General features: G+C 48.3%; 58 protein-coding genes and 1 other RNA gene (2 of these 59 running past the window's edge). 40 read left to right on the top strand and 19 right to left on the bottom strand.

The window, feature by feature from the left end; translation table 11 throughout:
- From AWU56_RS01050 to tldD, 10 genes are all read left to right on the top strand, one after another.
- Positions 1 to 3,110: the 3' portion of a LamG-like jellyroll fold domain-containing protein gene (locus tag AWU56_RS01050; RefSeq protein ID WP_286681516.1), read on the top strand. Its footprint begins 2,464 nt before the window's first position; 3,110 of the gene's 5,574 nt are visible here — the last part of the coding sequence; its start codon lies beyond the left edge, outside the window; the stop codon is at positions 3,108 to 3,110.
- Positions 3,111 to 3,303: 193 nt separating this feature from the next.
- Positions 3,304 to 5,178 (top strand): formylglycine-generating enzyme family protein, encoded by a 1,875-nt coding sequence (locus tag AWU56_RS01045; protein WP_286681515.1) that lies wholly within the window; start codon positions 3,304 to 3,306, stop codon positions 5,176 to 5,178.
- 51 nt (positions 5,179 to 5,229) lie between these two features.
- Positions 5,230 to 6,273 (top strand): rod shape-determining protein, encoded by a 1,044-nt coding sequence (locus AWU56_RS01040; protein WP_006956882.1) that lies wholly within the window; start codon positions 5,230 to 5,232, stop codon positions 6,271 to 6,273.
- Positions 6,274 to 6,305: 32 nt separating this feature from the next.
- A complete protein-coding gene (mreC, locus tag AWU56_RS01035; RefSeq protein ID WP_286681514.1) occupies positions 6,306 to 7,160 on the top strand; it encodes a rod shape-determining protein MreC in 855 nt (284 codons plus the stop codon).
- Positions 7,161 to 7,162: 2 nt separating this feature from the next.
- Positions 7,163 to 7,642, top strand: a complete 480-nt coding sequence (gene mreD / locus AWU56_RS01030; RefSeq protein WP_006956880.1) for a rod shape-determining protein MreD — start codon at positions 7,163 to 7,165, stop codon at positions 7,640 to 7,642.
- Complete coding sequence (locus AWU56_RS01025; protein ID WP_286681513.1) at positions 7,642 to 8,226, top strand: nucleoside triphosphate pyrophosphatase; 585 nt, start codon at positions 7,642 to 7,644, stop codon at positions 8,224 to 8,226. The genes mreD and AWU56_RS01025 overlap by 1 nt, the downstream gene beginning before the upstream one ends.
- Positions 8,227 to 8,230: 4 nt before the next feature.
- On the top strand, positions 8,231 to 9,700 hold the full coding sequence (rng, locus tag AWU56_RS01020; RefSeq protein ID WP_006956878.1) for a ribonuclease G: 1,470 nt from the start codon (positions 8,231 to 8,233) through the stop codon (positions 9,698 to 9,700).
- Positions 9,700 to 13,572, top strand: a complete 3,873-nt coding sequence (locus tag AWU56_RS01015) for a YhdP family protein (protein ID WP_286681512.1) — start codon at positions 9,700 to 9,702, stop codon at positions 13,570 to 13,572. Before rng ends, AWU56_RS01015 begins: the two co-directional genes overlap by 1 nt.
- On the top strand, positions 13,535 to 14,374 hold the full coding sequence (locus tag AWU56_RS01010; protein WP_272978202.1) for a carbon-nitrogen hydrolase family protein: 840 nt from the start codon (positions 13,535 to 13,537) through the stop codon (positions 14,372 to 14,374). Before AWU56_RS01015 ends, AWU56_RS01010 begins: the two co-directional genes overlap by 38 nt.
- The gene (gene tldD / locus AWU56_RS01005) at positions 14,371 to 15,807 is read left to right on the top strand and encodes a metalloprotease TldD (RefSeq protein WP_006956875.1); all 1,437 of its coding nucleotides are present in this window, start codon (positions 14,371 to 14,373) and stop codon (positions 15,805 to 15,807) included. Before AWU56_RS01010 ends, tldD begins: the two co-directional genes overlap by 4 nt.
- 3 nt (positions 15,808 to 15,810) lie before the next feature.
- Here the strand turns inward: tldD and yjgA are convergent, their stop codons facing one another.
- Entirely contained in the window at positions 15,811 to 16,344 is a 534-nt protein-coding gene (gene yjgA / locus AWU56_RS01000; protein WP_272978203.1) for a ribosome biogenesis factor YjgA, read from the bottom strand.
- Positions 16,345 to 16,428: 84 nt separating this feature from the next.
- Here yjgA and pmbA point away from each other — a divergent pair, with 84 nt between their 5' ends.
- Complete coding sequence (gene pmbA / locus AWU56_RS00995) at positions 16,429 to 17,775, top strand: metalloprotease PmbA (RefSeq protein WP_286681511.1); 1,347 nt, start codon at positions 16,429 to 16,431, stop codon at positions 17,773 to 17,775.
- A gap of 21 nt (positions 17,776 to 17,796) precedes the next feature.
- Here the strand turns inward: pmbA and mgtE are convergent, their stop codons facing one another.
- Genes mgtE through AWU56_RS00940 form a run of 11 tightly spaced genes read right to left on the bottom strand, consistent with a single transcriptional unit; the run spans position 17,797 to position 25,892 of the window.
- Entirely contained in the window at positions 17,797 to 19,158 is a 1,362-nt protein-coding gene (gene mgtE / locus AWU56_RS00990; RefSeq protein ID WP_006956872.1) for a magnesium transporter, read from the bottom strand.
- Positions 19,159 to 19,160: 2 nt separating this feature from the next.
- The gene (locus AWU56_RS00985) at positions 19,161 to 19,439 is read right to left on the bottom strand and encodes an HPr family phosphocarrier protein (RefSeq protein ID WP_006956871.1); all 279 of its coding nucleotides are present in this window, start codon (positions 19,437 to 19,439) and stop codon (positions 19,161 to 19,163) included.
- Entirely contained in the window at positions 19,436 to 20,281 is an 846-nt protein-coding gene (gene rapZ / locus AWU56_RS00980) for an RNase adapter RapZ (protein WP_272978204.1), read from the bottom strand. The genes AWU56_RS00985 and rapZ overlap by 4 nt, the downstream gene beginning before the upstream one ends.
- On the bottom strand, positions 20,266 to 20,742 hold the full coding sequence (gene ptsN, locus AWU56_RS00975) for a PTS IIA-like nitrogen regulatory protein PtsN (protein WP_286681510.1): 477 nt from the start codon (positions 20,740 to 20,742) through the stop codon (positions 20,266 to 20,268). Before ptsN ends, rapZ begins: the two co-directional genes overlap by 16 nt.
- Before the next feature lie 3 nt (positions 20,743 to 20,745).
- On the bottom strand, positions 20,746 to 21,033 hold the full coding sequence (gene hpf / locus AWU56_RS00970) for a ribosome hibernation promoting factor (RefSeq protein ID WP_006956868.1): 288 nt from the start codon (positions 21,031 to 21,033) through the stop codon (positions 20,746 to 20,748).
- A 28-nt stretch (positions 21,034 to 21,061) separates the two neighbouring features.
- On the bottom strand, positions 21,062 to 22,513 hold the full coding sequence (locus tag AWU56_RS00965) for an RNA polymerase factor sigma-54 (RefSeq protein ID WP_286681509.1): 1,452 nt from the start codon (positions 22,511 to 22,513) through the stop codon (positions 21,062 to 21,064).
- 29 nt (positions 22,514 to 22,542) lie between these two features.
- Positions 22,543 to 23,268, bottom strand: a complete 726-nt coding sequence (lptB, locus tag AWU56_RS00960; protein WP_006956866.1) for an LPS export ABC transporter ATP-binding protein — start codon at positions 23,266 to 23,268, stop codon at positions 22,543 to 22,545.
- Between the two features lie 3 nt (positions 23,269 to 23,271).
- Positions 23,272 to 23,814, bottom strand: a complete 543-nt coding sequence (lptA, locus tag AWU56_RS00955) for a lipopolysaccharide transport periplasmic protein LptA (RefSeq protein WP_006956865.1) — start codon at positions 23,812 to 23,814, stop codon at positions 23,272 to 23,274.
- Positions 23,786 to 24,346, bottom strand: a complete 561-nt coding sequence (lptC, locus tag AWU56_RS00950) for an LPS export ABC transporter periplasmic protein LptC (RefSeq protein WP_006956864.1) — start codon at positions 24,344 to 24,346, stop codon at positions 23,786 to 23,788. The genes lptA and lptC overlap by 29 nt, the downstream gene beginning before the upstream one ends.
- On the bottom strand, positions 24,343 to 24,915 hold the full coding sequence (gene kdsC / locus AWU56_RS00945) for a 3-deoxy-manno-octulosonate-8-phosphatase KdsC (RefSeq protein WP_286681508.1): 573 nt from the start codon (positions 24,913 to 24,915) through the stop codon (positions 24,343 to 24,345). The genes lptC and kdsC overlap by 4 nt, the downstream gene beginning before the upstream one ends.
- Entirely contained in the window at positions 24,915 to 25,892 is a 978-nt protein-coding gene (locus tag AWU56_RS00940) for a KpsF/GutQ family sugar-phosphate isomerase (RefSeq protein WP_006956862.1), read from the bottom strand. The genes kdsC and AWU56_RS00940 overlap by 1 nt, the downstream gene beginning before the upstream one ends.
- Before the next feature lie 164 nt (positions 25,893 to 26,056).
- Here AWU56_RS00940 and AWU56_RS00935 point away from each other — a divergent pair, with 164 nt between their 5' ends.
- The 8 genes from AWU56_RS00935 to murA all read left to right on the top strand — a co-directional run bounded on the left by AWU56_RS00935 (position 26,057) and on the right by murA (position 31,306).
- Positions 26,057 to 26,617, top strand: a complete 561-nt coding sequence (locus tag AWU56_RS00935; protein WP_006956861.1) for a TetR/AcrR family transcriptional regulator — start codon at positions 26,057 to 26,059, stop codon at positions 26,615 to 26,617.
- Positions 26,618 to 26,707: 90 nt separating this feature from the next.
- Complete coding sequence (gene mlaF, locus AWU56_RS00930; RefSeq protein ID WP_272977419.1) at positions 26,708 to 27,511, top strand: phospholipid ABC transporter ATP-binding protein MlaF; 804 nt, start codon at positions 26,708 to 26,710, stop codon at positions 27,509 to 27,511.
- Positions 27,504 to 28,280, top strand: coding sequence for a lipid asymmetry maintenance ABC transporter permease subunit MlaE (mlaE, locus tag AWU56_RS00925; RefSeq protein WP_006956859.1), 777 nt, complete (start codon positions 27,504 to 27,506; stop codon positions 28,278 to 28,280). The genes mlaF and mlaE overlap by 8 nt, the downstream gene beginning before the upstream one ends.
- 5 nt (positions 28,281 to 28,285) lie before the next feature.
- Entirely contained in the window at positions 28,286 to 28,753 is a 468-nt protein-coding gene (mlaD, locus tag AWU56_RS00920) for an outer membrane lipid asymmetry maintenance protein MlaD (protein WP_006956858.1), read from the top strand.
- Between the two features lie 18 nt (positions 28,754 to 28,771).
- Complete coding sequence (locus AWU56_RS00915) at positions 28,772 to 29,428, top strand: ABC transporter substrate-binding protein (RefSeq protein ID WP_006956857.1); 657 nt, start codon at positions 28,772 to 28,774, stop codon at positions 29,426 to 29,428.
- Positions 29,429 to 29,437: 9 nt separating this feature from the next.
- Positions 29,438 to 29,740, top strand: coding sequence for an STAS domain-containing protein (locus AWU56_RS00910; protein WP_286681507.1), 303 nt, complete (start codon positions 29,438 to 29,440; stop codon positions 29,738 to 29,740).
- A 37-nt stretch (positions 29,741 to 29,777) separates the two neighbouring features.
- Positions 29,778 to 30,032 (top strand): BolA family protein, encoded by a 255-nt coding sequence (locus AWU56_RS00905; RefSeq protein WP_006956855.1) that lies wholly within the window; start codon positions 29,778 to 29,780, stop codon positions 30,030 to 30,032.
- A 17-nt stretch (positions 30,033 to 30,049) separates the two neighbouring features.
- Positions 30,050 to 31,306, top strand: a complete 1,257-nt coding sequence (murA, locus tag AWU56_RS00900) for a UDP-N-acetylglucosamine 1-carboxyvinyltransferase (RefSeq protein ID WP_006956854.1) — start codon at positions 30,050 to 30,052, stop codon at positions 31,304 to 31,306.
- On the opposite strand, the gene AWU56_RS00895 is transcribed toward murA, so the two are convergent.
- The 3 genes from AWU56_RS00895 to AWU56_RS00885 form a co-directional block, all read right to left on the bottom strand.
- Positions 31,300 to 32,370 (bottom strand): trypsin-like peptidase domain-containing protein, encoded by a 1,071-nt coding sequence (locus AWU56_RS00895; RefSeq protein WP_272977420.1) that lies wholly within the window; start codon positions 32,368 to 32,370, stop codon positions 31,300 to 31,302. The two genes, murA and AWU56_RS00895, sit on opposite strands and share 7 nt — an antisense overlap.
- 87 nt (positions 32,371 to 32,457) lie before the next feature.
- Entirely contained in the window at positions 32,458 to 33,819 is a 1,362-nt protein-coding gene (locus tag AWU56_RS00890; RefSeq protein WP_272977421.1) for a DegQ family serine endoprotease, read from the bottom strand.
- A 97-nt stretch (positions 33,820 to 33,916) separates the two neighbouring features.
- A complete protein-coding gene (locus AWU56_RS00885; protein ID WP_272977422.1) occupies positions 33,917 to 34,357 on the bottom strand; it encodes a Z-ring associated ZapG family protein in 441 nt (146 codons plus the stop codon).
- A 95-nt stretch (positions 34,358 to 34,452) separates the two neighbouring features.
- Between AWU56_RS00885 and zapE the strand changes: the two genes are divergently transcribed.
- The 8 genes from zapE (at position 34,453) to AWU56_RS00845 (ending at position 40,648) form a co-directional block, all read left to right on the top strand.
- Positions 34,453 to 35,562 (top strand): cell division protein ZapE, encoded by a 1,110-nt coding sequence (gene zapE, locus AWU56_RS00880; protein WP_286681506.1) that lies wholly within the window; start codon positions 34,453 to 34,455, stop codon positions 35,560 to 35,562.
- Positions 35,563 to 35,783: 221 nt separating this feature from the next.
- Entirely contained in the window at positions 35,784 to 36,212 is a 429-nt protein-coding gene (rplM, locus tag AWU56_RS00875) for a 50S ribosomal protein L13 (RefSeq protein ID WP_071463061.1), read from the top strand.
- 15 nt (positions 36,213 to 36,227) lie between these two features.
- The gene (gene rpsI, locus AWU56_RS00870) at positions 36,228 to 36,620 is read left to right on the top strand and encodes a 30S ribosomal protein S9 (RefSeq protein WP_071463062.1); all 393 of its coding nucleotides are present in this window, start codon (positions 36,228 to 36,230) and stop codon (positions 36,618 to 36,620) included.
- Positions 36,621 to 36,872: 252 nt separating this feature from the next.
- The gene (petA, locus tag AWU56_RS00865) at positions 36,873 to 37,463 is read left to right on the top strand and encodes a ubiquinol-cytochrome c reductase iron-sulfur subunit (RefSeq protein ID WP_006956791.1); all 591 of its coding nucleotides are present in this window, start codon (positions 36,873 to 36,875) and stop codon (positions 37,461 to 37,463) included.
- Positions 37,463 to 38,728, top strand: coding sequence for a cytochrome b (locus AWU56_RS00860; protein ID WP_286681505.1), 1,266 nt, complete (start codon positions 37,463 to 37,465; stop codon positions 38,726 to 38,728). The genes petA and AWU56_RS00860 overlap by 1 nt, the downstream gene beginning before the upstream one ends.
- Complete coding sequence (locus AWU56_RS00855; RefSeq protein WP_006956789.1) at positions 38,728 to 39,462, top strand: cytochrome c1; 735 nt, start codon at positions 38,728 to 38,730, stop codon at positions 39,460 to 39,462. The genes AWU56_RS00860 and AWU56_RS00855 overlap by 1 nt, the downstream gene beginning before the upstream one ends.
- Positions 39,463 to 39,532: 70 nt before the next feature.
- Positions 39,533 to 40,156, top strand: a complete 624-nt coding sequence (gene sspA / locus AWU56_RS00850) for a stringent starvation protein SspA (RefSeq protein ID WP_006956788.1) — start codon at positions 39,533 to 39,535, stop codon at positions 40,154 to 40,156.
- 42 nt (positions 40,157 to 40,198) lie between these two features.
- Positions 40,199 to 40,648, top strand: coding sequence for a ClpXP protease specificity-enhancing factor (locus AWU56_RS00845; protein WP_286681548.1), 450 nt, complete (start codon positions 40,199 to 40,201; stop codon positions 40,646 to 40,648).
- Positions 40,649 to 40,669: 21 nt separating this feature from the next.
- Here the strand turns inward: AWU56_RS00845 and dolP are convergent, their stop codons facing one another.
- The 4 genes from dolP to AWU56_RS00825 are packed head-to-tail and all read right to left on the bottom strand — an operon-like array spanning position 40,670 to position 44,000.
- A complete protein-coding gene (dolP, locus tag AWU56_RS00840) occupies positions 40,670 to 41,254 on the bottom strand; it encodes a division/outer membrane stress-associated lipid-binding lipoprotein (protein WP_006956786.1) in 585 nt (194 codons plus the stop codon).
- A gap of 1 nt (position 41,255) precedes the next feature.
- Positions 41,256 to 41,804: an SIS domain-containing protein gene (locus AWU56_RS00835; RefSeq protein WP_006956785.1), complete on the bottom strand. Its 549-nt coding sequence runs from the start codon at positions 41,802 to 41,804 to the stop codon at positions 41,256 to 41,258.
- 1 nt (position 41,805) lies between these two features.
- On the bottom strand, positions 41,806 to 42,156 hold the full coding sequence (locus AWU56_RS00830) for a YraN family protein (protein ID WP_006956784.1): 351 nt from the start codon (positions 42,154 to 42,156) through the stop codon (positions 41,806 to 41,808).
- Positions 42,156 to 44,000, bottom strand: coding sequence for a penicillin-binding protein activator (locus AWU56_RS00825; protein WP_286681504.1), 1,845 nt, complete (start codon positions 43,998 to 44,000; stop codon positions 42,156 to 42,158). Before AWU56_RS00825 ends, AWU56_RS00830 begins: the two co-directional genes overlap by 1 nt.
- Before the next feature lie 85 nt (positions 44,001 to 44,085).
- Between AWU56_RS00825 and rsmI the strand changes: the two genes are divergently transcribed.
- From rsmI to murC, 13 genes are all read left to right on the top strand, one after another.
- Positions 44,086 to 44,961, top strand: a complete 876-nt coding sequence (gene rsmI / locus AWU56_RS00820) for a 16S rRNA (cytidine(1402)-2'-O)-methyltransferase (protein ID WP_286681503.1) — start codon at positions 44,086 to 44,088, stop codon at positions 44,959 to 44,961.
- Between the two features lie 45 nt (positions 44,962 to 45,006).
- Positions 45,007 to 45,362, top strand: an RNA gene (gene rnpB / locus AWU56_RS00815) — RNase P RNA component class A.
- Positions 45,363 to 45,621: 259 nt separating this feature from the next.
- Positions 45,622 to 46,080 carry a division/cell wall cluster transcriptional repressor MraZ gene (mraZ, locus tag AWU56_RS00810; protein ID WP_071463071.1) on the top strand — a complete coding sequence of 153 codons (459 nt, stop codon included), beginning with the start codon at positions 45,622 to 45,624 and terminating at the stop codon, positions 46,078 to 46,080.
- On the top strand, positions 46,080 to 47,027 hold the full coding sequence (gene rsmH, locus AWU56_RS00805; RefSeq protein WP_006956778.1) for a 16S rRNA (cytosine(1402)-N(4))-methyltransferase RsmH: 948 nt from the start codon (positions 46,080 to 46,082) through the stop codon (positions 47,025 to 47,027). Before mraZ ends, rsmH begins: the two co-directional genes overlap by 1 nt.
- Positions 47,020 to 47,337: a cell division protein FtsL gene (gene ftsL, locus AWU56_RS00800; RefSeq protein WP_286681502.1), complete on the top strand. Its 318-nt coding sequence runs from the start codon at positions 47,020 to 47,022 to the stop codon at positions 47,335 to 47,337. Before rsmH ends, ftsL begins: the two co-directional genes overlap by 8 nt.
- Positions 47,328 to 49,094: a peptidoglycan D,D-transpeptidase FtsI family protein gene (locus AWU56_RS00795; RefSeq protein WP_272977426.1), complete on the top strand. Its 1,767-nt coding sequence runs from the start codon at positions 47,328 to 47,330 to the stop codon at positions 49,092 to 49,094. Before ftsL ends, AWU56_RS00795 begins: the two co-directional genes overlap by 10 nt.
- Entirely contained in the window at positions 49,081 to 50,538 is a 1,458-nt protein-coding gene (gene murE, locus AWU56_RS00790; protein ID WP_286681501.1) for a UDP-N-acetylmuramoyl-L-alanyl-D-glutamate--2,6-diaminopimelate ligase, read from the top strand. Before AWU56_RS00795 ends, murE begins: the two co-directional genes overlap by 14 nt.
- On the top strand, positions 50,531 to 51,943 hold the full coding sequence (locus AWU56_RS00785) for a UDP-N-acetylmuramoyl-tripeptide--D-alanyl-D-alanine ligase (protein ID WP_286681500.1): 1,413 nt from the start codon (positions 50,531 to 50,533) through the stop codon (positions 51,941 to 51,943). The genes murE and AWU56_RS00785 overlap by 8 nt, the downstream gene beginning before the upstream one ends.
- A complete protein-coding gene (mraY, locus tag AWU56_RS00780; RefSeq protein ID WP_286681499.1) occupies positions 51,937 to 53,019 on the top strand; it encodes a phospho-N-acetylmuramoyl-pentapeptide-transferase in 1,083 nt (360 codons plus the stop codon). The genes AWU56_RS00785 and mraY overlap by 7 nt, the downstream gene beginning before the upstream one ends.
- A 10-nt stretch (positions 53,020 to 53,029) precedes the next feature.
- Positions 53,030 to 54,397: a UDP-N-acetylmuramoyl-L-alanine--D-glutamate ligase gene (murD, locus tag AWU56_RS00775; protein ID WP_272977430.1), complete on the top strand. Its 1,368-nt coding sequence runs from the start codon at positions 53,030 to 53,032 to the stop codon at positions 54,395 to 54,397.
- Positions 54,381 to 55,607: a putative lipid II flippase FtsW gene (gene ftsW, locus AWU56_RS00770; protein ID WP_006956771.1), complete on the top strand. Its 1,227-nt coding sequence runs from the start codon at positions 54,381 to 54,383 to the stop codon at positions 55,605 to 55,607. The genes murD and ftsW overlap by 17 nt, the downstream gene beginning before the upstream one ends.
- Complete coding sequence (gene murG, locus AWU56_RS00765) at positions 55,604 to 56,743, top strand: undecaprenyldiphospho-muramoylpentapeptide beta-N-acetylglucosaminyltransferase (protein WP_272977431.1); 1,140 nt, start codon at positions 55,604 to 55,606, stop codon at positions 56,741 to 56,743. Before ftsW ends, murG begins: the two co-directional genes overlap by 4 nt.
- Positions 56,740 to 57,671, top strand: the 5' portion of a protein-coding gene (murC, locus tag AWU56_RS00760) for a UDP-N-acetylmuramate--L-alanine ligase (RefSeq protein ID WP_272977432.1). The gene runs 538 nt beyond the window's last position; 932 of the gene's 1,470 nt are visible here — the first part of the coding sequence; it begins with the start codon at positions 56,740 to 56,742; its stop codon lies beyond the right edge, outside the window. The genes murG and murC overlap by 4 nt, the downstream gene beginning before the upstream one ends.

Raw genomic sequence — 57,671 nt, 5'->3', positions numbered from 1 at the left:
CAAACAATAGCTCGCTTCGGTTAGGAGCGGACAAAGAAGGGGATGGTAACCGCTTTTTTGATGGCGCTATTGATGAGTTCCAAATGTTTGATAGCTATTTATCTGGCAACGATATAAAACGCTTGATGGACCAACGGAGTGTTTGCCAAGCAAGTGGCAATCAATGCTATTCATTGAATATGGCTGGGCAAGTGTTTGGCAATGACTGGCTGAGTTATTCCAAGGACGAAAATTACTCACCTAAGTTAGTTGAAGCTCACAATGAGCAATATTTAGAACTGACTGATAATCAGAATAATCGAGCGACTGCGGTAACGTTACAGAAGGCATTTCCGGGTAAAGGGCATCGCATTGAAATTGAGTTTAAACTATACGCTTGGGGCTCGCAGTCGCCAGGCTTCACCGGTGCAGATGGTATTGCTTTAGTACTGTCTGATGCGAGTCGTATTAGTAATGGCAATCCTCGTGCGGGCAGTTATGGTGGCTCTCTAGGTTACGCTCAACGTAATGGTGGTGTGCCAGGTTTTCAAGCCGGTTGGCTTGGTATCGGTTTTGATGAGTACGGAAACTTCTCGCGCAACAGCGAGGGACGAGCCGGCGGGTTTGATCGACTGGTTCCTAACCGGGTTGGCGTTCGTGGGGCTGATTCAACGAATTACAAGTTCTTACGCGCTTCAAATGAACTTGATCCTGCAATTGATTCGCCAGCGAACCAAAACCCAAATTCTGTGTTTAACCCTAAACCGGGACATACCTATAAAGTCTTGATCGATGGAACGGGTGATAATCCAAGTATCGAGGTACTACGTAAGCTGGACGAAAACGGCGCGAACAATAATTTTGTCAGTATTTTGAAGCTCGATAATATTCAAGATCAGCCGCAGATGCCCGAACAGGTGTATTTAAGTTTTACCGGTAGTACTGGAGGCGAGACGAATTATCATTGGATTAAGGACTTGTCAGTTTGCTCAATTCCTGGCTCTCCAAACGAGCAGGACGTGCATCATTATCAACTGGCATTCAACCAAAATGCAGTTTTATGCAACGGTGCCGAAGTAGCGGTTAAAGCGTGCGCTAATGCCGATTGCTCGGAAACGTTTAATCGTCCTGCATCGATTGAGCTTGGTACTGATAACGGAAACTTCTCACCGTCTTCGCTGAGTTGGCAGGCGACGAGTTCGCAGTTGCTAACGCAGTTGAACCCTACTCAGGCGGGCGTTTCTAACCTATCTGTAACCAATCAAAGCTCGCCACAACCGGCTAACCCGACAGTGTGTTTAGTGGATGGCGTGGTAGACGATTGTCAAATCGCAATAAGCAATGCTGGGTTTGTATTCTATGATGCTGGTTTACAGAGCACGCAACTACCACGTCAAACGGCGGGAATTCAATCTGGAGGTATTACAATTCGCGCCGTAGAAACAAACACCAGTACACTGCAATGTCAAGCGCTGACAAATAACTTAACGCAAGTTGAAATGCAGTTGGAGTGTGTGGATCCAAACCAATGTCGTTCAGAAAGCGAGTATTTGGTAAGCGGCCAAGTGGGCTCCGAGCTTACGGCTGCAAATGCAACCGACTTAATTGCGGGTAACTATCAAAATGTAGCGGTTGAATTTAATGACAGTATAGCGAATTTAGCGATGAAGTATGATGATGTAGGCGCGGTGAAGCTCTCGGCGAAAGCAACTTTGAGCAACGGTGTGACGCTACGCGGCGATTCAAACACTTTTGTTTGGCAACCGCACCATATCAATATGCAATCGAGCCAGCTAGATACTGATTTATCGAGTTCAACTGAGATTTTAGCTAAGGCAGGCGATCCGTTTAAGGTCGTGTTAACGGCACGTAACGCGCAAGATCAGATTACCCCGAATTTTGGCCTTGAACAGGTGGCTGAACGACTGATTATACAAGAGACAGCGACCGCTGCGCCGCCAGTAGCTAATAACGACGGCTCGTTGGAAAATGGAGTACAATTTTCGCGTTCGGCATTAGGTACCTTTACTAATGGTCAGGTTACTTACTCTGAAGTCGGTAATGCTAATATTACAGCACAAGTAGCCCAACAGAATGGCGGCGGGTATCTATCTCAGTGGCAAGATACTAGCGACTTGCTTGAAACCCCGTTTGTTGTCGGTCGATTTATTCCGCACCACTTTACGCTTGAGGCGGGCACTGGCTTTGCAAATACCTGTGGAGCGCAACCCTCGTATTACATTGGTGAGCCACAAAGCTTGCTACCTATCCAACTCGTGGCACGTAACGCTAGCGGTAATATCACTCGTAATTATGCGAGTGATTTGGCAAAAGCGTTCTTGGAGTTTGCAGCGTTTAATGTTAATGGCCAATCGTTTAATTTGCGAGTTACGCCAAACGCTCAAGGGTCGAGTTTAGTGGGTCCAATTGACTGGGACGATTCGGCTGGCAACTGGGGCTACGGGTCGTTAAACAATGCTCAAGCAACGTTTTTACGTAGTGACGCTGAAGAGGGGCCTTACGAGAACTATACCCTTGGGATTCGCATAAACGATGGGGAAGGTGGTCATTATTATAGCCGACTTCAGAACACCGGTTTATCGGCACCCGCAGACGATGATTACGTAGATGCGGATTATGCTGCTTTTGATTCGGCGCGGCTGGTGTTTGCTCGTATGGTACTCAACAATGTCGCATCAGCAATCAGCGACCCACTACTCATTCAGGGACACGTTGAGTTCTGGAATGGCAACGAGTACCAACTCGACGAAAATAATAACTGCTATACCGTTGCAAACAATGCGTTTTCGGAAGAACGATATGTGGTAGAAGACGGGGCAGAAACACCGAATGTTGACCTTAAACTTGGTCAGATAGCGGATACTAATGATGACTCAGTAACGCTGAGCGGTGGTCGAATTCAGTCAGTGGAGCGGGGAGATGACGAAAGTTTGCGCTGGTTGCCGGCAGACGAAAACCTCCAATTTGAATTTGACTTAGAGGTTCCCCCCCATTTGCAGTACGACTGGACGGGTGACGGTGTTTATGATGAGAACCCAACTGCACTTGGCATTTTTGGTATTTACAGTGGCAGTGATCGGCAAATCTATTGGCAAGAGGTCGGTTTGTAAGTAGCTACTTACTCATTTGTAGGCAATTTACCGAGATTCTTCCTTGCGCTTTTGTTGACAAGCAAATAGCATAAGGCAAAGTTGTTACACATGCGCGACGTTAACGACGTTTACCAATAAATATTCGAATAAAGAGCGCTGGTAAGGCTTAACGTCTCTACCGCTTTATTACTTTCAAGCTTGGAATGGGAACATGATGCGACTGGCTCAACTGGCCTTAGTGATGGCCTCGACTTTGACAATCGCTTCGCCGGCTTATGCTCTGCAAGAGCAACAGCAGTCAATGACGGTGGAGCAGATCTCCGACAAGATCACGAGTTTGCAAAATGAATACGATAACTATACGCAAACGGTGCAACGTCTTAAAGACGAAGCCGAGCAGCTGGAACAAAAGCTAGCCTCGCTGCGCGAACGCAATCAAACGCTCGAGAAACAAAGACAAACCGCTTTGCAAGAAATGAACAACCGCTATCAACAGCTGGTGGATGATCCGACAATTGATATTGCCGGTGCTCAGCAAGCGTATAAAGAAGCCGTTATGGCTCATCAGCAAAACAAGAAAGATATAGCAACACAGATTCAATTAGTTGATGACAAACAGCAAGAAGTTGAGGAAGCGCGAGTCAGCCGTCACGCACTGCTCAATGAGATCGAGTCGCTGAAAGATCAGCGCGAGGTGGCTCGTGTAGAGCGTTTGGAACGTGAATTCAACCAAACGGGTGAGCTCGAAGTGAGTCAGTCGATTGTGTGTGACCGTGAGGAAACACTCAGCCAATGCGAGACGCGTGGTAAATTATTAGCCAAACAAAAGGCCTCGAAGCAATACCTCAACGAAATCGTAAGTGGCTTGAGCGAGGCCGAGCAGGCTCGTCAAAACCTTGAGCAAGTGAGCCCCAATGTTCAGATCCTAGGCTCCAAGACAGTCAGTAATGGCTTTAGTGGACAAGGAAACTATGGTGTAAAAATTGCTGTTGAATTACGTGGACAGCTTCCTCGTGCACAAGCTTGCCGATTGCTTGAAATCGACGCGCGATACTGTGTCGTTGAAAATGCCGAACAGGCCAGCACAACCCAGACGAATGCAGGGTCATCGAGCGATGCTGTCATGCATCCTCTTACTTTGCGCTCGAACGTGTACGACGATGAAGTGTTAATTGATGGCGTCAGCTATGGCTCAACACCCATTGAGATCATGTTGCCTCGTGGGGAACACCGCGTTGAAGTTCGTAAGTATGGTTATAGTTCATACAGTGACGTCATTCGGCTGAGCGATGCGCAATCTATTCGCGCTGAACTAGAAAAATCGGACTACTCGTTTACGCGTGGTGAAAAGGTTCAAGATATTTTATTTCGTGATGTCAGAGGACCTGAACTTGTAGTCGTACCGGCCGGTAACTATCAAATGGGCGACTTAAGCGGTGATGGTTTACCTAACGAACGTCCTGTGCAAACCGTAACGATTGACACACCTTTTGGTATCAGTGATACAGAGGTGGCGGTGGGAAAGTTTCGTGATTTCGTTAATGATACCGCCTATGTCACAGAAGCAGAGAAGAACGGTAATTGTGCTGAACTGAACAACGGCATGCCGAAAATGGACGGTACGTTAAATTGGCGCAGCCCAGGATTTCAGCAAACAGAGAATTCACCGGTTGTCTGTATTAGTTATGAAGATGTAAAGGCATACACTGACTGGTTGTCAGACAAAAGCGGTTTCGATTACGATATCCCTTCTGAGAAGCAATGGGAATATGCGGCTCGCGCTGGCACAGAAACTGACTTTTGGTGGGGAGAAGACGTTGGCGTGAAAAACGCTAACTGTCGCCACTGTGGGTCTGAATGGTCAAATGAGCGTTCAGCACCTGTTGCTCAATTCGCGCGTAATCCGTGGGGGTTGTTCGACACCGTAGGTAATGTCTGGGAATGGACTCGCTCTGAAGAAGGACAAGTTGTCCGTGGCGGTGCATGGAACTTTGCACCTAGCCTAGCGCGTGTTTCGACGCGAATGGAACTTCCAGCAGATTTTAGTTCTAACTATATTGGGTTTCGGGTAGTACGAGCGCAATAATGTGCGCTTGATTGCAGTTTTTAGCACTTTTTTTTAGGGATTTACCGCTACATGTTTAAGAAAATTCGCGGCTTGTTTTCAAACGACTTATCCATTGACTTGGGTACTGCCAATACGTTGATTTATGTAAAGGACGAGGGCATCGTGCTCAACGAGCCATCTGTCGTGGCTATTCGACAGGAGCGCTCAGGTGGACCTAAAGCAATTGCAGCCGTGGGTGCAGCAGCGAAGCAGATGTTAGGCCGTACTCCTGGCAACATCAAAGCGATTCGCCCGATGAAGGATGGTGTTATCGCCGACTTTTATGTGTGCGAAAAAATGCTTCAGTTCTTTATTAAGCAAGTGCATGACAGCCATTACTTTAAGCCAAGCCCACGCGTATTGGTCTGTGTTCCTTGCGGCTCGACGCAAGTAGAGCGCCGCGCAATTCGTGAATCAGCGTTAGGTGCTGGCGCACGTGAAGTTCACCTTATTGATGAGCCTATGGCTGCCGCGATTGGTGCCGGCTTACCAGTATCTGAGGCGACGGGTTCGATGGTTGTTGATATTGGTGGTGGTACAACAGAAGTCGCGATTATTTCATTAAATGGTGTAGTTTACTCATCATCTGTTCGTATTGGTGGTGACAAATTTGATGAAGCCATTATTAATTATGTACGTCGTAACTTTGGTGCGTTGATTGGTGACGCGACAGCGGAACGAATCAAACACGAAATCGGCTCCGCATTCCCAGGTGAAGAGCTGAAGGAAATCGAAGTGCGCGGGCGTAACCTAGCGGAAGGCGTACCGCGCTCGTTCACACTCAACAGCAATGAGATTCTCGAAGCTTTACAAGAGCCGTTAATGGGTATCGTTAGTGCCGTGATGGTTGCACTTGAGCAGTCGCCACCCGAGTTAGCGTCTGATATTTCGGAGCGTGGAATGGTTCTAACAGGCGGGGGGGCTTTACTAAAAGATCTCGACCGTTTGTTAATGGAAGAAACCGGCATCCCTGTTGTGATTGCAGATGACCCACTCACTTGTGTAGCACGTGGAGGCGGTAAGGCACTTGAAATGATCGCCATGCACGGCGGTGATTTGTTTAGTTACGAGTAAGTCAATTTAGGTGGGGTGTAGTTAGCGCACAGATGAAAACCTTATTCACTCGTGGACCCTCATTACTATCCAGGCTAGTGCTCGCACTAGCCTGTTCGTTTCTATTGATTTTTGTCGACCATCGACTGCAAGCGATGCAGCCTGTGCGGATGTTTCTGAACTCCTTGGTCACACCCGTCCAGTATTTAGCTATTTTACCAGAGCAAATCCTAAGTAACTTTTCTGAGAGTGTTAAAAATCAAGAACAGCTTGCTGAAGAGAATCAAGCGCTGAAAAAGCAAATGCTTGAATTACGTGCTCAGCTTCAACAGTTGCAATTCATTAGTAACGAAAATAAGCGTCTACGTGCACTTCTGGGTTCAGAACAACGTCAACCGAGTCGGCGTATGGTAGCTGAAGTGGTAGCGGTGGCTTCAGAGCCGTTTAGCCAACAATTGGTGATCAACAAAGGAACGCTCAATGGCGTCTACGAGGGACAACCGGTTATTGATAGCAAGGGTGTGGTCGGCCAAATCCAAGATGTTGGCAGTAACACAGCCCGTGTGCTACTGATCTCTGATCAGAGCCATGGCATTGCGTTACGCGCCGAGCGAAATGATATTCGGGTACTCGCGCAAGGAACCGGTGAGATTGGCAAGCTGCAGCTTATGTTTGTGCCACACAGCTCCGAACTTGCCGAGGGAGACTTACTGATGACCTCCGGGTTAGGGGGCGTGTATCCAGAAGGCTACCCGGTGGCGCGTATCACGCATATCAATCGCAACGAATCACTGCCATTTGCCGAAGTGACAGCCGATTCAATCAGTGCACTCGACCGCGTGCGAACGGTATTGTTGCTATGGCCACAAGGTGCCGAGCAAGCGCCGATTTTTGAGGATCAGAAATAACCATGTTTAAGCACGGATTAATACCGCTCGTACTCACGTACTTAGTTGCACTGGTATTGATGGTGATGCCGATGCCTGCGAGTATTGATGTGTATCGACCCGATTGGGTGACGTTGGTATTGCTCTATTGGATTATCGCGCTTCCGCATCGAGTGAGCCTGGGTACTGCACTCGTCCTTGGCGTGTTAACCGATATTTTGCTGGGCTCCGTGCTGGGCGTGCATGCGCTCGGAATGGTTGTTGTGAGCTACTTCGCTGCCCGCCACTTTCAGCGTATTCGCAACTTCTCGCTACCCCAGCAAGTGATATTAATCGCATTTTTAATATTGATTAAGCGACTCATCGTGTTTCAAGCAAATGTGTTTATTCATGATGCACAATTCACATCAAGCTACTTTTGGCCAGCGCTGACGTCGGCATTGTTTTGGTTTTGGCTGTTTCCTCTGTTACGCAAAATCCGTCGTCGCTTTGGAGTTGTTTAATGCAGTTAGTCCTCGCCTCTGGTTCACCTCGTCGACGTGAGCTATTGCAACAAATTCGTGCCGACTTTGTCTGTTTAGCAAGCGATATTCCGGAACAACAAGGTACACATGAAACGGCATCGGCATACGTTAAAAGATTAGCTTACGAAAAAGCGATTGCATCTGCTAAACAATATGGCGCACCCTGTATCGTGATAGGTTCCGATACGCTTATCGATCGCGATGGTGAGGTTATGGAAAAGCCGCGAGACCAAGCGCACGGTATTGCAATGCTACGCTCCCTAGCCGAACGTACCCATAAGGTACGCACAGCCGTTTGCATCATGTATTATGATGGCAATGCGCCCAGCTTGGTTCAAAGAGAAGAAGTGACCACGGAGGTGAGCATGGGCGCTATCAGCGAGTCAGCAGCGTTAACTTACTGGCAAACTGGAGAACCTCTAGATAAAGCGGCAGGTTACGCGATTCAAGGCGGAGCAGCCCGTTGGGTTAAACGGATAAGCGGGAGTTATACTGCGGTCGTCGGTTTGCCTCTTTACGAAACCGAACAGCTTTTACAGGCCGTCGAAGCCAAACTAGGATGAGACCATGAGCGTAGAAGTACTAATGAATGTGACGCCCACCGAGAGTCGAGTGGTGTTGGTTGAGAACGGCATTTTGCAAGAAGTGCATATCGAACGCCAAGTCAAACGTGGTCTCGTGGGCAATATCTATATGGGCAAGGTATCGCGGGTGTTGCCGGGCATGCAGGCAGCGTTTGTAGATATCGGCTTAGATAAAGCAGCTTTTCTGCACGCATCGGATATTGTGACAACACTGGACGGTGGTGAAACGATTGAGCGTGAAGAGAAGTCACAGTTGAATATCACTCAGCTTGTGCACCAAGGCCAGCCGATTATGGTTCAGGTTGTTAAAGACCCGCTGGGTACAAAGGGAGCACGGCTTACCACCGATATTACGTTACCGTCCCGTTATTTGGTTTTCATGCCACAGAGTAATCACGTCGGCGTATCACAACGCATTGATGATGCCGATGAACGTGAACGCCTACGTTCGATTGCGGAGTCACTCAGTCACGATGAAGGCAAGTTCATCGTCCGAACTGCGGGCGAGGGTGTTGACGAGGGTTCGCTAACAAGTGATGCAGAGTTTTTAACACGCTTGTGGTCGCAGATTAAGAAGCGCAAAAAGTCGCAACGCCGGGTCGGAATTTTATATGAAGATTTAAACCTCTGTTGTCGCGTGCTGCGGGACTTTGTCGGTGAGGCGATAGAGCGCATTCGTGTCGATTCTCGCACCACACTCGATCAATTGAAGTTATTTACTAAGGATTTTATTCCAGAACTAACGCACGTGTTGGAGTATTATCGCGGAGATCGTCCGATTTTTGACCTGTTTGATATTGAAAATGAAATTCAGCGTGCTTTAGATAGACGCGTCGAATTGAAGTCGGGTGGGTCATTAATTATTGATCAGACCGAAGCGATGACGACTATCGATATCAACACCGGTGCATTTGTGGGACATCGAAACCTCGAAGAGACGATATTCAATACTAATATTGAAGCCACCCAAGCCATAGCACGGCAATTACGCTTGCGAAACTTAGGCGGTATTATCATTATTGATTTTATCGATATGCAAGATGAAGAGCATAAGCGGCGAGTTCTTCATAGCCTTGAACAAGCATTAAATAAGGATCGTGCTAAGACCTCGATAAATGGCTTTACCACACTCGGCTTAGTCGAGATGACGCGTAAACGTACACGCGAGAGTCTCGAACACGTATTGTGTGGTGAGTGTCCGGTATGTCGCGGACGGGGCTCAATGAAAACCGTTGAAACAGTATGTTATGAAATTATGCGAGAAATTGTCCGCGTGCACAAAGCCTATGAAGCCGATAAATTCGTCGTTTACGCATCCGCACCGGTGAGTGAAGCTTTGTTGAATGAAGAATCTCATGCATTGGCTGAACTTGAGTTGTTTGTTTCGCGTCAAATAACAATACAAACAGAGCCGCTCTACAACCAAGAGCAATTTGATGTGGTGATGATGTAGTGACTTTAAAACGCGCAATAAGCTGGAGTTTTCACAAGCTGGTTTGGTTATCGGCCATTTTATTAGTGGTGGCTGCCGTACTGCTGAGCTTATTACGCTATGGATTGCCTTATTTTCCTGACCTCACTAAACCGTTAGAAAGGCAAGTGAGCGCAAGTCTTGGGCAACAGGTTCATATTAATCAATTAGCATTATCTTGGCGTCAACAAGGCTCCGCCATCGAGTTATCAAACTTCAAACTCGGTGACGCCGACCATGACGCGCTCAGTGTTGATGTGGGTCGACTTTGGGTGGTTATTGATTTCTGGGAATCAGTGGCCGAGCGCCAATGGGTACTGCAACAGTTTATTCTTGAGCAGGCAGATATTCAATTAGATCTGCGGCGTTTGACACAGGGTGAGAGTGAAAGCGTAAAGCTTGACCAAGTCGAGCAATTATTTCTGAATCAATTAGAAAGCTTTTCCTTTCAGCAAAGTAGCTTGCATGTAACCCCGCTCAGCGGCAACTCACGAACCATCGATATCGAAAGGTTATCTTGGAGTAACCGAGGTAGCATCCACCAAGGTGTTGGTCAATTCAGAGTCAAAAATTTCACGCCGAATCGCTTAAACTTCGTGTTGCAACTCGAAGGGCGTCGTTGGCGTGATATGGTCGGTCAGTTTTATGTAGACTCACGCGGGATAGATGTGAGTCCTTGGCTCGAAAAACAAATTCCTGGTATCGACATCACCGACTCAAATGTCAATTTTACGGTGTGGTTGGATATTTTCCAAGGTCAAGTATCGAAGGCTTTGATGCGGATCTTGGATAATCGTTTGACGATGCAACGAGACAATAGAGTCGTTGATTTACATATACCGTCGGGTGAAGTACAGATGGAAAGACATGGTCAGGGGTGGCTTATTAACAGTACCCCAATGACCGTCGAAGTCGACAACAATTCGCTGGAATGGCCAGCAATGCGCGTGCAAAGTATTGCGGATACACTGAGTGCAAGTATAGAACATTTGCCGCTGTCGAAACTGACGCCGCTTTTGCAATTAGTGGATGATGGTGGGCTGACATATCAGACAGTGCAGTCGTCTGGCCTTGAGGCTGAGGCCGATCTCTATTTGCGGAGCGATGCTAAGCATCCATGGCACTGGCGAGCAGAGCTCGATAATGTGAGTGCCTCTGGTTCAGACACAATTCCGGCCTTTTCACCTTTATCTATGATAGCTGAGGGCGATCTCCAACAGGCGCATTGGACGATTCAAGCACCGCAGTTAACAATTACCAGTGATCATCTATCCGAACAACGTGCTTGGCAACTGAATAACGTAGCAATAGGTGGCTCCGCTGACTATGGCTCTGACGGCTGGCAAGTGGCATGGCAAGATAGCCAACTTGCAATTGCCGATATGCAACTTGAAGCGCGAGGTGTTTGGCGCTCAAACGAGGCCCTAGGTCCAGGGTTTGAACTGGCGTTGCTTAGCAAACAACCCTTTGCTGTGGACTCGTTGAAAACGGCATTACCGGATGTGATGGGGGAAGGGCTCAAGCGTTACTTATCCGGCGCATTAGCGGAAGGCGCGGTAAAGCAAATGACGCTGGCATGGCGAGCCGAGCACTTTATGCTTCCTCGCAATATAAATCAGGGGGTTTTTAATGCAAGTGTGCAGTTCGATACGCTGACTTATCGTTTTCAGCCCGATTGGCCAGCTCTGCAGGAACTACCACTGACGCTCGATTTTTATCAACATAGTTTGAACATGCGAGCTTCACAGGGACGTATCAATGGTGTGACGATCGAACAAGTCAATGCCACTATTGCTGACTTGCTCGATCCAAGCCGTGGTTTACAGGTTAACGCAAAAGTCGCTGGACCGGCATCGTCCGTACGCTCGGTATTTCAGCAGTCACCGTTGACCTCGGTCGCTGAAGTGTTTAACCAAGTAATGCCTGAAAGCCGCATCAGTGGTCAGTTTAACCTCGATGTTCCATTTGACGGTTCGCGAGAGGTTGGGGTTGATGTGCAAGCTGACTTAGCGGGTAACCGAGTCTATATCGCGGCGATCGATCAATGGTTTGATGTTCAGTCAGGTACCTTGTTGATAGACGACCAGCAAGTCGCGACCGAGAATCTTGTGCTGAAATGGTTTGGACGTCCCTTCGCTAGTAAGGTTGTTGGTAAACCTCAATCAGAGGGTTATCACCTGACGGTCGAAAATGAATTAGATTGGCAACTTGAACCGCTCTTCAAAGCGCTACCGAAACAGGGATGGGCGCGTTATTTTTATGGTGCAATCAATGGTATCGTCAATGTCGATCTGAATATTCAGGATGAGGTTCAGGTATCGGCGAATTCACAACTCGATCTTACTGGGCTCGAATCACGGCTCCCGGAACCTTTGAATAAGGAGTTCGGTGAAAACTGGCAATTAGATGTAAGGCTCGATGGTAACGGCAACGATCTAGCACTCGAGGTAAAATCTGGTGACCGTTTGCGCTGGCGAAGTGCCTGGCAACCGGGGGTCCCCCAGTGGCAGTATGCAAGCCTGACCATTGGCGATAGGACGTCGTTGCCGGACCTCAATAGTGAAGCGACCTTTGATATTCGTGCCTACTTACCGAATCTAGCCATCGGTCAATGGTACGACTTGCTGTATTTCATAAGTGATTCGTTCGCCGATGATGGCCCATCAAATGCCAATAGTGAACAGTCGCTAAGTGCTTGGTATCTGCCTGATTCTATCCGCATCAAAACCGATGCTCTTTCATGGGGACAGCAGTCGTTTAATAATGCTGATATTGATATTTATCCTGAAAAGCGTGTTTGGCAGGCGCGCATTTTGGCAGATAACTTATCAGTGAAAGCAACGCTCCCCGAAGCGTTTTTAGAAGATCCCATTGAAGTTAATGCAGATTTCGCGCAGCTCAATACCAGCACGCCGGCGAATACAACTTCTGAGCCTGCTGACTCCTCCGACTACGAGTGGGTCAGCCGCGTTCCGCCGCTCAACATTACTTGTAAGGTGTGTCGTTTGGATGATCACCATTTAGGGCGTGTACATGCTGAGTTAGTTCCTATCCAAGGGGGCATTGCACTCAATCAACTGAAAATGACGACGGAAACGGAGCAGCTTGAGGCGTCGGGTTTTTGGATGGTCAGTGAAGGACAGCCGTTAACACAACTAAGTGGTGAGTTGACAACCAGTGATATTGGGGAATTGTTACGAGAGTATGGCCTTGAAACCGCGATTCGTGATAGCTCAGCTAAGGTCAGTTTTGGTGTACGTTGGAACGATCATCCTCATCAGGTGGATTTCGATACCTTATCGGGAGCACTTCAGTGGGACTTTGGACAAGGTTACTTGGCTGAGGTCAGTGATGGCGGAGCACGACTTTTTTCTCTACTAAGCTTAGATGGTATCTTGCGTAAACTCACTTTGGATTTTCGTGACGTGTTTTCGCAAGGAATGTTCTATACCGACCTCAATGGAAGCGTGCAGATCGCGCAGGGTGTTTTGACTACCAATGATACGCAATTATTTGGGTCCGCCGGCGATATGGCGATTCGTGGCTCGACTGATTTAGAGACGCAGTCGTTAAATTATGAGTTAACTTACGCCCCTAAAGTGACCTCTAGTTTACCTGTTATTTTGGCTTGGATGGTTAATCCACCGAGCGGATTAGCGGCACTGCTCATTGACAAGGTGCTGCAAGACGCCAAAGTTATCTCATTGTTGCGCTACCACGTCACTGGTACTATTGATAACCCTGTCGTTCAAGAAGTTGAACGAGACAGCCGCCCTGTGGACATTCCAGAATTGGAAAAAGATAAGGAGGCAAACAATGACGTCACCTCTACTCAGCGCAATCCAACTCAGTAGTTTTAAGACGCCCACTGAAAACCTTGCTCTGCTTGAACGTTTATTAGAACAATTGCCAGAGCAACGCCCGCAACTGGTAGTGGTTCCTGAAGCGTTTAGCTGCTTTGGTGCTGGCGACCGAGCTCAGTTAGATATGGCCGAACCTGTTGGTAATGGACCCGTACAACAACGCTTATCTGAGCTAGCTAAACAGCATGAAATATACCTTGTCGGTGGCACCATTCCGCTTCAGGCGGGCGAACGCTTTGCAGCAGCCAGCTTGTGTTATGGGCCCGACGGTCGCTGCCTGGCGCGTTATGATAAAATCCACTTGTTTGATGTTGACGTTGCCGACAACACGCGGCAATACCGAGAATCACGCTGGACACGTGCGGGAAGTTCGATTGTCACCATCGACCTCGGCTTCGCTGTGGTCGGTATGGCGGTGTGTTATGATTTACGTTTTCCGGAGTTATTCAAAGCGCTGCGTGCCAAGGGCGCCGATATTATTTTATTACCCTCAGCATTTACTGAGGTAACAGGTGCAGCACACTGGCATCCGCTGGTGAGAGCGCGGGCGATTGAGCAGCAAGTGTATATGTTGGCACCCAACCAATACGGCGAGGCCGCCAACGGACGCCGTACCTATGGACACTCGATGATCGTTGACCCCTGGGGTGAAGTCATAGCCGAGCAAGCCGATGGAGAGGGCGTTGTCAGTGCCTATTTTGACAGAGAAAAATTAGAGAACATTCGCGCGCAGATGCCTGTCGCGGATCAAACGCGTCTAGCGGTGAGTGCTAATCTAAATGAGGATGTATGAGCGATAAATTGAGTTGGATAAATGAACTACCTGTGACTGAGTCGGATCTCGCTAGAGCGCTGGGTACCTTGTACAACGGCGATATCGACTTTGCTGACATTTATTTTCAAGGCAGTGTCAACGAGTCATGGGTATTAGAAGACGGCATTATTAAAGACGGTGCATATCACAATGAAACGGGTATGGGTGTCCGTGCCATACAAGGTGAAAAAACAGGCTTTGCTTATGCTGACGAGATTACTCAGCAAGCACTCACACAAACGTGTAACGCGGCACGCGGCATTGTTCGGCAAGGTCAAAGTAAACAGGTCAAGGCGTGGACTAAGCAGTCGGTAGCGGCACAGTATGCCGCTAAGAACCCACTGCAGTCACTCGAAGAGGCGGAGAAAATTGCGCTGTTGAAGCAGGTGGATGCCCATGCGCGTGCGCAAGATAAGCGTGTATCTCAGGTGGTTGTTAGTCTCTCGGGCAGTTACGACGACGTGCTTGTTGCAGCGACTGACGGCACGTTTGCTGAAGACCACAGACCACTAGTCCGCTTAAACTGCTCTGTCATTGTTGAACAAGAAGGGCGACGAGAGCGGGGTTCAGCAGGAGGTGGCGCGCGCGTCAGCTATGAGTACTTCTTTAAAGATGAAGAAGGCACACCCCGCTGGAAAGCGTTTGCTGAAGAAGCGGTTCGCCAAGCATTAGTAAACTTAGAAGCCATTGCCGCTCCGGCAGGAACGATGCCAGTAGTACTTGGTGCCGGCTGGCCGGGTGTATTGTTGCATGAAGCGGTTGGGCACGGACTTGAAGGTGACTTTAACCGTAAAGGTTCTTCGGCGTACGCGGGTAAAATAGGTGAAAAAGTGGCTTCGGAACTTTGTACTATCGTTGACGATGGCACCTTAGCCGATCGCCGCGGCTCGCTAAGTATTGACGACGAAGGCACACCTGCAGGGCGCAATGTGCTGATCGAAAATGGCATCTTGAAAGGCTACATGCAGGATAAAATGAATGCTCGTCTGATGGGCCACGCGGTGACGGGTAACGGTCGTCGCGAGAGCTATGCACACTTGCCTATGCCGCGGATGACAAATACTTACATGCTACCCGGTGAGCACCAGCCCGAGGATATTATCGCGTCTGTGAAGCGGGGGATTTACGCGCCGCACTTTGCTGGTGGTCAAGTCGATATCACGTCGGGTCAATTCGTGTTTTCGGCATCAGAAGCATACTTGATTGAGGACGGTAAAATTACTCAACCTATTAAAGGCGCGACTTTAATTGGTAACGGGCCCGAGGCAATGAGTAAGGTCTCAATGGTGGGTAATGATTTAGCGCTCGACCAAGGTGTCGGTGTGTGCGGCAAGGATGGTCAGAGCTTACCGGTCGGCGTCGGTCAGCCAACGCTGAAACTAGACGCTATGACAGTCGGTGGTACTGACTGAGGCTTAGGCCTCAGTCATTAGTTCACGTAAATAGACAAATAGCTGGCGCGCTGCCGTAGGCGGCTTGTTTTCCTCGGCTTGCTTTTTCGCTTGTCGAAGCCATTGGCGAATACGCTGAATATCGGCGTTGGGGTAACGGTTAAAAAAGTCTGTGAGCGCTTCTTCGTCACCTGACAACAGCAGGTCGCGTTGTTGCTCAACAGCATGAAATTGATTCACAGTTTGTTGATGAAAGGCGTTGAGGCGCTCCATTGCTTGTTCAATAGGTGCAACGTCTCTTTGGCGCATTAACTTGCCAATAAACTGGAGTTGGCGGCGATAGCCTTCGTGTTTATTTTTAATTTTACGAGCGAGTAAGACCGCATTGCGCAGCTCCTCATCGAGTGGAATGCTTTTGAGTTGCGCATCAGTTAAGTCGACGAGCTCAGTGCCCATTTTTTGTAGGGCTTCAACTTGGCGTTTGCGTTCACTTTTGCTGGGGACATCTGCAAATTCAGTTTCGTCTGGCGATGTCGAGTGGGTTGGTTTACGAGCCATAATCCATTCAGTTTTAATTGCTAATAATAACGAGCAGTTTACCAGTTTTACGCAAGACGCGTTAATCATTTAGAGGAGTGTACATTGAAACCTCAACTTAGCGAGTTACAGCAACAACTTGATGATGTTGAATTAGCGGTCCAATATGCGTTGGAGTTAGCGGCTAAAGAGGGGACTTCAGCGGCCGAGTGTTCGATCAGCAAAAGTGCCGGTATTTCAGTCGGTACGCGTATGGGCGATGTAGAGACCGTCGAATTTAATCAAGACGGTGCGCTGGGCATTAGTGTATATCGTGATCATCAAAAAGGCTCGGCATCGACTACCGATTTATCGCGTGAAGCCATTGCGGCGGCGGTAAAAAAAGCGGCGGAAATTGCCCGTTATACATCCGCTGATCCATTTAATGGCTTAGCACCGAAAGAACTGATGACCAAGGACTATCCTGAGTTGGACTTGTGCCATCCAGGCGATCAAAGCGCAGAATATGCGATAGAACAAGCACTTGCATGTGAACGTCATGGCTTAGCTTTAGATGATCGCATTATTAACTCAGACGGCGCTCATTATGGTTCGCATACGGGCTTTCGAGTGTACGGTAATAGCCACGGTTTTTTGGGCGGCTATTTGCAGTCACGTCATAATTTAAGTTGCGTGTTGATAGCGAAAGAGGGCGAGCGCATGCAACGCGATATGAGCTATTCGGTCGCTCGTCGTACGCAGGACTTAGCTGCACCCGAAAAAGTTGCTGAGGAAGCCGCTCAGGAGACGTTATCACGTTTAGGGGGCCGTAAGATTGATACCGCCAAAGTCCCCATAATTTTCCGCGCTGACGTGGCTGGCAGTTTGTTCGGTCATTTCGTGAGTGCGATCAGTGGCGGCAACCTTTACCGGAAATCGAGTTTCTTGCTAGATGCATTGGGCCAGCCGGTGTTGCCGTCGTGGTTAAACATTAAAGAATGTCCCCACATCGTGGGTGGTCTAGCAAGCAGTCCTTTTGACCATGAAGGTTTAGCAACGATTGAGCGTGATATCGTCACGGCCGGTGAGTTGCAGACCTACCTGCTAACCAGCTATGCCGCCCGCAAGATGGATATGCAGCCCACCGGTCACGCGGGAGGCATCCATAACTGGCGTTTGACCCATGGTGATAAGAGTTTGACGGAGCTGTGCAAACAGATGGGCACAGGCTTATTAGTCACCGAACTGATGGGGCAAGGCGTTAACTTGGTCAACGGAGATTATTCGCGCGGCGCTGCTGGATTCTGGGTTGAGAATGGCGAAATTCAGTATCCTGTTGAGGAAGTGACGATTGCGGGTAACTTAAAAGACATGCTGGCAAATATCGTTGCTATTGGTAACGATATTGACGAGCGCCATGCCTTGCATACGGGATCAGTGTTGTTAGAAGAAATGCGGATAGCAGGTCAGTAAGTCAACCGGCGACATTGCTGTTTATGACAGTAGCAATGTCGCAGTACCCAAGAATGCAAAGATACCGACCACATCGGTGACGGTGGTCAAAATCACACCACCCGCGAGTGCCGGGTCAATATCAAAACGCTTCAGTATCATTGGTACGGTCACGCCGGCAAGCGCCGCCGCTAAGAGGTTCATCATCATCGCGAAGGCGATAATGCCACCGACCAACCAACTTTGCATCCAGAGCGCCACAACAGCGGCAATAAGGATTGACCAAATAATACCGTTCAGCGCACCAATGGCGAGTTCTTTGCCGATCAACCACCTTGAGTTGCTACTACCGATATGACCAAGCGCCATACCTCGAATCACCAAGGTCAGGGTTTGACTACCCGCGATCCCGCCCATACTTGGCACAATGGTATTCAGGATGGCGAGCACTGCCATTTGCGCTAACACATCTTCGAATAATGAACTCACCATGGCGGCGAGTAACGCCGTGACCAAGTTAATAGCCAACCATACCGTACGGCGGCGAGTACTTTTGAGTACGGGCGCAAAAGTATCCTCGTCATCTTCTAAACCCGCCATGCTCAACATCGAGTGTTGAGCATCCTCGCGAATGATATCAACCACGTCATCGATGGTGATTCGACCAACAAGTTGCTGCTCTCCGTCGACAACGGGCGCTGAAACCCAATCATGGCGTTCAAATAATTTAGCGACTTCGGTTTCATCCATGTCGACAGGAATACTGACGATATCCGGTGACATAATATCGCTGACCACTTTTGATGGGTCGACGGTGACTAAGCGCGATAGGGCAATTTCACCGATGAGTTTATCGTTACGATCGGCGACATAGAGTTTATCGGTGGCTTCTGGCAATTCGCCTTTTAGGCGAAGGTAACGTAATACCACATCGACGGTGACATCGGCTCGTACCGTGATGGTATCTGTATTCATGATGCCGCCGGCAGAGTCCTCATCGTATGACAATGCCGTTTCTGCGCGCTCTCGGTCGCGCTCGTCCATTGATTTGAGAACTTCTTGATAAACTTGGTCGGGCAAGCCACGCAGTACGTAAGCCAAGTCATCGGTATCCATTCCCTCGGTGGCCGCCGCCAATTTCTCCGGCGCCATCTGGCGAATAATGGATTTTTGAACTTCTTCTGAGAGCTCTTCGAGGATATCGCCATGTTCATCGGCATCGACAAGCTTCCAAACGATAGCTCGACTTTTCGGCGGCGATGATTCAAGCAATAATGCAATATCGCAGGCTGGCATATTGTGCAGCATGCGGCGGGCAGCCACATACATACCGTCCGACAGGGCAGTATTTACCTCTTGAATACGCTGCATTGCGTATTCTTTATCGGACAACTCAGCCATCATGATTATTCTGCTTCCTCAAATTTATCTTCAAATAAGGTGGTGATGGCAACCAAAGCCGCCTCTGCATCGTCACCATCGGCACAGACTTGGACTTCACGTCCTTGCTGGCTTGCTAGCAACATTAAGCACATCACACTACCCGCATCGACCTCTTGACCGTCTTGGCTAATTGTAATCTTAGCAGCGAAGGTTTGAGTCAAACGCGCCAATTTAGTTGCTGCGCGTGCGTGAAGCCCTAGTTTATTGCGAATGATCAAGGATTTACAGACTTTTTGCGTCATTTTGACAATTCCCGGTGACGAACTTGAACATGAGTCCCCTCAGATCGGAACTGTTCTGCTAAAGTTTCGGCTAGATAGACCGAGCGATGTTGACCGCCAGTACAGCCCATTGCAATAGTTAAATAACTACGGTTACTGCGTCGAAAATAAGGAAGCCAGGTAGCCAAAAAATTTTCGACTTGTAATAAGTATTTAGTGACCAAGCTTTCCTTTCGGAAAAATTGTTTTACGTCTTCATCCTGTCCCGTTAGCAGCTTGAGCTCTGGATTCCAATGTGGGTTTGGAAGAATACGCGCATCAAATACAAAGTCGGCATCTTTTGGCACACCATGTTTAAAGCCAAATGACTGAAACACAATGACCACTTGCTTTGATGCTTTGCCAAGTACTCTGGCACTGACTTCTTCACTTAATTGGTGGAGCGAAAGGTGACTACTATCAATACGCCAAGTTGCACGTACGGCGATGGGGTCAAGAAGGCGGTTCTCAAGCTGAAGAGCCTCAAGCAAGGGGAGTTGCTTTTGCGACAGAGGATGGAGTCGACGAGTCTCTCCAAAACGCTGCAGTAGGGTTTGGTCATCGGCGTCAATGAATAATACCTCAATATCAACTTCCGCCGGTAAAAAATCAATGGATTCGAGCAGCTCTTGAGAGTCTTCGGGCAGATTACGTACATCGATACTTATCGCGACGCGGTCATACTGCGCTATGACGGAATGCACAAGTGTGGACAGTAAAGCGATGGGCAAATTGTCGACACAATAAAAACCTAAATCTTCGAGTACCCTAAGGGCAATGGTTTTTCCCGAGCCGGAGCGTCCACTAACTATGATAAGTTGCATTCAGGTGCCTGATCCTCGCTGACAAAAATCGTATAAAGTTCGCGATCACTGTGTGCATCGCGCAATGAACGTGTGCACTCTTTATTGTTCATTCGCTTAGCTACGGTCGCGAGCGTATTTAAGTGATTTTCATGTTCCGATTCTGGTACAAGCAACGCAAACACGATATCAACGGGTTGGTTATCAATGGCATCGAATTCAATCGGTTGTTCCAATGTCATAAGCACTGCCACTGGCTGGGTTGCATTCGCCAAGCGACCGTGAGGTATTGCAATCCCTAACCCTATACCTGTGCTACCGAGGCGTTCGCGATTAATTAGACTCTCAAAAATGTCATGTTTAGTAATTCCCACAAGTTTAGGAGCTGCGATGGCGCTGATAGTTTCTAACAAACGCTTTTTGCTTGCACCCTCGACTGCACATTTGGTGCAGTCGGGGCTCAAAAGATCGGACAATTGCATGATTTAGTGTTTTTTCAACTTTTCTTTGTGTTTAATCACTTGGCGATCGAGCTTATTAATAAGCCCATCGATTGCCGCGTACATATCTTCGTGTTCTGCATCGGCGAAAATCTCTCCGCCATTGACGTGAAGCGTAGCTTCCGCTTTTTGAATCGTTTTTTCAACATTTAGGATGACGTGAACGTTGTTTATGTGGTCAAAGTGGCGCTCTAGTTTGGCAAATTTTGTATCCACGTATTCACGCAACGCGTCGGTAATATCAATGTGATGACCTGTTAGGTTGATTTGCATAACGTCTTCCTTCTACGGTTGAACAATATTAAAGCAGACTCTTCCGCTGGCTTGAAGAGGGAATATTGAGCGATTCGCGATATTTCGCGATCGTTCTCCTAGCTACTTGGATTCCCTGATCTGCGATGAGTTCAGCAATTTTGTTGTCGCTTAATGGTTTTGCGCGGTTCTCCGCGGCAACCAATTTTTTGATTAGTGCTCTTATAGCGGTACTTGAACACTCACCTCCTGTTTCGGTACTCACATGACTGGAAAAGAAGTACTTGAGCTCAAAGATGCCGCGGGGACAATGAAGGTATTTCTGGGTTGTAACGCGCGAAATCGTACTTTCGTGCATATCTACGGCTTCTGCGACATCATTCAGAACCATCGGCTTCATTGCCTCCTCACCATGCTCAAAAAAGCCTTGTTGGCGTTGAACGATACAATGTGCAACTTTAAGTAGCGTGTCGTTTCGACTCTCTAAGCTTTTTATAAACCAGCGTGCTTCCTGTGTGTGCTGCTTTATATACTGAGAGTCTGCACTTGATTTTGCCTGCCGACTCAGCGCTGCATATTCTTCGTTCACTCTTAATTTAGGTACGCTATCTGGATTTAATTCGACCACCCAACGACCATTCTTTTTAACCACGGAGATATCAGGGATAACGTATTCAGTTGGCTTTTGGTCGATTGCATCTCCGGGATAAGGATTCAAGGTTTGAATCAACCGTAATGTACTTTTTAGTTCGGCCTCATCTATTCTTAGCTTGCGTTGCAGACCTTTGTAATCCCTTGCACCCATAAGTTCCATGTAATCGTTAATCAGGGTCAATGCCAGATTTTTATGGGGTGTTTCATCAGTTAGTTGTTGTAATTGAATACTCAAACATTCTTGGATCGTGCGCGCCCCAACGCCGACCGGGTCAAAGCGTTGAATTCGCTTTAGCACCATAGCGACTTCTTCGACGTCAACCTCGGGGAGTGCAATGGCCTCAACGAGCTCTGTAACATCGGTCGTGAGATAACCGCGCTCATCGATAGACTCAATAATCGCGGTGGCGATAGCCGCATCCTCGTCGGTAAAGTGAGATAGCTGCATTTGCCATAACAGATGGTCATGCAGGGAGTCGTTGGTTTCGCCTTGGTAAACATCATGTTCACCATCAAATGACTGGCTCGAGCTTAAGCTGCTGGAGGGCGTGGTTGAGGTATAGGTATCGTCCCAAGTGCTGTCTAATGGTAAATCGTCAGGCAGAGATTGCTCGTTCAGCGCATCAGACGTTTCTTTTTGGCTATCGTCATTTTTAGCTTGTTGAGAAGACTCTTGAGGCGCGTCGTCGGCCTCGTTCTCTACCTCAAGTAAGGGGTTACTATCTAAGGCTTCTTGAATCTCAGCTTGTAGATCGAGCGATGAGAGTTGCAACAACCGAATGGCTTGTTGTAATTGTGGGGTCATCGTCAATTGTTGACCCATTTTTAGTTGCAAACTTTGTTTCATCTGATTATCCCGGCCTCACTTGTGCTCCGTTACAAGGTGAACTGCTCACCGAGGTAGACATCTTTAACCTGTTGGTTTGACAATACGCTATTTGCATCACCGCTGGCAATCAGTTCCCCGTGACTAACGATATAAGCATGCTCGCATACTGACAACGTTTCGCGCACGTTATGGTCGGTAATCAACACGCCTATGCCACGGTGCTTGAGGTGTTCGATAATTTTTTTGATATCCAAGACTGAAATGGGGTCAACACCTGCAAACGGCTCATCAAGCAATATGAACGTCGGATCAGCGGCAAGCGCTCGAGCAATTTCAACCCGTCGCCGTTCACCCCCCGATAAGCTCATGCCTAAACTGTTAACAATATGCCCGATATTGAACTCTTCTAATAAAGCGTCGAGCTTTTCTTCTCGTTCTATCGTTGTAAGCGATTTGCGAGTTTCGAGGATAGCCATTAAATTATCGCGCACTGTCATTTTGCGAAAAATAGACGACTCCTGTGGTAAATACCCAATGCCTCGTCGAGCGCGTTCGTGCATAGGAAGCAACGTTAAATCATGTTGGTCTAGCTTAATACTGCCTTTATCAGAATTCACTAAGCCAACAATCATATAGAAGGTGGTTGTTTTACCCGCACCGTTAGGTCCTAATAAGCCGATCACTTGCCCTTGACTTACTTCCAAGCTGACATCTTTAACGACTTGGCGTCGGTTATATGATTTAGCGAGGTGCTCGACAGATAATTTCGCCATTTATCATTGCTCTTTTTGCTGTTGTTCGGTTTCAGGCTGCTCTTTCTCAGACTGCTTGTTGGGGTTAAAAATGGTGGTTACGCGTTCGCCCGACTCTTTTGAACCACGCGCTGAAACGTGCTGGTTTGTCAGGTCATAAACGATAGTGTCGCCGCGCGATAAACTACTGCCTTGTGTGATCTGTGCGTTGCCCTTGAGTTCGATACGCCCTTGACTCTGAAAGTAGGTGATTTGGTCGGCTTCTGCACTGATTTCGGTGCCGTTTTCGAGTAGCTGCGTATAAACAGCAGGGCGACCGTGGGCGACAAAAGTGTCAGCTTGATCTTTAGCTTCACCGCCTGAGGCCTCTAAACGGTCGGCTTCAATACGTAACGACCCTTGTGTGACGATAACGTTATCGGTCAGCAACAACTGGTTGTTTTTAATATCAAAGTGCTCGTGTCCTGCACTCACTTCAATCGGCTTTTCAAAGTCCGACTCACCTTGAGCGACAGCCAATTGACTCACTGCTGCAAGACTAGCGAGGATTAAAAACCGTTTTAACATGACGTTTTAACTCCATAGTTTCTGCGTACAAGTCGGCATTGAGCCCGTGACCTTGTACCGCAATCTGGGGTCCCGAAATCGTGACGGGATAATCTGTGTTCATCGTTTCAGCAGGTATATCGATGACTAAGTATTCGGTGTTTACACGTTTAATAGAAGTATCAGGTTGCAGTGCCAATATTTCAACGTTGCGCTCTAAAATGAGCGTTTGGTCATCATATAAAGTGCCTTGCTCGGCACTCACTTGCCAAGTTGCCTGACGCTCATCGGTATAGACCGAGTAGACAGGATTGCTCAGCTCAGTAAGACCAATCTGAATATAATGAGACATATGCTCAGCCGTCACCTGATGTGCTAAGCGTCCACCAGACTCGTACAAGCGAGTTTTAAGACCCGAAGCCGTAAAATCGGGTGTCATTTTACGGGTTTGTACATTAGCGTCGTCGCCATCTGACGGCTGAAAAGGCCGCCAAAGCAGAATAATCACGGCACCAAATAAGACCAGCAACAAAAGTGCGACGCGGCGACTCACAAACTGACTCCCTCAGCGCTCGGTAGTTCACCGCGGCTCAGCAGGAGTAAATCACAAATTTCACGCACAGCGCCAAATCCACCGTGGCAACGCGTAATATATTGCGCGGCAAGCTGCACCGAGGGGTGCGCGTCATGCACCGCAATCCCGAGTTTGGCTCGATTAATTAACTGTAGGTCGGGCACATCGTCGCCTACATAAGCGACTTGCGAATCATTCAAGTTCAAATTTTCGAGCAGCTGTTCGTAGCGTTCGACTTTATTTTTTACACCTTGAAAAATATGAGTCACGCCCAAGTGTTTCATACGGCGCTCGACAATCGAAGATTCGCGCCCCGTTATCACGGCAGCGGGATAGCCGGCGTCAGTCCATGCTTTTAGCCCAAAGCCATCGCGTGTATGAAATGCTTTGAGCTCCTCACCTTGGTTTCCTAAATAAATACGACCATCAGAAAATACGCCGTCAACATCGAGAATCAACAACTCAACTTGAGCAAATTGTTCAAACAGTGTGGTACTGATGTCGCCGTACCACGTATTGATGGTTTTAGCTGTGCGATTATGAATCATTACACCACTCCTGCTTGTAACAAATCGTGCATATTCATCGCACCGTGGGGCTTGCCATCGTGGTCAACGATAATCAGACCATTAATTTTACGGTCTTGCATCAACTTAAGTGCTTGTGCTGCCAACATGTTTTCGTCTGCCGTTACGCAGGTACGCGTCATGAAGTCAGCGATTTTGCTCGTATGAACATCGACGCGGCTATCTAGGATCCGCCGCAAATCACCGTCCGTAAATATACCCGCTAAACGCCCGTGTTCGTCGACAATGGATGTCATCCCTAAACCTTTGCGCGAGATTTCGAGCAATGCGTCGCGAATCAAAGCGTCTTGTTCGACCTGAGGAACACGATCGCCCGTGTGCATTACATCGCTGAGTCTCAGTAGCAGACGTTTACCTAACGAGCCACCAGGATGAGATAACGCAAAGTCATCCGCAGTGAATCCGCGCGCGTTCAGTAGTGCGACGGCCAGCGCATCCCCCATCACTAGACTCGCGGTGGTTGATGCTGTGGGCGCCAAGCCTAATGGGCACGCCTCTTGCTCTACCCGGATGCAAACATGAACATCAGCCAAGGTGGCTAGCGTTGACTCCGGATTACCCGTCATGGCGATGATTGTGACACCAAGGCGTTTCATCACCGGTATAATATTAAGTATTTCGCCCGTCTCGCCGCTGTTTGAAATTGCGATAACGATATCACTGTCAGTGACCATCCCCAGATCACCATGGCTAGCTTCACCCGGATGCACAAAAAAAGCGGGTGAGCCGGTTGAGGCGAGTGTCGCAGCAATTTTACCGCCGATGTGACCCGATTTACCCATGCCGGTTACAATGATACGACCCTTGCAATCGAACATTGCCTGACATGCACGATTGAAGTTATCGTCCAAAAAGGTTTTTAGGCCCTCTATGGCATCTCGCTCAATCTCAATAACTTCACGTGCGAGCGTGCAAAAGTCGTGGGTGATTTGCTTCATTACCTACCTAAAAAAGCTGAGAACTTACGCCTAATGATACGTCAAGATGAGGGTGACTGCCTACCGTATTTATGAACCTAAGATTGCGAATTCGATAAAATTGAATTACTATACCAACTAGACGGTTTAGTAATAAGCCTATTTAAGGTAGTGAGTGAGTCATTATGTGCGCAAAAAAGTGTGCCGGTCGCCCCAGTAATCGAGATGTCATTTTAGATGCAGCAGAACAATTAGTTGCGTCAGAAGGCGCTGCTCGTCTTACGTTTGATGCGCTTGGTCAAGCAACTGGGATTAGTAAAGGTGGTTTGCTCTATCACTTTGCAAGTAAGGACAAATTACTAGAGGCTATGTTGGAGCGCATGGTAGCGCGAAACAATGACCTCAAAGAGACCTTCATGAGCGAGTTTGAAGGTGATCCTAACCAAGAATTCAAAAGTATTTTGCTCGCATCGCTCAACAGTGATGCCGAGTGTGCGCAGTTAAGTTCTGGGCTATTAGCGGCAGCGGCCAATAACCCTGATTTATTGGCGCCGATGACTGCGCACGTACAGCAGACGTTTCAATCGTTAGAGCAATTTAGTCGCGATCCAATGCTCGCCAAAGTGCTGTTTTTCGCTGTGCACGGCGCTCGTTTGTTCGAACAATTGCAGTTGTGTGAGCACTGCCAAGGTGACCGTAAAGCGTTCGCCGACAAGCTACTAGCGATGATTGATGCAAAAAACTGATATGTTTTGCAACATTTTTACAGTTACGTTTTAGGTGATCGGACCCTAGAATAGGTATTCTGAAATAAATAGCGCGTTAGGGACAGATAAGTGGATAACTTTGTTGCTTTAAAAGATGTGCATTTTTCGCACGGCCAACGCACCATATACGATGGGCTGTCATTGACGGTGCCGAAAGGTAAAATAGTCGCTGTTATGGGCCCCAGTGGTATTGGTAAAACAACGTTATTGCGCCTTATTGGGGGGCAGTTACGACCAGCATCCGGATCCATCAAAGTGGCCGATGAAGAAGTGACGCAGTTATCACGCAAGAAACTCTATGAGCTGCGTAAGCGAATGAGTATGCTTTTTCAAAGTGGTGCGCTGTTCACCGATATGAGTGTATTTGATAACGTTGCCTTCCCGTTAAGAGAGCATACAGAGCTCAGCGAGGATGTTATCCGTAGCATTGTCTTGATGAAGCTAGAAGCGGTAGGCTTGCGTGGGGCTCGCGATCTGATGCCTTCGGAGTTATCAGGCGGAATGGCGCGTCGGGCTGCACTGGCGCGTGCTATTGCACTTGATCCTGACCTAATCATGTATGACGAACCTTTTGCTGGCCAAGATCCAATTTCAATGGGCGTTATCGTCAAACTGATTCGCTCGCTGAACGAATCGTTAGGTTTAACTTCTATCGTGGTCTCCCATGATGTCGATGAAATACTATCGATAGCCGATTACGCGTATATTATCGCCGATAAAAAAGTCGTCGCCGAGGGGACTCCCGATGAGCTGAGAGAAAATGATAAGGCTATTGTAAGGCAGTTTCTTCAAGGTGAGGCTGATGGACCCGTCAAGTTCCATTATACCGAGGATGACTTTGCTATGGATTTAATGGGGGAAGCGCATGGATAGGTTGGCGCGCTTGGGCGCAACAGTCACAGACGCAATAGCAGGTATCGGTCGTGCGCTGGCGATGTTACTCGGGGCGATTATTGGTAAGCCCACACCACGAAAGTCATGGCCTCTATTTGTCCAACAAATGTATGTGGTTGGCGTACTATCCCTCATTATTATCGTGGTGAGCGGGTTATTTATTGGTATGGTACTGGGACTCCAAGGCTATACCATTTTGGTCGATTACGGCGCCGAACAGAGTTTAGGTCCGATGGTTGCGCTGTCTCTTTTACGCGAATTGGGGCCTGTCGTCACTGCCTTGCTTTTTGCCGGTCGCGCCGGCTCCGCACTGACCGCCGAAATCGGCTTGATGAAAGCAACCGAGCAATTATCGAGTTTAGAAATGATGGCCGTTGATCCGTTACGACGTGTCGTTGCTCCACGTTTCTGGGCGGGTTTTGTCAGTATGCCTCTATTGGCACTTATTTTTTCAGCCGTTGGTATTTACGGCGGTTATTTAGTGGGCTCGGGTTGGCTCGGTGTCGATGAGGGCGCATTTTGGTCAGTAATGCAGTCAGCCGTTGACTGGCGTGACGACTTAATGAACGGGATCATTAAATCGCTCGTATTTGCTTTTGTGGTGACGTGGATTGCGCTCTACAAAGGCTATCGTTGTGAACCAACATCTGCGGGTATTAGCAAGGCGACCACTTCGACGGTGGTCACTGCTTCACTCGCTATTTTAGGACTCGATTTTATTCTTACAGCATTGATGTTTGGCGGGTAAAAACCATGGAATCACGGAAATCACATATTTTTGTTGGCTTATTTGTCGTTGTCGGGGTTTTGGCGCTGCTGTTTATCGCTTTGCGCGCTGCAAGTGGGAGCACCGTGACTGCTGGTGAAACCTACACGCTTTATGCGAAGTTCGACAATATTGGCAGTTTAAAAGTACGCTCGCCAGTTAAAGTGGGGGGTGTCGTTGTAGGACGCGTTACCAATATTTCGTTGTCGGGCGAGTATTACGAGCCACTTGTTGAGATGGAGATCAGTCAAGATTATGACAAGTTCTCAGAGACAAGTAGCTTATCGGTGCTGACAGCGGGTCTTTTAGGTGAGCAGTATTTAGGTCTGCAGCCAGGGTTTATCGATGACACGGTGGGCACACTTGAAGACGGAGACACGATTTCTGATACCAAATCAGCATTGGTGTTGGAGCAGTTAATCGGACAATTCTTGTTTAGCCAAGGCGAGAATTAACGAACGGGGAGTTGTAATATGAAAGTTTTATTAACGTTAGTAATGGGTGCTTTTCTGACCGTGAGTAGCGCCTCGGCGGAAACGATTAAAGAGGAAAATCCCTATACTCTAGTTAAGAAAGTAGCGGATAAAACCTTTGAGCGTATCGGCGAAGAGCGCAGTAAGATTACGGAAAACCCCAACTATCTGAAGACGATTGTTAAAGATGAGCTGATGCCTTACGTCGATAATATATATGCGAGCAAGAAGGTATTGGGGCGTTACTTTAAAGATACTGATGAAAAGCAACGTCAGGAGTTTTACAAAGCATTTACGGACTATATTGTTGCAACTTATGCCCGAGCTTTTACACAATATGACGAGTCGAAGCACGAAGTAGAGTTTCTGCAACACCCTAAAGTAGGACCCGATGACAAGGTCGTAGTGGTAGAGACGCGCGTTAAAGAAGCGGGTCGCCCACCAATTCGTTTGGATTTTAAAGTCCGTTACGATAATAACGCTGACGTTTGGAAAGCATACGATTTAGTTGTCGAGGGTGTAAGCTTATTGAATAGTAAGCAGAGCGAGATAGCAGCAGTAATCCGTTCACGCGGCATCGAAGGTACCATTGCGCTGCTCGAGGATAAAGCGGGCCAACCCATCAAGTTGGACGATAAAGTCGACGTACCGTCTTAAGGGTCGCCCATGAGTCAGGCTCAAATGAACTTTCAACTCGCTAATGACGGTACATTGTCGTTAGCGGGTTCGCTTACGCGAAGCGCGATTCCGGCGCAATGGAACGCACTCAGCCAGCTGTTGGATGAGAAGACAGTAAAACAAGTGGATGTTGCAGAGGTTACTTTAATCGATACTGCGGGCGTGGCTATATTACTTGAAGTGATAAAGCACAATCGTGATGCTGTTCCCTTACAGTGTAAGGGCAGCTCGGAGCAGTTAAGGCAAATCGTCACAGTGAGTGGCGTCGACCATCTACTTTCGTTAAGCTAACGGCTTTAATTCTTCAGTTAAGTTGTGTGGATATAATATGAACGCCGAACAATTGACCGCGTTATTGAAAAATGAACTTGAAATCGATGAGGCGCATGTAAAGCTTGATGGCGCTAACGTTAACATTATTGCCGTAGGTGAGATTTTTGCCTCATTGAATCGTGTGAAAAGTCAGCAAATGGTGTACCAACCTCTTAAGCCTCTCATCGCTGATGGTACGCTTCACGCTGTTTCTATTAAGACCTACACGCCTGAAACTTGGGAACGTGATAAAAAATTAATGATGCCTTAATGTCATCAGGAGGCATCATGGACAAATTTTTAATTAAAGGCGGGCGTCCGCTACACGGCGAAGTGACTATTTCTGGCGCTAAGAATGCCGCATTGCCAATATTATTAGCAACGGTATTGGGTAGCGAGTCAATTACTATTTCGAATGTTCCTTTGCTTCAGGATGTAAAAACGTCACTTAAGTTACTTGGAAAGCTGGGGTTAGCCCACTCGGAACTCCAGCATGGCGAAGTCACCATCGAACCTGCAGAAATGTCGGAGCATGTAGCCCCGTATGAGCTCGTGAAGACGATGCGTGCCTCCATTTTAGTGCTCGGTCCTTTGTTAGCGAAAGTCGGAAAGGCTGAAGTGTCATTGCCTGGCGGCTGTGCCATTGGTGCTCGCCCGGTAAACTTACACATCGAGGGCTTGCGTCAGATGGGAGCTCAAATTGTGGTCGAAAATGGCTACATAAAAGCGTCCGTTGATGGGCGTTTAAAAGGAGCAGACATTCTGATGGATACCGTGAGTGTGACAGGCACGGAAAACCTGATGATGGCAGCAGCGCTTGCTGAGGGCACGACGCGCATTGAAAACGCCGCCCGCGAACCCGAAATTATTGATCTCGCGCGCTTTTTGAATCACTTGGGTGCGAAGGTTACAGGTGAGGGGACCGATACGCTTACGATTGAAGGCGTTGAACGCTTACACGGTGGCCATTACTCTGTGATGCCAGACCGTATTGAGACCGGTACGTTTCTTGTTGCAGGGTTAGCAACAGGAGGCGATGTGACTTGTCGTCATACCGATCCGAGTGCCTTAGATGCGGTGCTCAAGAAGCTTACCGAGGCCGGAGGCACGGTTGAAAAGGGAACTGATTGGATCCGTATTCGTAGTCAGGGCCGGCCTAAGCCCGTCACTATTATTACTGCTCCACACCCAGCATTTCCAACTGATATGCAGGCTCAGTTTTGCGCGTTGAACGCCATTGCGTCGGGAAGTGGGTGGGTGCGAGAGACGATTTTTGAAAACCGTTTCATGCACATTCCTGAACTTCGCCGTATGGGCGCTCATGTTGAGCTCGAGGGCAATACAGCTATTTCGAATGGGGTAGAGACTCTGACTGGTGCAGAAGTGATGTGTACCGATTTACGAGCTTCTGCTTCGTTGGTGATTGCCGGTTTGGTTGCTCAAGGGGAAACGCTCGTAGAACGCATCTATCATATCGATCGTGGCTACGAAGGTATTGAGCTTAAGCTTCAAGCGCTCGGTGCAGATATTCAGCGAATTCACTGAATTTGACGCGCGGACCCAACAGTTAATGTTGTGGTTCGCGTTTCGTCATTACGTACGTATTCGATTTTCAACTGTGTACCAGGCCGGCTTTTAACAACGCGCTCCATCCCTTCCGTTGCCGAGAAAATCGGTGAACCGCCAATTTGCGTGATTAAGTCATTGACTTGCAAACCCGCTCGATCAGCTGGGCTATTGGGCTCAACTTGCGTCACAAGAATTCCGTTAGCCGCATTTTGTAGATTGAAATTCGGGTTAACTTGAATACCAATATAGCCACGCACGACGCGACCCTCTGTAATGAGGGTATGCATGATCTCTTTGACCGTATTATAAGGCGTTGCAAAGTAGATACCTTCAACGGTGTCACCAAACGCCGAGTTAAATCGAGCATTATTGATACCGATTAACTCTCCCTTGCTATTGATAAGTGCTCCACCTGATGCGCCTTGATTGATGACCGCGTCCATTTGTATCAGGTCGGAATAGGCTGAGCCGGTGATACCAACTCGTCCCCCCGTGGCACTAATAATACCCTGTGTAATCGTTTGCCCGATATTATACGGATTGCCAATGGCAAACACGATATCCCCTACCTTTATGGGTCTTTCGCCCATCGTCGGAATGACGGGTAGGTTATCTGCCTCGACCTTGAGTACGGCGAGGTCGGTGTAAGTATCATTTCCAATCAGTTGCGCCTCGTAGCGCCGTCCATCTTGCAATGCCACCTGAATTTCATCGTAATTTTCCACTACATGATTGGCGGTGATGATGTAGCCACGATCACTCATGATGACACCCGAGCCTAAACGCCACAGACGTGAATTTGACTGAGACGAATAGCGTGAGCGCTCACTTTCACCCAAGCTATATATATTGACGACGGCAGGTGCTGCGCGACTGATGGCTTGGTTAAAACTCGCAACCTCATCATTCTTATTTAAATTAAATTGACTTGGACCGCCATTTTGTATGTATGGCTGGATGAGAAAAATAATGGCAGCAACGACCAAGCCTAAACCTACCGATTGGTAAAGGAATCGAACGAGTGACTTGATAGAGCTCATAAGTTAGGCGGTCCGTTAATTAAAAAAGTGACTTCAGCTTATCACTGAAGTCACTTTGATGTAAGTTTTTGAAACTAAAACGCGCGACTAAGATGCGGGGTTACGTAACATTAAGTAACGTACACTATTCCCACGTTGGATACTCAGCGCTACCACATCACCCGCGTTGTCAATCGCTTCACGCAGGTCGCCTAAGTTACTAATTGGTTGCCGATTAGCGCCTTTGATGATATCACCTTTTTCAAGTCCAATTCGCGCGGCGGGTGACCCCGTTTCTACTTCAGTAATGCGAATACCATCGTTGGAACCGTCAGCTTCAAGGGTCGCGCCTTCTAAAGCCGGGTGTATCGACTGAGCTGAAGTTTCGGTATCTTGCGCATCAAGCGTCACCTGCACATCTTGGCGTTCACCATCACGGATCAACTCAAGATCGACTTTCGTTCCCGACCCTAGGGTACTGATTAAAGCGCCTAGTTCTTGGAAACTTGCTATCTCATCACCGTTAACAGACACGATGACATCTCCCGACTGAATGCCGGCCTTGTCGGCTGCGCTCTCAGGTACAACTTCGGCAACGAATGCGCCCTCTGACACACTAATATCAAGTGCATCAGCAATATCTGAGTTGAGGTCGTTTCCGCGTACGCCTAACACGCCGCGACGTACTTCACCAAACTCGATTAATTGTTGCACGAGGTTACGCATCATATCCGCTGGGATTGCGAAACCGATACCGATGTTGCCGCCATTAGGACCTAAAATCGCTGTATTGATACCAATCAATTTGCCATCGAGCGTTACTAGCGCACCACCGCTATTACCACTATTAATTGCGGCATCTGTTTGGATAAAGTTCTCAAGCTCTTCGATACCGAGGTTGGCACGACTAAGGGCGCTGACAATACCGGATGTGACAGTTTGTCCAAGACCAAAAGGATTACCGATAGCAACGACAAAGTCGCCCACCCGTAATTCTGACGACTTACCGATCTCAATATCAGTGAGATCCTCGGCGTCCTCAATTTGCAGCAGTGCGATATCGCTTTGTTCGTCGCGACCCACTAATTTGGCATCATATTCACGACCATTTTTCAGTGTCACAACGATTTCAGAGGCATCATCGATGACATGATTGTTGGTAACTACATAACCTTTGTCTGCATCAATGATGACTCCTGAACCTAATCCACGGAATGGACGCTCTTGAACGCGTTCGCTCGGAGCATTGGGACCAAAGAAAAAACGTAACGCGTCAGGGACCCGTTGGCGTACTTCACGTTTACCTTTGACCGAAATATTAACGACGGCGGGAGTAACATCCTCGAGCATCGGTGCTAATGTTGGTTTTTCGTCATCTGCGCCGAAAAATGGAATGCCAGCTTGTGCGGGTTGAGAAAAGCCGCCAACGGTTAAAGCGGCTAGTGTGAGACCTACAATTAATTTATTCATCGTGTTACGAACTCCTAGTAGTAACTTTACAACCGTGTGCAGCCATTATGACCGCCGAGTTACTAAATGAGTTCACTGTTAAAATGTTTCAAGATATTTAATCGCGTTTGCTGGACTCATTTTCAGTAAACAAACCGCTACGCTGATCGGTGTAATCTTTTGGAACTTGGTTGGCTTCTTCTGAGCTGTGCGTCGAACGGTAATCTTTATTCATGCTACTTGCCACCCGCAATTGACGCATTGTGTCCTCAGAAAAGAATGGCAAATCGCTTTGTGCCTCGTTTTTTTGCAGTAAGTCAGCGCTGTGCGCAAGATAGTTTTTAAGTTTGTCTTGTGTTTCTTCGAGTTGTTCAACCAACGCATTGGCGGTTGCAAAGTGCTCGGCGACTTCGCGTTGATAATCAGCGAGCTGCTTCTGACTTTTTTCGACCTGCTCTTCAAGATCGCCGCCACTGCGAAGTCCAAACAGGTAACGTGCGACAAAAAAACCAATAATTGCGCCGACGGCGACCAATAAAATACCAATTAACCAATCCATGCCTAACTCCTAGACTGACCCTACTCATTGCTGATTCAGGGCATCGTGATAAAATACATGCCCTATAGGATAATCGTAACTGAGGTGAAGTGGTAGTGTCGAACCCGTGCTTTACGCCAATTGAGCGTTATAAAAAAGACTTAGAACGCGAAGATTTTAGTTATGATGAAGCGCAGGAGCACGCGGTTACGCAGTTACAGCGCCTTTATGATGAGTTAATCGAGTGGCAGGAAAATAAGCAACAGTCGCTAATAAAAAGGCTGTTTAGTAAGCCCGTGCGCCCCCCTAAAGGACTCTATTTTTGGGGAGGGGTCGGTCGTGGCAAGACCTATTTAGTTGATACCTTTTACGAAAGTTTGCCGATTAAGAAAAAATGGCGCCTGCATTTTCATCGATTCATGCAGCGGGTACACAACGAACTCAAGCAATTACAGCAAAAATCAGATCCACTGATTATTGTAGCCGATCGCATTGCTGCGGAGACTGATGTCATCTGTTTTGATGAGTTTTTTGTACAGGATATTACGGATGCTATGTTACTCGGCAAACTATTTGAGTATCTTTTTGAGCGCGAAGTGATACTCGTTGCAACATCCAATATCGTACCCGACGACCTATACAAAAATGGGTTACAGCGCGCACGATTTATTCCGGCAATAAAATTAATTAAGCAGCATTGTGCTGTGGTTAATGTTGATAGCGGGATCGACTATCGCCTACGCACGTTGACGCAAGCAAAGCTATTTCATGTGCCTAATGATGACCAAGCGGACCAAAGGTTGGTAGAGTCCTTCCATAACCTAGCGCCGGAAAAAGGGTGTGCTTTTGAGTCCCACGCTGTTGAAATCGAAGGACGATCGATTCGAGTGCGTGCGGAATGCGATGATGTTGTCTTTTTCGACTTCCCAGATATTTGTAAGACAGCGCGTAGCCACACCGACTACATGGAACTTGCGCAGTTATATCATGCCGTCATTATCTCGAATGTCGAACAAATGGGCCGTCACAACGATGACGTTGCGCGTCGCTTTATCGCGTTGGTGGACGAATTTTATGAGCGCCGAGTTAAATTGATTTTATCCGCACAACAGCCCATTGACTCTCTGTATAGCGAGGGGCAATTAAGTTTTGAGTTTCGCCGCTGTGTGAGTCGTTTGCAAGAAATGCAAAGTGAAGAATATTTAGCACTGGCGCACCGCGCATAAATGGCACAGTAAATCGGTAAGAAATTTCAAAAAGTGCGTGATCTTTGAGCGCATTTTTCCTATAATCCGCGCAGCCCACGTTACAGTCCATGACGTTAACATCTCGTTAGCCCATGGTTGCAGCAAATAAACTAATGATTTTTATCATTTTTTTATTGTTGTGATTCGCGGGGAAGCCCGGAATTACTGTCCGTGAACATTTAAAATTAGGTTTTTTCAAAATGAAAACATTTGTAGCAAAACCAGAAACGGTAAAACGCGACTGGTATGTAATTGACGCAGAAGGTAAAACGTTAGGTCGTTTGGCTACTGAAGTAGCTCGCCGCCTGCGTGGTAAGCATAAGCCTGAGTATACGCCTCACGTTGACACAGGTGACTACATCGTCATCGTTAACGCTGAGAAAGTTGCTGTAACCGGTAACAAAGCTCAGGACAAAATGTACTACTCGCACACTGGATTCCCGGGTGGTATCAAATCAATCAGCTTTGAAAAACTGATTGCTAAGAAACCTGAAATGGTAATTCAGAAAGCGGTAAAAGGTATGTTGCCTCGTGGACCTCTAGGCCGTGCCATGTTCCGTAAACTGAAAGTGTACGCAGGTGCTGAGCACAACCACGTTGCTCAACAACCTAAACAACTGGATCTATAACGGAGCAAGCATACTATGGCAGATAATCAATACTACGGTACAGGTCGCCGCAAAAACTCAACTGCTCGCGTATTCTTGCGTCCGGGCAGCGGCAACATCCAAATCAACCAACGTGCGTTGGAAGATTACTTCGGTCGTAAAACTGCACAAATGGTTGTTCGTCAACCACTTGAAGCAGTAGAAATGACTGAGAAGTTCGACCTTTACATCACCGTGAGCGGTGGTGGTACAACAGGTCAAGCGGGCGCAATCCGTCACGGTATTACCCGTGCACTGATGCAATATGACGAAGGCCTACGCTCTACCTTGCGTAAAGAAGGCTACGTTACGCGTGACGCTCGTCAAGTTGAACGTAAGAAAGTGGGCTTACACAAAGCGCGTAAGCGTCCACAGTTCTCAAAACGTTAAGTTTGCGTTTTACGGAAAGCCCAGCATTTGCTGGGCTTTTTTATTTTTGCTAGCCAGTGAACCTCTGTTTACGAATGTAAACGCTTGTTGTGACAGCAACACGCGCCATACACCGCGAATCACTTGTAAAACATGTGGGTTTTCTTTATCATTTCTGAGCATTTTTTGTAATCCGTATAGGCGGATAACGCAGCAGCTAATTCCCGACTTCGCGGCCATGGATCGCGGAGCGTCCAACTGGAGAGTAAATGGATGAGCAATGCGCCTGTAGATAAAGGCCGCCGTCGTTTTTTGACGGTCGCGACCGGAGTCGTTGGTGGTGCCGGAGCGGTGGGTGTCGCCGTTCCTTTTATCGCATCATGGAATCCGAGCGCGAGGGCAAAGAACGCCGGGGCACCGGTCGAAGTTAACATCGCGAAAGCAGAACCGGGTCAAATGATTCGTGTTAAATGGCGAGGCAAGCCCGTATGGGTCGTTCGTCGTTCAACAGAAATGCTTGATGGCCTAAAAACCCATGAAGACCGTCTTCGAGACCCTAATTCTGAAGAGCCACAACAACCTTCATATGCCGCTAACGAATATCGTTCAATTAAAAAAGAATTTTTCGTAGCTGTTGGTATCTGTACTCACTTAGGTTGTTCTCCGAGCTACTTACCCAAAGAAATGGAAGAGCACGTAGAAGGTGTTGAGTCAGGATTCTTCTGTCCGTGTCACGGTTCGACCTATGATATCGCTGGACGTGTTTTCCAGGGTGTTCCGGCACCATTAAACTTGGTTGTGCCGCCACATTATTACGTTGACGACAACACGATCTTGGTCGGCGAAGATAAGGGGCAAGCATAATGGCTAATAAATTCGTTGAGTGGATCGATGCACGTATTCCAATGACTAAAACTTGGAATATCCACCTTGCACAGTATCCTGCTCCGAAAAACTTCAACTTCTGGTACCTATTTGGCGTCTTGGCGATGCTCGTATTGGTCAACCAAATACTCACCGGTGTTTGGTTAACCATGAACTATGTGCCAAGCTCAGAGGGTGCATTTGCGTCCGTTGAGTACATCATGCGTGACATCGATTACGGCTGGTTACTCCGATACATGCATTCAACCGGGGCATCCGCGTTTTTCATCGTTGTGTATCTGCATATGTTCCGCGGTATGCTTTATGGTTCGTACCAAAAGCCGCGTGAATTATTGTGGTTATTTGGCATGTTTATCTTCTTGGTACTCATGGCTGAAGCATTTATGGGCTATTTGTTACCTTGGGGGCAAATGTCATACTGGGGTGCGCAGGTAATTATCTCACTGTTTGGTGCGATTCCGGTGATTGGTGATGACTTGACGCTATGGATCCGTGGTGATTACGTGATTTCTGGCGCAACCTTGAACCGCTTCTTTGCGCTTCACGTGATTGCCTTGCCGTTAGTGCTGGTGATTCTTGTATTCTTGCATATCATCGCATTGCACGAGGTGGGCTCTAACAACCCCGATGGTGTGCCGATTAAGAAGCCCAAAGGCTCCGTTCCGGATGAAGAGAAGCCGAAATTCAAGTTCCACGAGCGTTTCACTAAGAAATACGACATTGTGGATGCGATTCCGTTCTACCCGTACTACATCGTAAAAGATTTGGTCGGAATCGGTATTTTCTTATTCCTGTTCTGTTATGTGATCTTCTTTATGCCAGAGATGGGCGGTTTCTTCCTTGAGCCACCGAACTTTGCACCGGCAAACCCATTGAAGACACCACAACATATTGCGCCTGTTTGGTACTTCACACCGTTCTACGCAATTTTGCGTGCGGTCCCTGATAAATTATTTGGCGTAATCTTAATGTTTGCATCGATTGTGCTACTGGCTCTATTGCCATGGTTAGATCGCGGTCGCGTACGTTCTATTCGCTATCGCTCTATCTTGCACAAGTTGAACTTGGCAGTTTTCTCAGTCAGTTTCTTAGTCTTAGGTTACTTAGGAACTCAGCCAGCAACGCCAACTTCAACCATGTTTGCGCAGATATTTACGTTCTTATACTTCGCTTTCTTCGTCTTACTGTTTTTCTACAGTAAGCGTGAGAAGACCAAGCCGGTACCAGAAAGGGTGACGTCATAATGAAAAAATTACTAATCGCTCTTGTTACATTTATCCCGTCGCTCGTATTTGCGGCGGGACCGACTGTGCCGCTTGATGAAGCAAAAGTCGATTTGCACGACAAAGCGTCTTTACAACGTGGTGCACAGTTGTTCATGAACTACTGTTTGGGTTGTCACTCGCTTCAATATGCGCGTTACAACCGCATGTTCGAAGACCTGGGTATTCCTGAGGATGTCGGTCAGAAGAACTTGCAATTTACGGGTGAAAAAGAGGGTGACCTAATTACCAACAATATGTCTGAAGAAAAAGCGGGCGCATGGTTTGGTAATCCACCACCTGACTTGACCAACGTAGCGCGTGTGCGGGGTCCTGACTGGATTTACACGTACTTACGTTCGTTCTATCGCGATGATAGTCGTCCGTTTGGCGTGAATAACTCGGTTTTCCCTAACGTTGGGATGCCGCACGTTTTACAAGAGTTACAAGGCTTACCAGAAAAAACCTACGAAGAACGCCGTATCGATGGTGAGATGAAAAAGGTTTATGTCGGTTTGAAAACCGATGGTAAAGGCCGTTTGACTGAGAGTGAATATGACCAGGCAATGCTCGACCTTACGTCGTTCTTGGTCTATATGGGTGAACCAATGAAACTTGAACAACGCCGTATGGGTTGGTTCGTTTTTGGTTTCTTGTTGGTGTTCACCATTTTAGCTTGGTTGCTGAAGAAAGAGTTCTGGAAAGATCTTAAGTAAGCGGAGCTCGAGCTCAGTAGAAAAGGGTGGCTTGCCACCCTTTTGCTGTTGAAATTATCTGGAGAAATACATGGCGGTTGCAGCAAATAAACGTTCAGTAATGACGTTATATTCCAGCAAGAACGATCTTAAGAGCCACCAAGTTCGCTTGGTATTAGCGGAGAAAGGTGTTGGCGTAGAAATCAGTTTTGTCAGCGGTGATGATCGCCCTGAAGACTTGATGCAGCTTAACCCTTATCCTGATGCGACACCCACTCTCGTGGACCGTGAGCTTGTTCTTTATAATGCTCACATTATTATGGAATATCTCGATGAGCGTTTTCCGCATCCACCATTGATGCCGGTTTATCCGGTCGCAAGAGGCACAAGCCGCTTGATGATGCATAGAATTGAACGCGATTGGTACGCCTTGGCAGACAAGATTATGGCCGGTGATAACCAAGCGCGCCAAGAGTTACGCGAGGGGCTGCTATCGTTAGCACCTATTTTTGCTGACACGCCTTATTTTATGAGCGAAGAGTTCAGTTTAGTCGACTGCTACTTAGCGCCGTTATTGTGGCGTTTACCAAGCTACGGTATCGAACTAACTGGACAAGGTGCGAAAGATGTAAAAGCTTATATGGGTCGTGTGTTTGAACGCAAGACGTTTCAAGAGTCACTGACTGATGTAGAGCGCGAAATAGCGCGTTTATAATTCTTTTAACCTTCAATTGGAGTGGTTATGGAATTAAGTGATATGACACCCAAGCGTCCCTACTTGATGCGGGCGCTTTATGACTGGATCGTCGATAATCAATTGACACCGCATTTGGTTGTTGACGCCACTATTGTCGGTACAAAGGTACCCCAGCAGTTTGTTCAAGATGGACAAATTGTTCTTAATATTTCACCGACAGCGGTTGTGGGCCTTCAGTTAATGGATACTGAGGTTCGCTTTAATGCTCGTTTTGGCGGTCAACCGATGGAGGTCATCGTACCGATGACTGCTGCGCTCGCGATTTATGCTCGGGAAAACGGCGCAGGTGCAATGTTTGAAGCTGAACCGCAACTTGATGCAATGCCAGAACCTGACGAGTCGAATGACGAGCCACAAGCGTCTTTTGATACGGTAGAAGGGTCAAAGTCTGGGGAAGTTACAAGCAAAAGCACCAATAAGAAGAAACCCAACCTTAAAGTAATTAAGTAGTTTGAAGAGTGAGTAGAGCGCCTATCGCGCTCTACTAAATGCTTTTACGACTTTTTGCACACCGTCGATGTTTCGGGCAATGTCTACTGCTCTATCAGCCGCTGAGTCGTCGACAATACCGAGTAGAAAAACTTCACCATTTTCAGTTACGACCTGAATGTCGGTAGCATCCACTTGGTCATCAGCAATGAGCTTCATGCGCACACGGCTCGATATCCAAGTGTCGCTTGCTTGGGTTGCAATTCCGGCTTTGCTCGCTAAGCGAATCTGGTTAAATATGCGCTCTACACCATTGGTATCCGCAATCACCTCGGCAGCGCGCTCGCGTTGCGCTTCGGTATCGACCTGTCCCACCAGCAACACTTGCTTCCCATAGCTGATGGCTCGAATGCGATAGTTCTCGAGTTGTTTGTCGTTACCGAGTTTTGCATTGGTTTTCATTTCGATCGCTTGATCGTCTAATTGAGTGCCTAGCGTGCGAGGATCAGTCGCCGATGATACCCCGACTGCCGCCGCACCCACTGCGACCACCGCGCATCCTTGCAATACCGAAATACTCAGACCGGCAACTAATAACAAGCGAACAGCGTGTTTGTGAGGAATCATGTTAATCGTGCTCCTGAGGAAAAATTGTATTTTCGACCAACTCGCTAATACATTGGCTAATCAATAATTGCTGTTCCAGTACCCGAGATTCATTGAGCGATGGAATCTGAAGCTCCAAATCACTTGCGCCTAATAGGCCGGAGACCATGTCATTTTGCTGACCTGTAATAGCAATCATGATCATGTTGCGACTAAGCGCTGTTTCCATCGTTTCAATTAGCGCAGAGTCGTCGCTCTCCCGTGTAGCGAAGACCAGCAGCAAATCGCCCGCTTGAGCTAAGGAAGCTACTTGTGCTTGCGCATAGTGATTAAGTGCAACCACCGGGAAGGCCGGGCGCTCGATTTTATAACCTATGTTCATTACTCGTGCAAAATGTTCCGCTAACATGTGGCTCGCGCCACTGCCGCACACAAATAATCGCTGTCCCGCCAATAGGCTATTGACCAGTAAATCGACGCAGTCTTCAATATGCTCAGATAAGCTCTCAATGGCAGAAATCTGTGTTTGTATACTCTCGGTAAACAGCGCCTTGATGCGTTCTTCGTTCATTCTAAAAAGCGTCCTTATACCATTCAACCGTAACTTGGCTATCATTTATCGTAATAATATCAAAGCGCATCTTTGCAAGGTACTCATTTACTGTTTGCTCAACTAAAAAGTATTGAGCTGCTCGCCGAATACGTTGACATTGGCGTGTCGTTATTTGTTCCAGTATCGATGCAAAATCGCTATTTTGGCGGCGTTTGACTTCGACAAATACCCACGTATCGCTATCACGACAAATAATATCGATCTCACCACAGGGGACTCGAAAATTATGTTGCACGATGACGAGTCCCTGTTGTCGCAAGTATCGGCTTGCTTGAGACTCGCCTTCTAATCCACGTTTTCTTGTTGACATTAGGGCTTAATGAGCTTGACCTCTGATGGCGTTAATTTAGCCCAAGTCATCTGACGGTGAATATTATTTAAGTGTATGGAAAGTCTACCGGTCATACCTGAAACGGACTTCCCACGCATCCACTGCAACGAGTCAATTTGCTCTAATACCAACATACTGTCGTGGCCCATAGCGACTAAACGAGCATCATTGAGGTCGGCGTTGCGGTGAAGTTGTAACCAGGTGTTGATAGGGAATGGGCGTTGATTCGGTACAAGGATAGGTGCCTCAGTAAAGACGATACCTCGTAAGTCATTGTCACCTTGTTGATTGGCAACACGATGGATTGCTGAATTCGCGAAAACATCGGCGGGAGGGGCAAAGGGCGACAAATTCACGTCAATAAACGGCTTTAACAGACGTGCTTGCTCAAGGTTGCCTGCAATGTAAATTGCATCCACGTCACCGCGGCTGCGCTCTTGCGCATCAACGATAATTTTACCGGCTGCTATCTTCACACCACGGATACGGTCGGCACTCGCAGCAACGCCAAGCGCATGTTCGACTGCCGATTGCATTTCCTCGGTACTTGTATACCAGCTTGGTTCAACTTCACGCTGATCAGCCGACCAGCTTTGTGTAAAGGCATTGACCATCTTGGTGCCGGCGCTACTCTTGGCAGCAAAGACAATGCTGTTTAGCTCTTTGGTATTAGCAATGTATTGTGCTGCTTGTGCCGCTTCAGTCTCGCTGTCGAGTGCGAAGGTGACATGACCACTGGGTAAAATCGTATTGTCGGGAAGTTCGGGTTGATTAAGGTAGACTTGCGTGACACCGACCATCGGTTGTTGTATCCACGCATTGACATTTTTTTTGAGTAACGGACCCACAATTGCCTGAGGGAGTTCCGATAATAAACGGTTTTGAATCGCAGTTAAGTCTTGCGCTTCGGTATCATAAAAGCGTATGTGTATATCATTAAGCTTTGCGGCGGAAGCAATGATTCCATCACGCACGGCTTCGCCCTGAAGCCGATAATTACCCGATAAAGGAAGCAATACAGCAATTTCTTTAACGTTTCTAAACTCATTATTGGCCAAAAAGTCACTCACAAATACATGCGCATAGTGCTGACTGTAGGCATTAAGCCACTGTTCAAGTGAACGCTTAAAATCAGCAGCAGACGTTGCGCCATGAGTGCCTTCAATTAAACGCCACCACCCAGCCAAACTGGTGCGTGTTGGACGCTGTGCTGGCAGTTGCTCTGACGGTACCTGGCGAGCCACCGACCACAATGATTGGATATTCATATCACGGTCGGTTTGATATGCCTCATCTAAATAACTGAGCGCCTGCCAAAACTGCTGTAGCTGCTGGTGAGCGTCCGCGATTAATAATAATGCAGTCCGCTTTAGCTGACGATCGGTAAACTGATTAAGCGTCGGTTTGAGTTGCTCTATGACAGATTGCCATTCACCGTTATGATGATACCAACGTGCTAAAGCCAGTGCATACAAACGTTTATCAGACGGGCGCATGGTTTGGGTCTCTAACTGAGACAGCAAGGCCGCGCTGCGTTGATAATCGCCTTGATTTTGATAGGCAAATGAAGCCTCGACAAGCATCATTTGTTGACTTGCTGCATTTGTTTGTTGCCGAGCTCGCTCGAGCCATTGTTCAGCGGTTAATGAGTCACTTTTATTTGCCGGGGTGATGACGGCTTGATCAGTCGATGAGCTGGGTGTTTGAGACACACGTTTTGGTGACTGCGCGCAACTCGCGAGCAAAGCAGTCAACAACGCAATAGTGATAAGTCTGACAGCATTCGCCAGCACTCGCTCTCTTGATTGAAATAATTCGTTCACTCTCACCGCCCAGCAAAATTATCACGTGTTTAAAGTTAAATGATACTATAAGTCGCTACTTGAATTACAACACAACGGAATCACCATGTCACAGCAACCAAGTGAAAAGTCATCGCAAAGCTTAGGAACGCTATATATTGTGCCAACCCCAATCGGTAACTTGGCAGATATGACCGAACGAGCGGTGACTATTTTACAGCAGGTTGACCTAATTGCTGCGGAAGACACACGCCATAGTAGACCTTTATTACAACAATACAATGTCAGTACGCAGGTGTTGTCAGTGCACGAACACAACGAGAGTAGTCGAGCGGGACAACTGATTGAAAAGCTGAAGCAAGGTTTAAATATAGCATTGATCAGTGACGCCGGCATGCCGCTCATCAGTGATCCCGGCTACCTGATTGTGCGCGAATGTCGCGCAGAACAGATACCCGTGGTTGCGTTACCAGGTGCCTGTGCGTTTGTAACAGCACTTGCCGGTTCTGGCCTCGCAACGGATAAATTTATGTTTGAGGGCTTCCTGCCTGCCAAATCTGCGGCGCGTAAAAAGGCGTTTGCAAACCTAGCCGATCAAACCCGTTCTGTTGTGTTTTATGAAAGTCCGCACCGGATTGAATCATGCCTTGAAGATCTCGCCGACATCTTGCCAACACGTGATGTGGTATTAGCCCGCGAATTATCAAAGCAATATGAAACCTATTTGAGCGGAACCGCGACTGAATTGCTTGCCCAGATGCATGAAGATAGCAACCAAAAGCGCGGTGAGATGGTATTGATGATCGGTGGCGTCGAGAAGGAAGCCGTGCAGGAAGATCAACCCAGCGCCGAGCAGCAACGCGCGGTTACCTTATTAATGCAGCACCTGCCACTGAAAAAAGCAGCCGCGGTGACAGCTGAACTTTATGGCGGCCGCAAAAATGCACTTTACCAATGGGCAATTGCTCAGTCAGACGACTAAAACATTTGTATAGCGTTGGCTAAATGCGTAGAATCGCCGCCTGAAGAAGCCTGCCAGGCAATCGCTGCTTATCGTTTTCGGTAAGGGGAGGAAAGTCCGGGCTCCATAGGGCAGAGTGCCAGGTAACGCCTGGGCAGTGAAAGCTGACGACTAGTGCAACAGAGAGCAAACCGCCGATGGCCGCTTGCGGCTCAGGTAAGGGTGAAAGGGTGCGGTAAGAGCGCACCGCGCGTCTGGTAACAGCACGCGGCACGGTAAACTCCACTCGGAGCAAGGTCAAATAGGGGTTCGTTGGCGCGGCCCGCGTTGAACCCGGGTAGACTGCTTGAGAATACGGGCAACCGTATTACTAGATGAATGATTGTCCACGACAAAACCCGGCTTATCGGCGGGCTTCTTCACCTCCTTTCTTTATCGACCGTCCAGTTATAATCTCTAATTAATTTATAATTATCATTCAGTTAACTGATCCCGTTCTTATGCTTCTCAAGATAGCTGCATTTCCTACTAGCACTCAAGCGACCCTTCGATACTAGCAAAGCCTGTGTAAAAGCGTGTTTAGCCGCGTGATAAAACTTGACAGTGGGAATCTTATCTACCTAGACTGTAACATTGTGGGGATTTGTGGATAATTGTGGATCGCAACGATCAGGTGACATCATGTTTCGTGGTGCAACAACAATAAACTTGGACAGTAAAGGACGCTTGGCTATACCCGCCAAGTATCGTCATGCGCTGTCGATCGACTGTGACGGTAAGATGGTCTGCACCATTGATATCAAACAGCCGTGCCTGTTGTTGTATCCATTACCAGAATGGCAGGTCATCGAGAAAAAATTGACACAGTTATCCAGCATGAACCCCACCGAGCGACGCTTGCAGCGGCTTTTACTGGGCCACGCTGATGATTGTGACATGGATAAAAATGGTCGCTTGCTTATTTCTTCGCCGCTGCGTTTGCATGCAGGGTTAGAGAAAAAACTGATGCTAGTTGGGCAACTGAATAAATTTGAAATTTGGTCAGAAGAGGCTTGGCAGCAACAGATTGCAGAGGATCTCAAGGTCGAGCAAGAAGGTGACTTTGAGTTAAATGAACGACTAGAAGATTTTTCACTTTAATGACTGAACAAAACGCACCGCATATTTCAGTTCTCCTCGAGGAGTCCATTCGCGCACTCGTGACGGACCCTGATGGGATCTACATAGACGCCACCTTCGGTCGTGGCGGTCACACGCGTGCGTTACTCAGCAAGTTATCCCCTAAAGGGCGTGTCATTGCCCTTGACCAAGACCCACAGGCAATAGCGTCAGCCCAGGCGCTGGCAGATGATGAGCGCTTCAGTATTATCCACACTCCCTTTAGCGATCTCGCGCACATCATTGAACAACAACAGCTTGCTCACCAAGTCACAGGTATTTTATTCGATCTTGGCGTCTCATCCCCACAACTTGATGATGCTGAGCGTGGCTTTAGTTTCATGCGCGACGGACCACTAGATATGCGTATGGATAGCAGTCGTGGCGAAACCGCCGCAGACTGGCTTAGTTATGCCGAAGAAGATGATATTACCTATGTATTGAAAACCTACGGCGAAGAGCGTTTTGCGCGCAAAATTGCGCGGGCGATTGTTCATGATCGGGAGCAAAAGCCGTTTACTCGAACTCGCCAGTTGGCTGAGTTGATTGGTCGTTTAGTACCATCTAAGGAAAAGCATAAGCATCCCGCGACACGCAGCTTTCAAGCGATTCGTATACATGTGAACCGTGAGTTGGAGCAAATCGAGGACGCACTAGAAGCTTCTTTGACTGCGTTAAAAGAGGACGGTCGCTTGGTCGTCATCAGTTTTCATAGTCTAGAAGATCGCATCGTGAAGCGCTTCATGCGTACCCATAGCCAACCCAAACAAGTTCCGCCGGGACTACCGATTACTGAGGCTGAACTGAATAAAGATCGTCGTTTAGCACTGGAAAGTAAAGCGATTAAACCCAGTGCGGCAGAACTTGAATTGAATCCACGCGCACGTAGTTCGGTGTTACGTATCGCACGGAGGCTAGCACATGGTTAAGACACGCTATCCTTCGTTGCCTATTATGCTGCTGCAAGATTTAATGCGGTTTAAGTGGGTCATTTTATTAGCGATCGCTGTGATTGGCTCGGCACTCACAGTGATATATACCGCTCACCAGAACCGGCTGTTGACCAGTGAGCGGGATGAATTACTTTCGACGCAAGATAAAATTGATCGCGAGTGGCGTCATTTAGTGCTCGAACAAACAGCACTCACAGAACATAGCCGAGTTGAACGAATCGCCCAAGAGCAACTGGGTATGATTGACGTCGATGCGAATCATGAGGTGCTAGTGCCATGGCAATAAAGCGCGCACCCAAAAAGAACCAACGTAACGTTAAGAAGCAGAATCCGGCGGGTGCTCGCTGGCGCTTCATTACAGCGTTGAGCGTGCTATTTTTCGTATTCAGCATCTTGGTTGCGCGTGCCGCCTATATTCAGGTGATCAACCCAGAACAGTACTCATTACAAGGTGATCTGCGTAGTCTGCGTTCCGATAGCTTAGGCGTACAACGAGGCATGATCGTTGACCGCAATGGCCGCGAGCTCGCGGTGAGTGTTCCGGTAGAAACGGTTTGGGCCGATCCGAAGCGTATTGCAGAAAGCGGCGCGCTTGCTGATCAGCGCCGTTGGCAAGCGCTTGCGGAAACGTTTCGGATGAATCGAGATGAACTCGTCGCAAAAGTTGATAATCCTGAGCGTCGCTTTGTCTATCTGCAAAGAAAGGTATCGCCGAGCGAGGCTGATTATGTTCGGCAGCTCAGTATTCCGGGCGTTTATTTAAAAACAGAGTCACGGCGTTACTATCCCACTGGCGAAATTAGTGCGCACTTGGTGGGCATTACTAATATCGATGGACAAGGCCAGGAAGGTCTTGAGCTACTATACGACGATCACTTGACTGGTACGCCCGGTAAGCGAGTTTATCGCAAGGACGCGCAAGGGCGGGTTATTGAGGAAATTAGTCAAACAGATGCGCAGCCACCTAAACAATTAACACTTAGCATTGACCAGCGGATCCAAGCAACTGCCTATACCGAGCTGAAAAAAGCCGTGCGCTACAATCAGGCAACTTCGGGTTCTGCTGTGGTGGTCAATGTAAAAACAGGTGAACTGTTGGCAATGGTCAATAGCCCGTCCTACAACCCGAATAATCGTGCTGATTTGCAAAGTTTTAAAATGCGAAACCGTGCGATTACCGATGCCTATGAGCCTGGCTCGACAGTAAAGCCGCTCGTTGTCCTCAGTGCGCTGGAACATGGCACTCACAAGGTGGGTGATATTATCGATACAAACCCTGGTTGGTTGCGTATCGGTGGACGCCGTGTCAGTGATCATCGTAACTTGGGCAAAATTTCTTTAACAGAAGTGCTTGAACATTCTTCTAACGTAGGCGTGACAACAATGGCGCTGGAGTTAGGTGTCGATGAGTTATTAGAGACTTACTTTGATGCGGGCTTTGGTTCTGATACGGGCGTTTCGCTATTAGGAGAAAGCTACGGTTTACTGACAACAAGACGTCGCTGGTCTGATTTTGAATTGGCGACGCTATCCTATGGTTATGGACTTTCAGTCACTACACTGCAGCTGGCAAAGGCTTACACGATGATTGCCAACGGCGGGCGAGATATGCCTCTTACGGTCTTTCGCCGTGAGTCTAAACCAGAATCAGAACAGGTCTTTAACCCCGATAACACGCGAGCAGTCATGCACATGATGGAACGTGTGGTATCTGACGGTACGGCGACTGCAGCGCAAGTCCCAGGGTATCGTATAGCGGGTAAAACCGGTACCAGCAGAAAAGCGCGCGCAACTGGCGGATACGGAGATGAGTACGTTGCGTTATTTGCGGGTATTGCGCCTGCATCCAATCCAGAAATTGTCGTCGTCGTAACGATCAACGAACCCGGTACTGACGATTACTACGGGGGCACCGCAGCTGCACCCGTGTTTTCCAGTATTGTCTCACAAACAATGCGTTTACTTAACGTGCCGCCCGACGATATGACAGTTCAACCAATGAAAGCAGCAGGCTTTATGGGAGGTGCTGATGCAACTCCGTGATTTGCTACCACCGTTGCCGATTACGTTTCCTAATGTAGCGGTCAGCGGTATAAAATTGGATAGCCGACAAGTCGCCAACGGCGACTTATTTGTCGCTGTACCGGGCTATGTGACCGATGGACGCGATTATATCAACACCGCTATCGCAGCGGGTGCTCGAGCGATTCTGGCGGAAGGCTCGAGCTTAAGATACGAAGAAAACGGCGGCGCTGTCTGTGTGTTTATGCCTGGCGTAAAGGAGCAGCTATCTGAAATCGCAGGGCGCTTTTTCAATCACCCGTCGCGTCACGCGACTTTGATTGGTGTTACGGGGACCAATGGGAAAACCTCGGTGACTCACCTAGCTGCGCAGTTGGCAGAAAAGTTAGGTTATACCGCAGCCGTCATTGGAACGACGGGCAGTGGACTTATTGGTCAACTGTTGCCGGAAAAGCACACCACACCCGATGCTGTAACTGTGCAGCAACGCTTGTCGACCTTAGTCGCAGAGGGTGCTGACTTCATCGCCATGGAGGTATCATCGCATGCGCTGGTCCAACGTCGCGTTGAAGCATTGCGCTTTGATACTGCAGTCGCGACTAACATTAGCCGCGACCATCTCGATTATCACGGCAGCATGGCACATTATGTCGATGCTAAGCGGCGCCTATTTGAAGACTTTGAGCCCAATCACCGAGTGATAAATTTAGACGATCGGTATTTGAGAGATTGGCTCGAGGGTGCCTCCAATGGGCTGTCAATTTCATTACAAGGTCATTCTCGTGCGAATATTCAGGTGAGCGACCTTGCCTTTGCTGAACACGGTACGACATTTACTTTGGCTTACGAGGGGCGCGAAGCACAATTCTCTACGCCGCTGCTAGGGCGGTTCAACGTATATAATGTTGTGAGCGCGGTGGCGATTATGCTGGCGCAGAAGCAATCGTTAACAGCCATCGCTCAACATTGTCGACACCTATCACCCGTGCCTGGCCGTATGGAAGCATTTCAGGCAGGCAGTTCACCTTTGGTGGTCGTTGATTACGCTCACACTCCCGATGCCTTACAGCAAGTACTTCAAGCGCTACGATTGCACTGTAAAGGCAAGCTATGGTGCGTATTTGGTTGCGGCGGCGATCGCGATCGCGGTAAACGTCCGCAAATGGGCCAGGTGGCTGCAGAGTTTGCCGATCGTGTTGTGGTAACGGACGACAATCCACGCACCGAGGCACCACAACAAATTATTGCCGATATCATGGCCGGCATTGCCGACAAGCGCAAGGTGCATAGTATGGAGGGGCGTCGCCAAGCCGTACTGGATACCATTGAGCGTGCGGCCCCCGATGATGTCGTTTTGCTGGCAGGCAAAGGTCATGAAGACTATCAAGTGATTGGTCATGAGCGTATTGATTACAACGAACGGCAGATTGTGCAAGACTGGATAAGTGGGGTGAACGATGATTAGTGTGTCTTTGGCGTGGGTAGCGATGGCGGTCAATGGCGAGCTACGCGGCGCGAGTAACCCACAACAGGTTATCAATAAGGTCAGCACTGATACGCGCGACGCGCTCGATTCTACACTCTTCATTGCGCTTAAAGGCGAGCAATTTGATGCGCATGACTTTATCTCGCAAGCGCTCGCGCAGGGAGCTATTGCCGTTATCACGCAACAGCCTCTTGATGAGCAGACGCCGCATATCCTCGTCGAAGATACGCGTTATGCGTTGGGTCTGCTTGGGGCGGCAGTAAAGGCTGAAGTCGCTCCTAAAACGATAGCTATCACCGGTAGTAACGGTAAAACTACAGTAAAAGAGATGCTCGCCGCTATCATTGGTCAGCGATATAACGTGCTGGCAACCGCGGGTAACTTTAATAACGATATTGGTGTACCGTTAACACTTTTACGTTTAGAAGCTCAGCATCAATATGCGGTGGTCGAGTTGGGTGCTAATCATGCCGGTGAAATCGCCTACACCACGTCATTAACCCGTCCTGACGTCGCTATTCTGAATAATGTCAGCGCGGCACATGTTGAAGGTTTCGGTTCGGTACATGGTGTTGCCAAAGCAAAAACTGAAATCTTTCAAGGCTTGCCAGAGGATGGACTCGCTATAACTCCATACGAAAGTGAGTACTTACCATGCTGGCGAAACGTCCGTGCTGGTAAGCGGTTGCAAACCTTTGGTTTAAGTGAACAGGCCGATGTAAGAGCGAGTCAGATCGAACTGAATAGTTTGGGACAGCCCACATTTAAGTTGAGCATTAACGATCAGCATTGGACGGTTTCATTACAACTGAGCGGTTTACATAACGTCAAAAACGCACTGGCTGCCAGTGCCGCAGCATTGGAAGTGGGCATGTCTGCCGAGGAAATCGCTACCGGGCTTGCCAATGTAGCACCTGTCAAAGGTCGGTTGACCCCAATGCAACTCACCGAAAATGTGACTGTTATCGACGACACGTACAATGCCAGCGTTGCCTCAACAAAGGCAGCGCTCGATCTCCTGGGTAGTTATCAAGGCACCACTATCATGGTACTCGGTGATATGGCGGAGCTAGGGGCAGAAGCACGCGCTTATCACGAAGAAGTAGGCGACCACGCGATACAAGCAGGCATCAGCAAATTCTTTACGCTTGGTGTGTTGAGTCAAAGTGCTAGCGAGGTCTTCAATGGTCGTGGAGGCAAGCATTTTTCATCGTTCGCGACACTTGTGGATGAAATTTTACAAACCATTACGCAACGATCCGTGAGTGAACACGTCACAGTGTTGGTCAAAGGCTCACGCTCTTCACACATGGAGCGTGTTGTTAACGCGTTACAAGAACACTATAAAAGCGCTCGTTTACAAGGAGATCAGCACGCATGCTAGTTTGGTTGGCTGAGTATCTTACTCAGTTCGAAAGTGGTTTTAATGTTTTTTCTTATCTCACACTAAGAGCGATTCTAAGTGTGTTGAGTGCGCTTATGTTGTCGGTCTGGTTGGGACCTTGGTTGATTCGTAGGCTCCAGCGACTGCAAATTGGTCAAACAGTGCGCGATGATGGACCTGAGAGTCATCTCAGTAAATCCGGTACGCCTACGATGGGTGGGGTACTCATTCTAGCGGCGATCGTGGCATCGTCATTGTTATGGGCCAATCTCGAAAACAAATACGTGATTGTCACACTTTTTGTCGTGGTTGGTTTTGGTGTCATTGGTTTTGTTGATGATTACCGAAAGGTCGTTCGAAAGGATCCGAAAGGTCTGATTGCCAAGTGGAAATACTTTTGGCAGTCCATTATCGCCAGTTGCGCAATCGGATTTCTTTATTGGAGTAGCCAGATTCCTGCGGAAACGGCTTTACTCGTGCCGTTTTTTAAAGAAGTGATGCCGCAACTCGGTCTGTTGTACTTATTTTTAGGGTATTTTGTCATCGTCGGCACCAGCAACGCCGTCAACCTAACCGATGGTTTGGACGGGTTAGCGATTATGCCAACCGTGATGGTAGCCGGGGCGCTAGGCATTTTTGCTTATGTGTCGGGTAACGTCAATTTCGCGGAGTATCTGCAGATCCCTTATCTGCCTTTATCCGGTGAATTGTTAGTCGTATGTGCAGCTATCGTCGGTGCCGGACTCGGCTTCCTATGGTTTAACACCTACCCAGCGATGGTGTTCATGGGTGACGTGGGATCATTAGCACTCGGCGCAACGCTGGGTGTGATTGCTATTTTAGTCAGACAAGAGCTCGTGCTTTTCATCATGGGAGGCGTATTCGTCATGGAAACGCTCTCGGTGATGCTACAAGTCGGTTCTTACAAGTTGCGGGGTAAACGCGTATTTCGTATGGCTCCTATTCACCACCACTACGAATTAAAAGGCTGGCCAGAACCACGCGTAATCGTACGTTTCTGGATTTTGTCATTGATGTTTGTACTTATTGGTCTCGCAACCTTGAAGCTGAGGTAACTCAAGAGTTATGGAAAAACGTATTCATTGGCAGCAGATAGACAGTGTCGTTGTACTGGGGTTAGGTCAGTCCGGTAGCTCCGTCGTGCGCTTCTTTGCCGGTGAAAACAGTCCCCTAAATGCAGAGTGCGATATTCGCATCTTTGATAGTCGTGAACACCCACCCGGGCTGGATGACATTGTAGACCTTGTTGGCACAGAGCATGTAACAACGGGCGGCTGGCGACTTGAAGATCTACTAGCCGCGGACCTAATTGTGGTAAGCCCTGGGCTAGACGCGCGTGATGCTGATATCCAGATGGCGCGGGATGCGGGTGTTCCTATCGTAGGCGACGTAGAGATTTTTGCGCAACTGAATCAACGTCCGGTCGTTGCAGTCACAGGTTCGAATGGTAAGTCAACGGTGACAACACTGGTTGAGCAAATGGGTCAATATCACGGCTACCGATGGGTCGCCGCTGGTAATATTGGCGTGCCGGTGCTAGACGCGTTGCAGCAAGACGCAGATGCTTACGTGTTAGAGTTGTCCAGTTTTCAACTGGAGACCACACGGAGTTTGAAATTGAACGCGGCAGCACTGCTTAATGTCAGTGCTGATCATCTTGATAGATATGACTCTGAGCAGTCTTATTTCGAAGCAAAACTGAATATTTTTAACCATGCATCGGTGAGCGTGCTTAATCGACAAGACCAACAACACTGGCCGAAGATTGTGCCAGATTCAGTTGTGACAGTGGGTGTCGATGAGAGCGTCAGTGACTATGGGCTAGTAAAAGACGACGCGGGCATCGCGATGACTCGTAACGGGAGCATTTTGGCACGAGCTGATAGATTTGCTCTAGCGGGTACGCACAATTTAGTGAACATTCAAGCGGCACTCGCACTTGCAGAAACGCTTGGTCTCAGTCCAGATAAAGGCATTGCCGCTATTGCAGACTTCACCGGCTTACCGCATCGTTGCCAAGTCGTTTACGAGGCTCAGGGTGTGCGCTGGGTAGATGACTCGAAAGCGACCAATATCGGTGCTACCGAGGCGGCGATCAATGGCCTGCGCCCGATGATTAATGGGCGGCTCATTCTTATCGCTGGCGGTGATGGTAAAGGAGCGCAGTTTACGCAACTCCTACCGGTATTGAGTCAGGTGGATGTCTTACTGACGATCGGTCGCGACGGTAAAAAAATTGCTGAATTAAGAAAAGGAGCGCGTTACTGCGAGCACTTGTCGGACGCGGTAAAAACGGCGCAGCAAATCGCTGAAGCAGAAGACTGGGTTGTTCTATCTCCAGCCTGCGCTAGTCTCGATCAGTTTAAAAATTTTGTCGAACGCGGCAAGGTTTTTCAAGAGCATATAGTGAGGTTATATGAGCGCAGCGCGTGAACAGCAGTTGCAACTCAATATAACCGAGCGCAGCAAGCACTTGGGCGTTGCTGCATGGGCTTGGTTGCGCCCTAATGCATCGCAATGCTTATATGATCGTACATTGTTCACGTTGGCAATCACGCTGTTGGTCTTTGGCTTTGTTATGGTTACCTCAGCTTCTTTGCCGACTGCCGATAAGTTAACTGGACAGCCGTTTTATTTTGCGATTCGTCATACCATTTATGTCACTGCAGGTCTGGTTGTGCTATTTGCAACGCTCGCCGTACCAACACAGTTGTGGCAAAAACACAGCGGGAAGTTGCTACTGATAGGGTTAGCATTGTTGCTGGCTGTTCTCGCGGTAGGGCACTCGGTAAATGGGGCACAGCGTTGGATAAAAATTGGACCCATTACCATTCAGGTCGCTGAGCTGGCTAAATTATTCTTTTATATTTATATGGCGAGCTATCTCGATCGTCGAGAGGTCGAGTTACGTGAGGCGACAAAAGGCTTTATAAAGCCCATGGCGCTGTTGTTTTTAGCTGCAGTGTTGTTGCTCATGCAACCGGATTTCGGCACCGTTGCGGTGTTATCAGCAACCACTATTGCAATGCTGTTTTTAGCAGGGGCTAAACTGTGGCAGTTCTTCAGTGTCTTTATCACCTGTGTGCTGGCGCTTATATTGCTGATTGTCATCGAGCCTTATCGCATGCAGCGCTTACTGACCTTTCTAGAGCCCGAAAAGGATCCGTTCGGAGCTGGTTATCAGCTTATGCAGTCTCTGATTGCATTCGGGCAGGGGCATCTATCAGGAGTGGGACTGGGAAACAGTATCCAGAAATTACAATACCTGCCAGAGGCGCACACTGACTTTATTATGTCCGTCGTAGCTGAAGAACTAGGGTTCCTGGGCGTGATGGCGGTTATCACGCTCGTGTTGATGGTTGTGGTTCGTGCACTAATTATTGGCCGTCGTTGTCTAATGGTACAAAAGCGCTACGGCGGGTACCTTGCTTATGGTATTGGTGTCTGGTTTAGCATCCAAGCCTTCGTTAATATCGGCGTGGCATCCGGTGCTTTGCCAACCAAAGGGCTGACGCTCCCATTAGTCAGTTACGGTGGTACCAGCCTCTTAGTATCCTGTATGGCTGTCGGACTGCTACTTCGAATTGATCATGAACGCCGCATGACCGGACGCAAAGTGACCCCACGCGGAGGTGCCGAATGAGTCGTATTTTAATCGCGGCAGCGGGCACCGGTGGCCACGTTTTTCCTGCGCTTGCCGTTGCTGAGCAGTTGCGCAGTGAGGGTCATCAGGTCGAGTGGGTAGGTACGGAAGAACAGCGTATCGAAGCAAAAGTTGTGCCCCAACACGGTTTTACATTGCATCGCATTTCGATGACAGGACTTCGCGGTCACGGCGTTAAGAGGCTCATTAGCATGCCGAAGACACTGTTTTCGGCTTGGCGCCAGACGCGTAAATTGTTTCATCAGCTTCAACCCGACTTAGTGCTTACATTTGGCGGTTACGTATGTGCCCCTGTCGGTTGGGTGGCGCATGGTCTTGGTGTGCCACTGATAACTCACGAGCAAAACTCAGTTCCGGGCATGACGACACTGTTACTTGCTCGATGGGCGAATACGGTATTACTGGGATTGCCATTGGATAAGTCACGCTCGAAGAGTTTGCAGTTATTAAAGCGCGATCATGTGTATCGAGTGGGTAATCCGTTGCGACAAGATATTATTAAAGCGGCGCATCAAGCAGATCGTGAACAAGCAACGGCGTCAACGAATATATTGATCGTCGGCGGCAGCTTGGGTGCGCGTGTCTTTAATCAAACGTTGCCCGAGGCACTCTTGCAAGTTGACGCGTCCTTAAATGTGACACACCAGGTAGGGGCTGGAAATGCTGCTTCGGTTGAGGCGCATTATGGTGCACTCAATAATGAACACCATACGGTTGAGGTTGTCGAGTTTATTGATGATATGGCGAGTGCTTATGCGGCTGCCGATATCATTATTAGTCGCGCTGGTGCGCTTTCGGTATCTGAGATCTGTGGCATTGGTAGAGCCGCTATATTTGTGCCGCTTCCACATGCCGTTGATGATCACCAGACCGCTAACGCCAAGGCGGTGACTGATGCGGGTGGAGCGCTTCTCATCGCGCAGGATGAGTTCACCGCTGAAAACCTTGCAAAGTCCTTGCAAAGTCTATTGCAAGCACCTTCGCAACTATGGAAAATGGCGAGCTTTTCCCGCTCGGTCGGTGAGTTGCAAGCAACAGACCATATTGTCGACCTGTGCCTTCAGGTTTTGGCGGGCGAGACCCACCCTCAACCAGCAGTAGAGAGAGCGTTATGAGCCAAACGTCACAACAACCTTTTACCATTGTTAACGTGCCTGAGATGCGTCGCGTCAAGCGTATCCACTTTATCGGTATTGGTGGCGCTGGTATGGCAGGTATCGCCGAAGTATTGCTGAATCAGGGTTATTGCGTTGTTGGCTCCGATGTTGCCGAAAATGCGAATACACAGCGCTTGGCTGCTATCGGTGCAGAGCTTTTTATCGGACACCGGGCCGTCAATGTTGAAGACGCCGATGTCGTAGTTGTAAGTAGTGCGATTAAACCGGACAATGTTGAGCTTGATGCTGCGCAACAGCAGCGTATCCCGATTGTACGCCGTGCTGAAATGCTGGCTGAATTGATGCGCTTTAGACATGGCATCGCCGTCGCTGGAACGCACGGTAAAACAACGACGACTTCGTTAGTTGCCAGTGTATTCGCGCAAGCCGAGCGTGATCCGACTTTCGTTATCGGTGGCTTACTTAACTCGGCGGGAAGTAATGCTCGCTTGGGTTCGAGCAAATACCTGATTGCCGAAGCAGATGAAAGTGACGCCTCGTTTTTGCACCTGCAACCGATGGTGGCGGTGGTCACCAATATCGAAGCTGATCACATGGATACATACGGTGGGGACTTTAGCCGTTTACTCGATACTTATGTCGATTTTCTGCACAATTTGCCGTTTTATGGCTTAGCAGTCATGTGTATCGATGACCCTGCGGTACGTGAGTTGATTCCCCGCGTCGGTCGCCAAGCGATCACCTATGGTTTTAGCGAGGACGCTGATGTGCGAGCAGTGGACTACCATCAGCATCAAGGACAAAGTCATTTTAAAGTTCTACGCGATGGACATGCGCCATTAAATGTCTCACTGAATCTGCCTGGACGCCACAATGTTCTCAATGCATTAGCGGCTGTTGCGGTCGCTTCGGATGAGGGGATTGA

This window comes from Idiomarina sp. T82-3, assembly GCF_001577655.1.
GTDB classification, from domain to species: Bacteria; Pseudomonadota; Gammaproteobacteria; order Enterobacterales; family Alteromonadaceae; genus Idiomarina; species Idiomarina baltica.
The sequence above is the reverse complement of the archived record's forward strand: the minus strand, read 5'-3'. Positions and strand labels throughout refer to the sequence as shown.

Coding starts and splice junctions, on each gene's coding strand:
- AWU56_RS00845 (WP_286681548.1), top strand. CDS start 40,199: ATGACACCCAAGCGTCCCTACTTGATGCGGGCGCTTTATGACTGGATC.
- tldD (WP_006956875.1), top strand. CDS start 14,371: ATGAGCGATAAATTGAGTTGGATAAATGAACTACCTGTGACTGAGTCG.
- murD (WP_272977430.1), top strand. CDS start 53,030: ATGGAAAAACGTATTCATTGGCAGCAGATAGACAGTGTCGTTGTACTG.
- AWU56_RS01025 (WP_286681513.1), top strand. CDS start 7,642: ATGCAGTTAGTCCTCGCCTCTGGTTCACCTCGTCGACGTGAGCTATTG.
- AWU56_RS00935 (WP_006956861.1), top strand. CDS start 26,057: ATGTGCGCAAAAAAGTGTGCCGGTCGCCCCAGTAATCGAGATGTCATT.
- AWU56_RS00835 (WP_006956785.1), bottom strand. CDS start 41,804: ATGAACGAAGAACGCATCAAGGCGCTGTTTACCGAGAGTATACAAACA.
- rng (WP_006956878.1), top strand. CDS start 8,231: ATGAGCGTAGAAGTACTAATGAATGTGACGCCCACCGAGAGTCGAGTG.
- AWU56_RS00895 (WP_272977420.1), bottom strand. CDS start 32,370: ATGAGCTCTATCAAGTCACTCGTTCGATTCCTTTACCAATCGGTAGGT.
- murA (WP_006956854.1), top strand. CDS start 30,050: ATGGACAAATTTTTAATTAAAGGCGGGCGTCCGCTACACGGCGAAGTG.
- AWU56_RS00855 (WP_006956789.1), top strand. CDS start 38,728: ATGAAAAAATTACTAATCGCTCTTGTTACATTTATCCCGTCGCTCGTA.
- AWU56_RS00915 (WP_006956857.1), top strand. CDS start 28,772: ATGAAAGTTTTATTAACGTTAGTAATGGGTGCTTTTCTGACCGTGAGT.
- AWU56_RS00860 (WP_286681505.1), top strand. CDS start 37,463: ATGGCTAATAAATTCGTTGAGTGGATCGATGCACGTATTCCAATGACT.
- AWU56_RS00905 (WP_006956855.1), top strand. CDS start 29,778: ATGAACGCCGAACAATTGACCGCGTTATTGAAAAATGAACTTGAAATC.
- lptA (WP_006956865.1), bottom strand. CDS start 23,814: ATGTTAAAACGGTTTTTAATCCTCGCTAGTCTTGCAGCAGTGAGTCAA.
- mreD (WP_006956880.1), top strand. CDS start 7,163: ATGTTTAAGCACGGATTAATACCGCTCGTACTCACGTACTTAGTTGCA.
- AWU56_RS00795 (WP_272977426.1), top strand. CDS start 47,328: ATGGCAATAAAGCGCGCACCCAAAAAGAACCAACGTAACGTTAAGAAG.
- rsmH (WP_006956778.1), top strand. CDS start 46,080: ATGACTGAACAAAACGCACCGCATATTTCAGTTCTCCTCGAGGAGTCC.
- mraZ (WP_071463071.1), top strand. CDS start 45,622: ATGTTTCGTGGTGCAACAACAATAAACTTGGACAGTAAAGGACGCTTG.
- rplM (WP_071463061.1), top strand. CDS start 35,784: ATGAAAACATTTGTAGCAAAACCAGAAACGGTAAAACGCGACTGGTAT.
- AWU56_RS00830 (WP_006956784.1), bottom strand. CDS start 42,156: ATGTCAACAAGAAAACGTGGATTAGAAGGCGAGTCTCAAGCAAGCCGA.
- ptsN (WP_286681510.1), bottom strand. CDS start 20,742: ATGCAATTGTCCGATCTTTTGAGCCCCGACTGCACCAAATGTGCAGTC.
- AWU56_RS00985 (WP_006956871.1), bottom strand. CDS start 19,439: ATGACGCAAAAAGTCTGTAAATCCTTGATCATTCGCAATAAACTAGGG.
- AWU56_RS00890 (WP_272977421.1), bottom strand. CDS start 33,819: ATGAATAAATTAATTGTAGGTCTCACACTAGCCGCTTTAACCGTTGGC.
- mreC (WP_286681514.1), top strand. CDS start 6,306: ATGAAAACCTTATTCACTCGTGGACCCTCATTACTATCCAGGCTAGTG.
- AWU56_RS00885 (WP_272977422.1), bottom strand. CDS start 34,357: ATGGATTGGTTAATTGGTATTTTATTGGTCGCCGTCGGCGCAATTATT.
- dolP (WP_006956786.1), bottom strand. CDS start 41,254: ATGATTCCTCACAAACACGCTGTTCGCTTGTTATTAGTTGCCGGTCTG.
- lptB (WP_006956866.1), bottom strand. CDS start 23,268: ATGGCGAAATTATCTGTCGAGCACCTCGCTAAATCATATAACCGACGC.
- mlaE (WP_006956859.1), top strand. CDS start 27,504: ATGGATAGGTTGGCGCGCTTGGGCGCAACAGTCACAGACGCAATAGCA.
- ftsW (WP_006956771.1), top strand. CDS start 54,381: ATGAGCGCAGCGCGTGAACAGCAGTTGCAACTCAATATAACCGAGCGC.
- kdsC (WP_286681508.1), bottom strand. CDS start 24,915: ATGATTCATAATCGCACAGCTAAAACCATCAATACGTGGTACGGCGAC.
- mgtE (WP_006956872.1), bottom strand. CDS start 19,158: ATGATGGCTGAGTTGTCCGATAAAGAATACGCAATGCAGCGTATTCAA.
- AWU56_RS00910 (WP_286681507.1), top strand. CDS start 29,438: ATGAGTCAGGCTCAAATGAACTTTCAACTCGCTAATGACGGTACATTG.
- yjgA (WP_272978203.1), bottom strand. CDS start 16,344: ATGGCTCGTAAACCAACCCACTCGACATCGCCAGACGAAACTGAATTT.
- AWU56_RS00965 (WP_286681509.1), bottom strand. CDS start 22,513: ATGAAACAAAGTTTGCAACTAAAAATGGGTCAACAATTGACGATGACC.
- AWU56_RS00940 (WP_006956862.1), bottom strand. CDS start 25,892: ATGAAGCAAATCACCCACGACTTTTGCACGCTCGCACGTGAAGTTATT.
- rsmI (WP_286681503.1), top strand. CDS start 44,086: ATGTCACAGCAACCAAGTGAAAAGTCATCGCAAAGCTTAGGAACGCTA.
- AWU56_RS01010 (WP_272978202.1), top strand. CDS start 13,535: ATGACGTCACCTCTACTCAGCGCAATCCAACTCAGTAGTTTTAAGACG.
- petA (WP_006956791.1), top strand. CDS start 36,873: ATGAGCAATGCGCCTGTAGATAAAGGCCGCCGTCGTTTTTTGACGGTC.
- AWU56_RS01040 (WP_006956882.1), top strand. CDS start 5,230: ATGTTTAAGAAAATTCGCGGCTTGTTTTCAAACGACTTATCCATTGAC.
- sspA (WP_006956788.1), top strand. CDS start 39,533: ATGGCGGTTGCAGCAAATAAACGTTCAGTAATGACGTTATATTCCAGC.
- murG (WP_272977431.1), top strand. CDS start 55,604: ATGAGTCGTATTTTAATCGCGGCAGCGGGCACCGGTGGCCACGTTTTT.
- AWU56_RS01045 (WP_286681515.1), top strand. CDS start 3,304: ATGATGCGACTGGCTCAACTGGCCTTAGTGATGGCCTCGACTTTGACA.
- rpsI (WP_071463062.1), top strand. CDS start 36,228: ATGGCAGATAATCAATACTACGGTACAGGTCGCCGCAAAAACTCAACT.
- murE (WP_286681501.1), top strand. CDS start 49,081: ATGCAACTCCGTGATTTGCTACCACCGTTGCCGATTACGTTTCCTAAT.
- mraY (WP_286681499.1), top strand. CDS start 51,937: ATGCTAGTTTGGTTGGCTGAGTATCTTACTCAGTTCGAAAGTGGTTTT.
- rapZ (WP_272978204.1), bottom strand. CDS start 20,281: ATGCAACTTATCATAGTTAGTGGACGCTCCGGCTCGGGAAAAACCATT.
- ftsL (WP_286681502.1), top strand. CDS start 47,020: ATGGTTAAGACACGCTATCCTTCGTTGCCTATTATGCTGCTGCAAGAT.
- hpf (WP_006956868.1), bottom strand. CDS start 21,033: ATGCAAATCAACCTAACAGGTCATCACATTGATATTACCGACGCGTTG.
- AWU56_RS00785 (WP_286681500.1), top strand. CDS start 50,531: ATGATTAGTGTGTCTTTGGCGTGGGTAGCGATGGCGGTCAATGGCGAG.
- mlaD (WP_006956858.1), top strand. CDS start 28,286: ATGGAATCACGGAAATCACATATTTTTGTTGGCTTATTTGTCGTTGTC.